The following is a 55719-nucleotide window of genomic DNA, read 5'->3' on the forward strand; positions in this document are numbered from 1 at the left end:
CGAGTTGCCGAAGGATAAAGAAATGGTGATGCCAGGTGATAACGTTTCTATCACTGTTAAGTTGATCAACCCGATCGCGATGGAAGAAGGCTTGCGCTTCGCTATTCGTGAAGGTGGTCGTACTGTTGGTGCTGGTGTTGTTGCTAAAATCATCGAGTAATATATTTTGAATTAAGCTCTGAAGTTTAATCTTGAGTAATCACGATAAAATTTAGAGAAATTTGAAATTTGGTGTACACTAGTCGGCTGTCGTGCTTTTTTAGTGCGACAGCCGTTTTGTTTTAGCGGTCGTAATAAGCGCTCTTTGTTAAAAATGCCACATTTACTACATCGTGGCTCGTTCTTTACAGGAAATATCATGTCTACAGCAAATCAAAAAATCCGTATTCGCTTGAAAGCGTTCGATTACAAATTGATCGACCAATCAGCTTTGGAAATCGTAGAAACAGCTAAGCGTACCGGTGCTGTTGTTAAGGGGCCAGTTCCTTTGCCAACACGTATTCAACGTTTCGACGTATTGCGTTCCCCGCACGTCAATAAAACCTCCCGTGATCAATTTGAAATCCGCACGCATCAGCGTTTGATGGATATCGTTGATCCTACAGATAAAACTGTTGACGCATTGATGAAGCTCGACTTGCCAGCAGGTGTCGACGTAGAAATCAAATTGCAATAATTAATAAAGCGATAAATCTCATTGTAGGGCGCAGGCCGTTGTTGCTTGTCCTCGCAATACTTAAGTATTGCTGCGGGAGGCGCCTAGTTCCGCATCCCTGAAATGAAATTTTTCGCATTATTAAGTGTCGTCAGATACATTGGGGTGATTGATTTCAAGTTGTTGAAATTAAATGGCGCCAGTAAAAAAACTGACATACCATAATTTTTTCTATTTTCAAATAAATTTTTCTTGTAAGTGGAAAATATTCGGGTTAAAATCGAAAGCTTAAATTTTGATAGGCTTTGGCTTGTCTATTTTTAAGTTTTAAAAGTAAGTTTCTAAACATCAGCCTCACCCAATCGTAGGTGAGAATGGAGAAAACAATGAGCTTGGGCCTAGTTGGTCGCAAGGTTGGTATGATGCGTATCTTTACTGAAGACGGTGATTCAATTCCAGTCACAGTATTAGATGTATCAAACAACCGCGTGACACAAATCAAAACTCCTGAAACAGACGGTTACTCCGCTGTTCAGGTGACATTCGGTCAGCGCCGTGCATCCCGTGTAACTAAAGCGGCTGCAGGTCACCTCGCAAAAGCGGGCGTGGAAGCTGGTACTGTCTTAAAAGAATTCCGTGTTGACGCTGCTAAAGCTGCTGAACTCAAAGCAGGCGATGTTGTGCCTGTTGGTTTGTTCGAAGCTGGTCAAAAAGTCGACGTGCAAGGTGTGACAATTGGTAAGGGCTATGCCGGTACTATTAAGCGTCACCACTTCGCATCTGGTCGTCAAACGCACGGTAACTCACGTTCACATAACGTACCTGGTTCTATCGGTATGGCGCAAGATCCTGGTCGCGTTTTTCCAGGCAAGCGCATGACTGGTCACTTGGGTGATGTTACTCGTACTGTGCAAAATCTTGTTATCGCTCGTGTAGATGCTGATCGCCAATTGTTGTTGGTGAAAGGTGCTATCCCAGGCGCGAAAAACGGTCAGGTGATTGTATCGCCAGCTGTTAAAGTCAAAGCAAAGAAGGGGGCTTAATCTATGGAACTGAAGCTCCTAAATGCAGACGGTCAATCTGCTTCTAACGTCGCTGCACCAGATACTATTTTTGGTCGCGATTACAATGAAGCCTTGATCCATCAAGTTGTTGTTGCTTACCAAGCGAATGCTCGCAGTGGTAACCGCAAACAATTGGGTCGTGACGAAGTTCACCACACAACTAAGAAGCCATGGCGTCAAAAAGGTACGGGTCGTGCTCGTGCTGGTATGTCATCTTCACCATTGTGGCGTGGAGGCGGTCGTGCTTTCCCTAACTCTCCTGATGAGAACTTCTCTCACAAAGTTAACAAGAAGATGTATCGCGCAGGTATCTGCTCGATCTTATCTCAGTTGGCTCGTGAAGGTCGTTTGAATGTTGTTGACAGTTTGACTGTTGATGCGCCAAAAACTAAGTTGTTGTCTGAAAAATTGAAGACAATGGGTTGCTTGGATTCAGTATTGATTATTACTGAAGACTTCAACGAAAACTTGATGTTGGCTGCTCGCAATCTGGTTAACGTTTTGGTTGTTGAGCCACGTTATGCTGATCCAGTTTCTTTGGTGTTCTACAAGAAAGTGTTGATCACTAAAGCGGCCTTGACAAAGATTGAGGAGATGCTGGCATGAGCGTAATCAAGCATAGTGAAGAACGCCTGATGAAGGTGTTGCTGGCTCCGGTGATCTCTGAAAAAGCAACAATGGTTGCAGAGAAAAACGAGCAAGTTGTTTTCCTGGTGATGCCAGATGCAACTAAGCCAGAAATCAAGGCTGCTGTTGAGTTGCTGTTTAAGGTTCAAGTTGAATCTGTGCAAGTAGCTAACCGCTTGGGCAAACAAAAACGTACTGGTAAATTTAATGGCCGTCGCAATCATACAAAGCGCGCTTTTGTATGTTTGAAGCCAGGTCAAGAAATTAACTTTACCGAGGGGGCATAAGCATGGCACTCGTTAAGATGAAGCCAACCTCACCAGGCCGTCGTGGTATGGTTAAAGTGGTAACAGAAGGCTTGCATAAAGGCCGTCCGTTTGCTGCTTTGTTGGAAAAGAAAAATAAAACTGCTGGTCGTAACAACAACGGTCATATTACTACACGTCATATTGGCGGTGGTCATAAGCAGCATTATCGCGTAGTCGATTTTAAGCGTTCTAAAGATGGTATTCCTGCGAAAGTTGAACGCATTGAATACGATCCTAACCGTACAGCGCACATCGCATTGTTGTGCTATGCGGACGGTGAACGTGCATACATCATTGCATCCAAAGGTATGGCTGCTGGTGATCAGATCATGAATGGCTCTCAAGCGCCAATCAAATCTGGTAACTGCTTGCCAATCCGCAATATCCCAGTTGGTACAACTATGCATTGCGTAGAAATGTTGCCAGGTAAGGGTGCGCAGATTGCTCGTACTGCTGGTGCTGGCGTGGTGTTGATGGCTCGCGAAGGTACATACGCTCAAGTGCGTTTGCGCTCTGGTGAAGTACGTCGTATCCATATCGAATGCCGTGCAACTATCGGTGAAGTCGGTAACGGTGAGCATAACCTCCGTAAGATTGGTAAAGCTGGTGCGATGCGTTGGCGCGGTGTTCGCCCAACAGTTCGCGGTGTTGTCATGAATCCTATCGATCACCCACACGGTGGTGGTGAAGGTAAGACAGCAGCAGGACGTCATCCAGTTTCTCCATGGGGTCAGCAAACTAAGGGTAAGAAGACACGTCGCAATAAGCGTACGACTTCCATGATCGTCTCACGCCGTGGCAAGAAATAAGGGGTAACACATGACACGTTCAGCTAAAAAAGGGCCGTTTTGTGACGCCCATTTGGTAAAGAAAGTCGAAGCTGCGCAAGCAACTAAAGACAAAAAGCCAATCAAAACTTGGTCACGTCGTTCGACTATCATGCCTGATTTCATCGGTCTGACAATCGCTGTGCACAATGGTAAGCAGCACGTACCTGTGTACGTTTCTGAAAACATGGTAGGCCATAAATTGGGCGAATTCGCATTGACTCGCACATTTAAAGGTCATATCGCGGATAAGAAAGCGAAGAGATAATATGGAAACCAAAGCAATATTGAAGGGTGTACGTCTGTCCGAGCAAAAAGGTCGCTTGGTTGCAGACTTGATCCGTGGTAAGAAAGTCGATCAAGCATTAAACATCTTAGCTTTCAGCCCGAAAAAAGGCGCAACTATCATCAAGAAAGTGTTGGAATCCGCAATTGCGAATGCTGAACACAATGATGGCGCTGATATCGATGAATTGAAAGTGACGACGATTTATGTCGAAAAAGGACCAATTTTGAAGCGCTTCACAGCGCGTGCAAAAGGTCGCGGTGATCGTATCTCTAAACAATCCTGTCACATTTATGTGACTGTTGGTAACTAAGGAGTCACGATGGGACAGAAGATACATCCAACCGGTTTCCGTTTGGCGGTAACACGTAATTGGTCTTCTCGCTGGTATGCAGGCAATGGTAACTTTGCCTCCATGTTGAGCGAAGATATCAAAGTACGTGACTACTTGAAAAAGAAACTGAAAAATGCATCAGTAGGTCGTATCACTATTGAGCGTCCAGCTAAAAACGCACGTATTACTATTTACAGCTCCCGTCCAGGCGTTGTGATTGGTAAAAAAGGCGAAGATATCGAATCCTTGAAAGCGGATTTGGGCAAGATCATGGGCGTGCCTGTGCACGTAAATATCGAAGAAATTCGTAAGCCAGAAATCGATGCGCAATTGATCGCTGATTCTATCTCTCAGCAACTTGAAAAACGTATTATGTTCCGTCGCGCGATGAAACGTGCGATGCAAAATGCAATGCGTCTCGGTGCTAAGGGTATCAAGATCATGTCTAGTGGTCGTTTGAATGGTATCGAAATCGCACGTAAAGAATGGTATCGTGAAGGCCGCGTGCCTCTGCATACATTGCGCGCTGATATCGACTACGGTACAAGTGAAGCGTCTACGACATACGGTATTATTGGCGTTAAGGTATGGGTTTACAAAGGCGATCGCTTAGCAAATGGCGATGCACCAGTAATCGAATCCGCACCAGAAGACGACAAAAAACGTCGTGGCCCACGTCGTGAAGATGGCAAGCCAAACAGCCGTCCACGTGCGAAGCGCCCTGAAGGTCAAACTCCAACTGGTGCAGCACCAGCAGCTAAACGTGTTCGCACAAAAGCAGCTGACGGCGCAGTATCAGCTGAGAAAGCGGGAGAATAATCATGCTGCAACCAGCACGCAGAAAATATCGTAAGGAACAAAAAGGCCGCAACAAGGGTATTTCCCATGATCGTGGCACAGCAGTTTCCTTCGGTGAATTTGGTTTGAAGTCAATTGCACGTGGTCGTATTACTGCACGTCAAATTGAAGCTGCACGTCGCGCTATGACTCGTCATATCAAACGTGGTGGCCGTATCTGGATTCGTATTTTCCCAGATAAACCAATTTCTCAGAAGCCAGCTGAAGTTCGTATGGGTAATGGTAAAGGTAATCCAGAGTACTACGTCGCCGAGATTCAACCAGGTAAGATGTTGTACGAAATGGACGGCGTTGATGAAGCGTTGGCGCGCGAAGCTTTCCGCTTAGCAGCTGCTAAATTACCATTGTTGACAACGTTTGTCGTACGTCAAGTCGGCACTTAATAGGGAGTTGTAAATGAAAGTATCTGAACTCCAAGGCAAAGACTCCGCAGCTTTGACGAAAGAATTGAATGATTTGTTGAAGGCACAATTCAGCTTGCGCATGCAAATTGCTACGCAACAATTGAATAACACTTCGCAACTCAAAAAAGTTCGTCGTGACATCGCCCGAGTTAAAACAGTCATGAATCAGAAGGATGCCAAATAATGAACGATCAAGTTAAAGTTGCACTGAAGCGCACATTGATTGGCAAAGTTGTTTCCGACAAAATGGATAAAACAGTGACAGTCTTAGTTGAGCGTCACGTTAAGCATCCTTTGTACGGTAAGATCATTGTACGTACTGCGAAATATCATGCGCACGATGAAGCAAACCAAGCAAAAGCCGGTGACACAGTCGAGATTCAAGAAGGTCGTCCAATCTCCAAAACAAAGGCATGGACATTGACTCGCGTTGTACAAGTTGCGCCAGTTTTATAAAAGTTGTTGCAGTAATCGTTTTTTGATGTAATAATGATGGGCTGTCATTTGCAAAGTATGCGAATGACAGCCTAAATGTCTCTCAGGTCAGCATTTTGAGAGTGGTTAAAAAATCGTCCACCTAATCGGTTGACTCGTATGTTGTTATTTGTGCTTCTAAGGGCGTCTGACAATAAATGGGTTGGCTGGCGGGACCAAGACTGACTACAGATTTGCAATGTGCGGATTGTGTGGATTAAGTTGGGAAAGAGAACAATATGATTCAAACAGAAAGCCGGCTAGAAGTGGCTGACAATACTGGTGCGCGCGAAGTTTTGTGCATTAAAGTGTTGGGCGGTTCTAAGCGTCGTTATGCAGGGATCGGTGACGTTATTAAAGTCACAGTGAAATCCGCTGCTCCACGCGGTCGCGTGAAAAAAGGTGAAATTTACAATGCAGTTGTAGTTCGCACTGCTAAAGGTGTTCGTCGTCAGGATGGCTCTTTGGTGAAGTTCGACGGCAATGCTGCAGTGTTGTTAAATGCAAAGCTCGAGCCAATCGGAACACGTATTTTCGGCCCAGTAACACGCGAACTGCGTACTGAGCGTTTCATGAAGATCGTTTCGCTTGCTCCTGAAGTGCTGTAAGGAGTCGTGATGAATAAGATTCGTAAAAACGACGAAGTCATCGTCTTGACGGGTAAAGACAAAGGTAAGCGCGGTCAAGTGCAGCAATGCTTTGATGCAAATTACGTTGTTGTTGCAGGTGTTAATGTTGCTAAAAAAGCGACTAAGCCTAACCCAATGACTGGAGCAGTTGGTGGCATCGTTGATAAATTGATGCCGATTCATGTTTCCAATGTTGCGTTGTTTAACGCTGCATCTGGTAAGGCAGACCGTGTAGGCTTTAAGGTTGTGGATGGTAAGAAAGTCCGCGTCTATAAGTCCACTGGCGAAGTTGTGAAGGCATAAAGTCATGGCCCGTCTACAAGCATTATATAAAGATAAAATCGTTGCAGATTTGACTGAGAAATTCTCTTACAAGTCTCCAATGGAAGTTCCTCGCATCTTGAAGATCACCCTGAACATGGGTTTGTCCGAAGCGATTGCTGATAAGAAAGTTATCGAGCATGCTGTTGGCGATCTGACGAAGATTGCAGGTCAAAAACCTGTCGTAACTAAAGCACGTAAAGCGATCGCTGGTTTCAAAATCCGCGAAGGCTATCCAATCGGATGTATGGTCACATTGCGTGGCGCACACATGTACGAATTCTTGGATCGTTTCGTGACTGTAGCTTTGCCACGCGTTCGTGACTTCCGCGGCGTTTCTGGTCGCGCATTTGACGGTCGTGGTAACTACAATATCGGTGTTAAGGAACAGATCATTTTTCCTGAGATCGAGTACGACAAGATTGACGCGTTGCGTGGTATGAACATTAGTATTACTACGACAGCTAAGACCGACGAAGAAGCAAAAGCGCTTCTCGCCGCATTTAAATTTCCGTTCAGAAACTGAGGTCGCCATGGCAAAATTGGCACTGATTAATCGTGAGCAAAAGCGTGCAGATTTGGTGAAGAAATTCGCCGGCAAACGCGCCGAATTGAAGGCCATCATTGATGACCAATCAAAAACTGAAGAAGAGCGTTATTTAGCTCGTTTGAAGTTGCAGGCATTGCCGCGTAATTCTAATCCGACTCGTCAGCGCAATCGCTGCACTTTGACAGGTCGTCCACGTGGCACATTCCGTAAGTTTGGTTTGGGCCGTATTAAAGTCCGTGAATTCGCCATGCGTGGTGAAATCCCGGGTATGACTAAAGCTAGCTGGTAATAGGAGAATAAGCAATGAGTATGAGCGATCCTATCGCCGATATGCTGACCCGCATCCGTAACGCGCAAGTTGTTCAAAAGACTGCCGTCGCGATGCCGTCCTCAAAGGTAAAAGTTGCAATTGCAAACGTACTGAAGGACGAAGGCTACATTGAGGATTTCGCAGTAGTAGAAGCTGCTGGTAAATCTGAATTGAAAATCGGTTTGAAATATTATGCAGGACGTCCTGTTATTGAGCGCTTGGAACGTGTTTCACGTCCAGGTCTGCGTATTTACAAAGGTAAAGACGAGATCCCAAGTGTAATGAACGGTTTGGGCGTGGCCATCGTGTCCACACCTAAGGGCGTTATGACTGACCGCAAAGCGCGCGCAACCGGTGTCGGTGGCGAAGTTATTTGCTACGTCGCCTAAGGAGTGCAAGATGTCTCGAGTAGGTAAAATGCCAATCGCGTTGCCAGCAGGTGCAGAAGTTGCCATCTCCGCAGCGGCGATTACAGTAAAAGGCCCTATGGGCGTATTGACACAAGGCTTAAACGGCTTAGTGTCTGTGGCTAACGAAGGTGGTTCGTTGAATTTTAGTCCAGCGAACGACAGCCGTGAAGCGAATGCAATGACAGGTACTTTGCGTGCACTGGTCAACAATATGGTGACTGGCGTAACAAAAGGCTTCGAGCGTAAGCTGACATTGGTAGGCGTTGGTTACAAAGCGCAAGCGCAAGGCGATAAGTTAAATCTCTCCTTGGGTTTTTCTCATCCTGTCGTACACGACATGCCTGCTGGCGTGACATGTGCAACGCCAACTCCAACTGAAATCCTCATTAAAGGTGTGGATAAGCAGAAGGTTGGTCAGGTCGCAGCAGAAGTTCGTGCATACCGCAGCCCAGAGCCTTATAAAGGCAAGGGTGTCCGCTACGCGGATGAAGTGGTTGTGATTAAAGAAACCAAGAAGAAGTAATAGGGGTTAGACGATGGATAAGAAACAATCACGTCTGCGCCGCGCGACTCAAACCCGTGCCAAGATCGCAGAGCTCAAGGTCACACGTTTATCTGTGCACCGTACGAACTCTCACATCTACGCTAGCATCATTGATGCAGATTCCAAAGTATTGGCATCTGCTTCTACAGTGGAAGCTGAAGTGCGTGCAGAATTGGCAGCGGCATCTAAGCACGGTGGTAATGCTGCGGCAGCCACTTTGATTGGTAAGCGCGTTGCGGAAAAAGCATTGAAAGCAGGAGTTACCGAAGTCGCGTTTGATCGCTCCGGTTTTCGTTACCACGGTCGTGTGAAGGCGTTGGCGGAAGCTGCGCGTGAAGCCGGCTTGAAGTTCTAAGGAATATTGTCATGGCAAAAATGCAAGCAAAAACAGCAGCCGACAAGCCGGATGATGGCATGCGCGAAAAAATGATCGCGATCAACCGCGTAACCAAAGTGGTTAAGGGTGGTCGTATCATGGGCTTCGCAGCGCTGACAGTTGTTGGTGATGGCGATGGCCGCATCGGTATGGGTAAGGGAAAATCGAAAGAAGTTCCTGTAGCTGTACAAAAAGCGATGGAAGAAGCGCGTCGTAAAATGATCAAAGTGACTTTGAAAAACGGTACTTTGCAACACACCGTTATTGGTAAGCATGGTGCATCTTCGGTCATGATCTCTCCAGCTAAAGAAGGTACTGGTGTGATCGCTGGTGGTCCAATGCGCGCTATTTTCGAAGTGTTGGGTGTTACTAACGTTGTTGCAAAATCTAACGGTTCCACAAATCCATACAACATGGTTCGTGCAACTTTGAACGGTTTGGCAAAAATGAGCACTCCAGCTGAGATCGCAGCGAAACGCGGCAAGTCCGTTGAAGAAATTTTGGGCTAAGGTGATCGCAATGACTAAAACAGTAAAAGTACAATTGGTCAAGGGTTTGATCGGTACGCGCGAGTCACATCGTGCGACAGTGCGTGGCTTAGGTTTGCGTCGTGTTAACTCAGTTTCTGAGTTAGAGGACACACCAGCAGTGCGCGGTATGATCAATAAAGTCTCGTATCTTGTGAAGGTTGTATCGTAAGCCTTCGGGTTTGCGATCGGAGCAAATTATGGAATTAAATACAATCCAACCAGCTGATGGTGCTAAACACGCAAAACGTCGTGTTGGTCGCGGTATCGGTTCTGGTTTAGGTAAAACGTCTGGCCGTGGTCACAAAGGTCAGAAATCTCGTACTGGCGGCTTTCATAAAGTCGGTTTCGAAGGCGGTCAAATGCCTTTGCAACGCCGTTTGCCTAAGCGTGGTTTCAAATCTTTGGCAACACCATACAAAGCAGAAGTTCGTTTGTCTGACTTGGAAAGTTTACCAGTCACAGAAATCGATATCTTGGCTTTGAAGCAAGCTGGTGTCGTTTCTGAATTGGCACGTGTAGTTCGCGTGATTTTGTCAGGTGAGATCACAAAGAAAGTAACTTTGAATGGCTTAATCGCTACCAAAGGTGCGAAGGCTGCGATCGAAGCTGCTGGCGGCTCTGTCGCTTAAGTCAACATTCATTGCGAACTTCTGGAGCAATAATTGGCAACATCTCCTCAACAAACTAAAAGTGCTGCAAGTGGTTTTCCTTGGGGAAGACTGTGGTTTTTGCTAGCAGCACTGGTTGTATATAGGATAGGCGCACATATACCTGTTCCTGGAATTGATCCAAAGGTATTGGAAGATTTATTTAAGCAAAACCAAAATGGTATTTTGGGAATGTTTAATATGTTTTCTGGTGGTGCTTTGTCTCGCTTCACAATTTTGGCGCTGGGAATTACGCCGTACATTTCTGCATCGATCATTATGCAGTTGATGTCAGTAGTTTCCCCGCAGCTAGAAGCCTTGAAGAAAGAAGGCGAGTCTGGTCGTCGTAAGATCACTCAGTACACGCGTTACGGCACTTTAGTATTAGGTATTGTGCAGGCTTTCTTTATTGCTTTTGGCTTAGAGACGCAAGCAGGTTTGGTATTAGATCCTGGTGTGGCGTTTAGATTTACGACTGTCGTTACTCTGGTAACTGGCACGATGTTTCTGATGTGGTTGGGTGAACAAATCACCGAACGAGGTCTTGGGAACGGTATTTCTATTATCATTTTCGCTGGTATCGTGGCAGGTTTGCCCGGAGCGTTAGCTGGTTTATTCGAGTTAGTACGCACTGGTTCTATGCAAGCATTTTCTGCTCTGGTAATTTGCGTGATGGTTGCTGCAGTGACTTATTTGGTCGTGTTCGTAGAGCGCGGTCAACGTAAGATTCTGGTGAATTATGCGAAGCGTCAAGTTGGCAATAAAGTGTATGGTGGTCAAAGCAGTCATTTACCACTCAAGTTAAACATGGCAGGTGTGATTCCTCCGATTTTTGCTTCCTCTATTATTATGCTGCCTGCCACGATTACTGGCATGTTTGCAAAGGGAGCAGAAGATCAGAATTCTGGTTTTGTTCGGTTCTTGCAAGATTTAGCAAGTTCCTTAACAACAGGGGAGCCGGTTCATGCATTGCTATACGCTGTAACGATTATCTTCTTCTGCTTCTTCTACACTGCGTTGGTATTTAACAGCAAAGAAACAGCAGATAATTTGAAGAAGAGTGGTGCGTTTGTTCCAGGGATTCGTCCTGGTGACCAGACTGCGCGTTACATAGACAAGATCTTGATGCGTTTGACTTTGATTGGTGCGGTATATATTGCATTAGTTTGCTTGTTACCGGAGTTGCTGATCGCCCATTGGAAAGTACCATTTTATTTTGGCGGCACTTCGCTGTTGATTATTGTGGTGGTTACGATGGACTTTATGGCTCAAGTGCAGAATTATGTAATGTCACAGCAATACGAATCGCTTCTTCGTAAAGCAAATTTCAAGGGCGGCATGCCTTCACGGTAAGCACCCAGAGGAACAGCAGATCGAATGGCAAAAGACGACGTTATACAGATGCAGGGAGAGATTCTAGAGAATCTTCCGAATGCAACATTTCGAGTTAAGTTGGAAAATGGGCATGTTGTGCTTGGCCATATTTCAGGAAAAATGCGAATGAACTATATTCGCATCCTACCTGGTGATAAGGTAACAGTAGAATTGACGCCTTATGATTTGAGCCGAGCACGTATTGTGTTCAGGACCAAGTAAATTAAATTGAACTAGAAGGGAAGAGGGCAAAAATGAAAGTTCTCGCATCAGTTAAGCGGATTTGCCGCAACTGCAAGATCATCAAGCGCAAAGGTGTTGTTCGTGTTATTTGCACAGAACCACGCCATAAACAGCGCCAAGGTTAATTAACGTTATTGAACGAGGAATAACGAATGGCACGTATAGCAGGGGTTAATATCCCAAATCATCAGCATACCGTAATCGGCTTACAAGCTATCTATGGTATTGGCGGCCCACGCGCAGCAGATATCTGTGCAGCAACGGGTGTTCCGACCACTAAAAAGGTCAAAGATCTGGACGACAACGAGTTAGAAAAGCTTCGTGACAGTATTGCAAAATACGTCGTTGAAGGTGATCTTCGTCGTGAAATCTCGATGAACATCAAGCGTTTGATGGACTTAGGCTGCTACCGCGGTCTGCGTCATCGCAAAGGTTTGCCTGTTCGTGGTCAACGTACACGTACTAACGCACGTACACGTAAAGGCCCACGTAAAGCAGCGCAATCATTGAAGAAATAATCCAGTAAGCTGGATTCAAGGAACCAATTATGGCAAAAGCACAAAATAACGCAGCGGCAGCTCGCGCTCGTAAAAAAGTTAAGAAAAATGTTGCTGAAGGTATCGCACACGTTCACGCATCTTTCAACAACACCATCATCACGATCACTGATCGTCAAGGCAATGCATTGTCTTGGGCAACAGCTGGTGGTCAAGGTTTTAAAGGCTCTCGTAAATCTACACCTTTCGCAGCGCAGGTTGCGGCAGAAGCAGCTGGTAAAGTTGCGGTAGAATGCGGTATCAAAAATCTTGAAGTACGTATCAAAGGCCCAGGCCCAGGTCGTGAGTCCTCTGTGCGTGCTTTGAATAATTTGGGTATCAAGATCTCTTTGATTCAAGACGTTACGCCAGTACCACATAACGGTTGCCGTCCTCCAAAGCGTCGTCGTATCTAATTCATCGCTTAGCTTAGGCTAAGCTTTGGATAATTCTAGCAATCATGTTAGAATGCAGCCCGCCAATTCAATTGGTGGGTTTTGTCTTTCGTATTTTTATACGTTTATCATTCTTATTTACATCTTGTTTAATAAGACCACTGTCTGATAGCAGGTAGATCAGACTAGCGCAGTTTGTTTAACGGCATCTGCGTCATTTTTAAAGGAAATTACTGTGGCACGTTATATCGGACCTAAAGCAAAATTATCCCGTCGCGAAGGCACGGACCTGTTTCTGAAAAGCGCACGTCGCTCTTTGGACTCCAAATGCAAATTAGATGTAAAACCAGGTCAACACGGCGCGAAATCTGGCGCACGTACTTCTGACTTCGGTAATCAATTGCGCGAAAAGCAAAAAGTTAAACGTATGTATGGCGTTTTAGAGCGTCAATTCCGTCGTTATTTCGCTGAAGCGGATCGTCAAAAAGGTAACACTGGCGAAACTTTGTTGAAGTTGTTGGAATCTCGTTTGGACAACGTTGCATACCGTATGGGTTTTGGCTCCACACGCGCAGAAGCACGTCAATTGGTTAGCCATAAAGCATTCACAGTAAACGGTACCGTTGTAAACATCGCTTCTTTCCAAGTGAGAGCTGGTGACGTAGTTGCAGTTCGTGAAAAAGCGAAAAAGCAAACACGTATCGTTGAAGCTTTGTCTTTAGCAGAACAAGTTGGTATGCCATCTTGGGTTTCTGTTGATGCGAAGAAAATGGAAGGTACGTTCAAGTCTATGCCAGATCGTAGCGATATCGCTCACGATGTCAATGAATCTTTGATCGTTGAATTGTACTCACGTTAATATTTAGTTTCACCGCCTGCCCATTTTACGATGGGCAGGCTTTTTTCTTTTTGCCATCAGCCTTATCGGTGTAACGAGCCGAGGGTATTGAAAAGGACAAATCATGCAAAACAATCTGTTTAAGCCTCGTATTATCGACGTTGAAATGTTGGGCCCTGGCTCAGCAAAAGTAGTGATGGAGCCATTTGAACGTGGTTTCGGTCATACGCTCGGTAACTCTTTACGTCGCGTCTTGTTGTCTTCTATGGTTGGTTATGCACCAACTGAAGTGACTATCGCTGGCGTCGTTCATGAATACTCAACTCTCGATGGAGTACAAGAAGACGTCGTTGATATTTTGTTGAACTTGAAAGGCGTGGTCTTCAAGTTGCACGAACGTGATGAAGTTACTTTGACTTTGAAAAAAGAAGGCGAAGGCGCAGTATTGGCTTCCGACATCGATTTGCCACATAACGTAGAACTGATTAATCCAGATCACGTGATCGCGAATTTGACCGCTGGCGGCAAATTGGATATGCAAATCAAAGTAGAAAAAGGTCGTGGCTACGTTCCTGGTAACGTACGTCGTTTGTCCGAAGATGCGAACAAAACTATTGGTCGTATTATTTTGGATGCGTCTTTCTCGCCAGTACGTCGTGTTTCTTACTCTGTTGAATCTGCTCGTGTTGAACAACGTACAGATTTAGACAAGTTGATCATCAACATCGAAACAAACGGTGTGATCACACCAGAAGAAGCGATTCGCCAATCTGCTCGCGTTTTGGTAGATCAGTTGCACGTATTTGCGGCTTTGGAAGGTACAGAAGCGGCTGCAGAAGCACCATCACGTGCACCTGCGGTTGATCCAGTCCTGTTGCGTCCAGTCGATGATTTGGAATTGACAGTGCGTTCAGCAAACTGCTTGAAAGCAGAAAATATTTACTACATTGGTGATTTGATCCAGCGTAGCGAAAACGAATTGTTGAAGACACCAAACTTGGGTCGCAAATCTTTGAACGAAATCAAAGAAGTATTGGCTTCTCGCGGTTTGTCTTTGGGCATGAAGTTAGAAAACTGGCCGCCTGCTGGTTTAGAGAAGTAATCTTGATGTCGGGTCAACTCGTTTGACCCGACGTTTTGTTTGTAGTGCGTAGTAAGAACATTACCGGTCCGCGTCAAATGGTTTGACGATAGAAGAACTGGAATTTTTAAACATATCGAAAGGAAGTACCATGCGTCATCGTCACGGCTTACGTAAGCTAAATCGTACATCATCACACCGTTTAGCAATGTTGCGCAATATGACAGTTTCTCTGTTGCGTCACGAAGCGATCAAAACAACTTTGCCAAAAGCAAAAGAATTGCGCCGCGTTGTCGAGCCAATCTTGACTTTGGGTAAAACAGACACATTGGCAAACAAGCGTTTGGCATTCAACCGTTTGCGCGATCGTGAAATCGTACAAAAATTGTTCGCTGAATTGGGACCACGTTTTGCAAATCGTAACGGTGGTTACCTGCGTATTTTGAAAATGGGTTTCCGTGTTGGCGACAATGCGCCTATGGCCTACGTAGAATTGTTGGATCGTCCAGAAGTCACGGACGCTGCAGATGCACCAACAGTAGAAGAATAAGCTGAACTTTCATCAGTCTGCATACCAAAAAAAAGCCGTTCAGTAAAATGAACGGCTTTTTTTATGTCTACTACGTTTTGTTGTTGAAATTATTCTTTTGCTTGATTTCAGAAAATACGTGCGCAGCATCGAATTGTATATTCCGTTAAGATACTGAAACTTTGCATCTTGTAGCGTGTATCTACCTTGCACCGCAAAACGAGATTGTTGGAATGAAAACGCAATAACTAATAACGAAGATTTTTATGACATTTATTGGAAGCTTTGATTTTCTTCTGCGCATTCGTTTTTTGTTTGAGCGAAGCTATCTGTTAGGCATAAGCTTAGTGCTTTGCCTTATCACTAGTGGAAGTTTGCACGCGGAAGATTTTTTAGCACCTGAGTTAGCGTTTAAAGTGAAAGCGCAGATGGTTTCAGCCAACCAAATGGCGGTGCGCTTTGATATTGCGGATGGCTACTATTTGTATCGGGATCAATTTAAGTTCGAGGCCAAAGGCGCTGAATTGGGCGCCTTTGAGATCCCTCCTGGAAAGGTAAAGTTCGATGAAACATTTCAAAAGGATGTAGAAAGTTACTACCGCGAGTTAACTGTACTGATTCCCGTCGATGCCAAATCAGATTTTCAAGCACTGATTCGACTTCAAGGGTGTGCAGATGCGGGCCTGTGTTATCCGCCTATGGATTTGGTGCTCCCCGTCAGCTTAGCTGAAATTGCGCCGTTGCCCGCTTCAAAAGTTTTACCAATGGATAGCGTGTCAAGTGGCGAGCAATCAAGCATCGCAGAAGCGCTCAAAAGTGGTCGATTGGCATTAATAATTCCTTTGTTCATTTTGTTGGGTCTTGGTTTGTCTTTGACACCATGCGTGTTGCCGATGGTGCCAATTCTGTCCTATATCATTGTTGGAGAAGGTGCGGGAATTAAGCGTAGTCGCGCTTTCTTTTTATCTTTGAGTTATGTATTGGGTATGGCGCTCGTCTACACTGCTTTGGGGGTGGCCGCAGGCTTGCTTGGGGAAGGTCTGTCCGCAAGCTTACAAAACCCTTGGGTGCTCAGTGCCTTTGCATTATTCATGGCGATCCTTTCACTATCGATGTTTGGCATTTATCAATTGCAAATGCCGGTCGCTATACAGACCAAGTTAACTTATTTTTCCGAAGGGCAGCGAAACGGCAAGATGCTTGGCGTGTTCTTGATGGGAGCTGTGTCAGCGTTGATTGTGGGCCCTTGTGTTGCCGCACCGCTTGCTGGCGCCTTAGTCTACATTAGCCAAACTAAAGATGTGGTGGTCGGTGGAGCTGCCCTGTTTGCGATGGCAATTGGCATGGGCGTGCCACTACTCTTGGTGGGTATTTCAGCGGGAAGTTTGTTGCCTCGCGCGGGCGTATGGATGGAGCAGATCAAACGATTTTTTGGTGTGCTTATGTTGGCGATGGCTATTTGGATGGTGTCGCCTGTTATCCCGGCCTTATATCAGATGCTGGCATGGAGTCTTCTTTTGTTGACATATGGCGCCTACCAGTTGTTTGTGTATAAGGGGCGTGTATTCTCAAAATTTTTAGCGATGTTATTTATTTTGGGCGGCGCTGCGCAATTGATTGGCTTGATTACTGGTGGGCGCGATCCACTTTCCCCAGTTGCCCATTTGACTGGGAATGTGGTGCATGTGCAGTTCCAGCGCGTAAAAACGACGGCTGAGTTGGACACGATTCTCGCGCAGTCGAGAGAAAAGCTCGTGATGTTAGATTTCTACGCGGACTGGTGTATTTCGTGTAAAGAAATGGAGAAGTTAACCTTTGTCGAGCCGCGTGTAAAAGCCAAATTAGATCAGATGCTGTTATTGCAGGTGGATGTGACGAAAAATGATTCAGATGATAAAGCGATGCTGAAGCGCTTCGGCTTGTTTGGGCCGCCAGGGATCATCTTCTTTGATCGCGCTGGTCAAGAAATTCTAGGTAAGCGCGTAATCGGCTATCAAAACGCTGAGAAATTTTTGCACTCATTGCAGCAATTAGAAAGCAAAAATTAGAAACCAAAAATGAGAAAACCTTAAGCCTTAATTTAACTGGTCTTACTTGATAGGGCGAATAAACAAAAAGCTGGAATAAATCCAGCTTTTTTGTTTCTATCGAACAGGCACAACGAGCTCAGCGTAGTCGTACAGAGCTCCCAAAATATGCTGCTCTTCCTCATCGGCATTTTCGGATAGTTGATCAATTTCATTGAAATAGGCATCGACCGTGCGAGCATTTGCCTCACCATCTAATATGCGTGCCCGTCGATGTTCTTCCCATACTGCTTGCTCTTCTACATTGAGACTCGTTGGGAAATTACGCGCGCGATAACGAAATACCAGTTCTTCTAAACGATTATCGTTGAAATGTGGATGCATGGATGCCAATTGTTGTGGCGTAAGTTGACGCAAATCGTTCAAGATCTTACGGTCTGCACTGCTGATAAATCCACCATACAAATCTTCATCGACATCAACAGCTTCATAAGTAGGGCGTGAATACACTTGCTGCCAAAGTTGCGGATTCAGTGTCGATTGTAATTGGCGCGCTAATTCAATATTGGTCATTACTTGCTGCATGTCGATATTCCAACGAGCAGCCATGTCATTGCTGAGTGTTTTGAGATTACCAATCACGATAGGTGATTTGTTTAGGTGGATACTTTTTACCGGTAAACGTAAAACGCCTTCAGGCAGCGCATCGGTCTTGCTAAACATGCGTTGTTGAATGGTAGCGACGTCTAAATTTCGCAGCTCGCTAGGATCGAATTGTAGATCCCAAGCGATTACCTCGTTTTTATTGCTTGGGTGAATTGCTAGCGGCCACATCACGGCAAGACAACCGCGCTCGGTACTGAACATGCCAGAAACGTGCAAGAAAGGTTTTGCAAGTATGGGAAGACCGATTTCACTGGCGACCTTTTCTTTCTTGTGTAGTGCAAAACAAAAATCAAATAATTTAGGTTGTTTTTCTTTGATTAATTTTGCTAATGCAATTGTGGCGCGCACATCTGATAGTGCATCATGAGCTGCGTCGTGGGTGATGCCGTTTGCAGCCGTGAGGTGTTCCAGCCTAAAGCTCGGTTTTCCCTCATCATTTAAAGGCCAATTGATTCCTTCTGGTCGTAACGCGTAAGTGGTGCGAACCATGTCCATGATATCCCAGCGCCCACATTGATTTTGCCACTCGCGCGCATAAGGATCGATTAAATTACGCCAAAACATAAAGCGTGTAATTTCATCGTCAAAGCGTATTGTGTTGTAACCGACACCAATCGTGCCCGTCGTCGCTAACTGCTTCTCAATTTGGGCGGCAAACGCGTGTTCAGGCAAGCCTTGTTCAAGGCATTGCTGCGGCGTGATATGCGTGATTAGGCAGGATTGTGGATCGGGTAAAAAGTCGTTGGCTGGTTTGCAAAACAAATTAATCGGCTCACCGATTTCATTTAAGTCAGCATCGGTACGAATTGCCGCAAATTGTGCCGGGCGATCGCGTCGTGCTTGTGCACCGAAGGTTTCGTAGTCGTGCCAGAGAAAGCTATGTGTGGTCATTGTGAATGCGCGTGCTTTGGGAGTCGTGAATTATTCATTGCGCTGTCCGCGACCCTCTAAATAACCTTGCAGCCGCATCGCAATTAAAAAAAGGATGACGGTGAATGCCATCAGTCCAAGTACGAGTTTGAAACCAGTATCTTCATTAATCCACGGCATCTTTGCGAAATTCATGCCGAAAATCCCTGTGATTAAAGTCAGCGGCATAAACAAAGCGGTGATCACCGTCAAGATACGCATAATCTCGCTGGTTTTGTGTGACACGGCCGCGAAGTGAATTTGCACCGACGATTCAAGCGATGCTTCTAGTCGTCGAGTGTGATTGAGCACGCGATTAATATGTTCCATCACATCATTAGTGCGAACCAATAACAAATCTTTAGCGCGACTTTGTTTGTTGCCAGACCCGTCAAACGTGTCAATAAAGTGATCGCGCAGCTCTTGTAAAGCATCATATTGTTCTTCACATAAATGCTCTAGCTTGCGTAGTTCCACCCTTGAGTCGAGTAAAGCAACCCAGTTATTAAATGGTTTGCGCGGATCAAGTAATGCATGCTGCCAGCGATCTAATTGATTGGTTAATGGCTGGCGTAAATCGAGATATTGATCAACCATGGCATTTAACAAACGCAGCATTAAATCCTCTGGTGATGCCGGCAATTTACTGCTCAAGTTATTATTGTCTTTGGGCTTGAAGTTGAGTAAGCGTGCGCGCATGGTTTCCACCGTGCGACTATAGTTTGCGCGTACAGTGATCAGTGCGTTACCAATCAAGAGAAAAGAAACAGGCTGCGTTTGCAGTCGATGTAAAACTGCCGGCATTTTTTTCTTGGCATTATGACCCTCTTGCGGACTTGAATTGGATTCGCCACTCTCCCCATTTAATGCCAGCTTTTGAAAGATCACTAATTCGTAATCTTGTGTCGCATCAAAATTGGAAGGGTGGCTGCGATTGCAGATGTCCTTGAGATGTAAATCAAAGATGCGTATGCCAGTGAGTTTTTCAACTTGATCGCGCCAAGCTTCTGCATCGCGCTCCACTTCATCATGCGTGATGTCTATCCACATAAAGCGATAAGCGTCATCTCCAGTGTCGTTTTCACCATCGCCAATTAAATCGATCGCTCTATTTAATGTGGTCGGGTTCAGAGTGACTTGCGTATCGCTAATGTAGAAAATATCCATGAAATGCAAACTCAATGATCAAAGTGAATTTATTTGCTTTGCTGTAGCAAGCGCGCGATGTCGCGAGCAAAGTAAGTTAGCACACCGTCAGCACCAGCACGTTTAAATGCCATGATTGCTTCCATCATGGTCTTGTCATGATCTAACCAGCCGTTCTGCGCTGCCGCTTTAATCATCGCATATTCACCGCTAACCTGGTAGGCAAACGTCGGCACTTTAAACTCATCTTTTACGCGACGTACGATGTCGAGATAAGGCATACCAGGCTTCACCATGACCATGTCCGCACCTTCCGCCAAATCAAGCGCGACTTCACGCAATGCTTCATTGCTGTTGGCTGGGTCCATTTGATAATTGGCTTTGTTACTTTTTCCTAAGTTGCCAGCAGAGCCAACAGCGTCGCGGAACGGGCCATAAAATGCGGATGCATATTTCGCAGAGTAAGCCATAATCCGAGTGTAGATGAAACCTTGTTCCTCAAGCGCGCTACGAATTGCACCAATTCTGCCATCCATCATATCGCTAGGAGCGACGATATCGGCACCAGCCGCGGCATGGGTGAGCGCTTGCTTGACCAGCATCGCAGTCGTTTCATCATTTAACACATAGCCATCGGCATTAATCAAACCATCTTGTCCGTGACTGGTATAAGGATCTAACGCGATATCGGTCAAAATGCCTAATTCTGGGCAACGCGCTTTCAGTGCACGAATAGCGCGCGGAATTAAACCATCTGGGTTAGTCGCTTCGACACCATCTTCTGTTTTTAAATGATTCTCGATCGATGGAAATAAGGCCAATACGGGGATTCCTAAGGCAACGCAATCATCGGCAACTCCCAATAATTTATCCAAGCTCATGCGTTCGACACCAGGCATGGACGCGACAGGTTCGACTTTGTTTTCACCGTCAACTAAAAACACGGGATAAATTAAATCGGCAGCAGTGACGTGATTTTCACGCATTAAATTACGAGAGAACGTATCTTTGCGCATACGGCGCATACGCAGGTGAGGAAATTGGGCTGAAAAAGTAGTGGACATAAGGATTAAAAAAATTATCGAGGTTAATGAAACTTTTCTTACGAATTTGGCTCTTAGTATTAGGCATTATGCTTACCGCTGGTCCTCCCTAAGCGGGCGCCACTTGTTCCCATTCGATTGGCGTTTTTTTTCCTCGGCACTACAAAGTGCCGGGGTTTTTTTATGCCAAATCAGAATTACTGTCTGCTTGCTTCATGTCTTCAAAGATTGGTGTTGCATCCAAGCCAGTCAATTCACGAATTTTTGCATCCGCTTCTTCGATACCAGTTCGGTTTAATGCTGAAAATAATTGTGCAGTAAATGGATAGGGCGTGCCATTTGCATCCACATAACTGGCCAAAATATTTTGTGCTAAGCGCAGCGCATTGGTTGCGTCATTGCGATTGAGTTTATCGGCTTTTGTTAATAAGCAATGAATTGGGCGACCTGTCGGCGCGAACCACTCTAACATTTGTTTATCTAAATCGGTGAATGGGCGGCGTGAATCCATGATCAAAATCAAAGCCGCTAATTGCTCACGTCTTTGTACGTAGCTGCCGAGTAAGACGTTCCAATGATTCTTAGCTGCACCCGGAACTTCAGCATAGCCGTAACCCGGTAAGTCGACTAGCAAAGCGCGAATTTCATCTTGTCGTGTTTCATCCTTGCGGTGTTGGCCGACATGCGCGCCGCCAATTGAAAAAAAGTTAATGTGCTGCGTGCGCCCGGGCGTCTTAGATGCAAAACAAAGTTTTTTCTGATTACATAGAATATTGATCGCGGTTGACTTGCCAGCATTTGAACGACCAGCAAATGCGACTTCCGGCACTTGTAAGCTCGGCAGATCGCGTAAGTGGTTGACTGTGGTAAAGAACCGGGCTTGCCAGAGGATAGACATAAATCAGGGCCAATCAAAAAGGAGGGGCAAAAATGCAAAAAAAGGGATAAAACGATGCGTTTCATCTTGAAATGTGAGGTTTCTTAACGTCAATTGACTTGGAATAGCTCAACATTTCCACGAAAGCTATTGTACAATAAGGGGTTAGCTACGTGGGCTCCATGGCATCATTGCTTGTCACGTAAGTTTTGCTTCTCAGATGCATCAATAGAACCGATTTCCAATTTTTAGTCTCAAGGTGTTTGAATGAACCGTGCATTTTTATCATTTTCCAAGTCCCTCAGCATCGTTGCTTTAGCGGCATCTTCACTCGTTTCTATTGCCTCTGCAACTGAGCCTGTAGCTAAACCAGTCAAAGCTGATCTGGCAAAAGGTGAAGCTTTGTACAGCAACGGCGATGCAGCTCGCGGTATTGTTGCTTGTGTTTCATGTCATGGTGCTGCAGGAAATTCAACAATCAGTATTAATCCTAAATTGTCAGGTCAGCATGACGCTTACCTCGTAAAGCAATTAATGGATTTCACGACACCAGCGCGTAATAATGCAGTCATGACGACATTCTCTAAGTTAATGACTCCAGAAGACATGAAAAATGTGTCTGCCTATTTGGCAGTGCAAAAGCCGAAGGCTGGCGCTGCAAAAAATAAAGACATCGTGAACTTAGGTCAAACTATTTACCGTGCAGGTATTGCGGAGAAGAATGTTGCTGCTTGTGCTGGTTGTCATAGTCCAAATGGCGCAGGTATCCCCGCGCAATTCCCACGTATCGCTGGTCAACACCAAGATTACACCGTGGCGCAGTTGACAGCGTTCCGCACAGGCGCTCGTAAAAATAGCGCGCAGATGACAACTATTGCAAAACGTATGTCAGATGAAGAAATGAAAGCAGTTGCTGATTATGTTGCTGGTTTGAAGTAAACGCTTCACAACTACAATAACAAGTAAAACGATTAACGGAGGGGGTGGCAAATGCCATCCCCTTTTTGTTTTTGGACATGTATGGAACTTGAAACTAACACCTCAGGCCTAGAAATTAAAACGCAACGTGCTTGGCTCGCCAATAGTGTGGAGCTTTTGTCGTCAATGCGTTTTGCAATCAGCTTACTGACGATTATCGCGATCTCGTCGATTACTGGCACCGTACTGAAACAAAATGAACCTTTGCCGAATTACGTGAATCAGTTTGGCCCATTTTGGTTTGAGGTTTTTCAACATTTGAGTTTGTATTCTGTGTATTCTGCATGGTGGTTTTTGGCCATCATGGGCTTTTTGGTTTTGTCGACGAGTTTATGCTTGATTCGCAATACGCCGAAAATGCTGAAAGATATGCGTAGTTGGCGTGAAAATGTACGCGAGCAATCATTGCGTAATTTTCGTCATAAAGCTGAGTGGCGTGGCACGGTCTCAAGAGAGGCAATGACTCAGCAGATGACACAGCAAATAAAGAATTTAGGGTATCAATTTAAGCTGGTTGAAAAAGAAAATGCGAGTTTGATCGCAGCAAAAAAAGGCGCAGCCAACAAGTGGGGTTACATTTTTGCACATGCTGCCATCGTTGTTATTTGTATTGGTGGCCTATTGGATTCGGATCTAGCGATTCGATTTCAGCAATGGTTTGGTGGCAAAGTCCCCTTTGAGGGCAGTGGGGTATTGATTTCGCAAATTCCAGCGCAGCACAAATTGTCGTTAGCGAATCCAACTTTCCGCGGCAATATTGCTATTCCAGAGGGCAAAAGTGGCGATACGGCGGTCATTCCGCAGGCAAAAGGAGTGTTGTTGCAAGAGTTACCGTTCACCATTCGGTTGAAGAAATTTCATATTGATTTTTATTCGACAGGGATGCCAAAACTATTCGCAAGTGATGTCACCATCGTTGATCATGAAACTGGCAAAACCTTTGATTCGACTATTAAAGTCAATCATCCTTTAATCTATAAAGGAATCGCCATTTTCCAATCCAGTTTTGATGATGGAGGAAGTCTGTTGCAAGTGCAGGCGCACAGTATGACTGGGGCTAATTTAGGAAAATTTCCAATTAGCGCCAAAATGGGTGGCGAGAATAAGCTGACTGCTGAACAGGCAAATGGTCGCGATGAATATACGATCGAATGGAGTGCTTTTAGACCGTTTAATGTCGAAAATTTAGCGCGTGAAGGACAGGACTTACGCGCAGTCCATCCGAATCAAAACTTTGCGCAGAAATTAACTGCTGACTTGGATAAGCATTCCGGTTCTGCCGCCAAAAACGCGAACAATAAAGACTTGAAAAATGTCGGTCCAAGTATGCAATACAAATTGCGCGATAAGACTGGGCAGGCGAGGGAGTTTCACAACTACATGCAGCCCGTTTTGTTGGATGGTAGTTGGGTCTTCTTAGCTGGTGCGCGCGACTCACCAAATGATCAATTCCGTTATTTAAGAATTCCTGCGGATGAAGATGATAAGTTGGATGAATGGATGCGTTTGCGTGCTGCGTTGGCTAATCCAGAATTAAGATCGCGGGCTGCAGAGGTGTATGCCAAACGTGCGTTGCCGAACGCAGGGGCCGAAGCAATGCAAGTGCAGTTGGCCAATTCCGCCAAGAAAGGCTTGAGTATTTTTGCTGGTGAAGGCGATGCGCCAAAACTGGCGGGATTTACGGCGATTGCCGGTTTCTTAGAAAATATTCCTGCAGAAGAACAAACCAAAGCAGCAGATGTGTTTATGAAAATCCTCAACGGAAGTATGTGGGATTTATGGCAGTTGGCTCGTCAGAAAGAAGGGTTGCCAGCATTGGAGTTGACCGAAAAACGCGCTCAGTTTTTGCAATTAGCAACCTCGGCTTTGTCTGACGCTTTCTTCTACGGTGCACCTGTCTATTTACAAATGACTGGTTTTGAAGAAATCAAGGCTTCGGTATTTCAGGTGACGCGAGCACCAGGACAAAATGTGGTGTATCTTGGCGGCTTATTTTTGGTGATCGGTGTGTTCTCAATGTTCTATATTCGCGAACGTCGTTTGTGGATTTGGATTAAACATGATGCGGGTGAAACACACGCATTGATGGCATTGAGTTCTCAGCGCAAGACTTTGGATTTTGAAAAAGAATTTGAGCAATTGAAAAAGCAGCTCGGCGTACCTGAGCAGCCAACTGAATCTGTGACTACTTCAAGTTAACATTTACACTGAAGTGCTTGACTCAATCAACCAAGAATTTAAAAATTATTCTCACGGGATTTGTATGGAAACGAGTTTGACATATCAAAATTATTTTCAGCGCCGCAGCGCTTTCGATTGGATCTATGCGGCATTGCTGTGCGCAGGTGCTTTTTTTGCATTTAATCGCTACGGCGCACATATGGATATATACGAAGAGGCCATTCTGCTCCTGACTGCACCTACCTTCGCTTGGTTGGGATGGCATTGGAAATCGATGCGTCCACTGATGATCGTTTTGGCGGTGTTGTCCTTGTTCGCCATTTCTCAATATGCTGGTTCTTTGGATCTCGCGAATAAGAAATTTTTCTTGAAGTATTTGCTATCAAGTCAGTCCGCTATTTTGTGGATGAGTACTTTCTTTATTCTTTCCACATTATTTTATTGGGGAGGCGTGATTGCCCGCTCTGATTTTGGCGCATCGGTTGGTTCAGCTTTGTGTTGGGCGGCTGTCATCATGGGTTTTACGGGCATGTTGGTACGTTGGTATGAGTCTTATTTGATCGGCCCTGATATTGGGCATATTCCAGTTTCGAATCTGTATGAAGTATTCGTTTTGTTTTGCTTGATTACCGCGCTGTTCTATTTGTATTACGAGGAAAGTTACGGGACTCGTCAATTGGGCGCGTTCGTGTTGTTGGTGATCACCGCCGCGGTTGCATTCTTGTTGTGGTACACAGTAAGTCGTGATGCTGCTGAAATTCAACCCTTGGTGCCTGCATTGCAAAGTTGGTGGATGAAAATCCATGTGCCCGCGAATTTCATAGGCTATGGCACCTTTGCGTTGGCGGCTATGGTAGCTTGGATTTATTTACTTCGCCATGAAAAGCAAATGGTTTTGTGGATGGGGTTTGTTATTGTGCCTTCGTCTATCCTAGCTGCAACTTGGTTAATTGCCTATATTTCAGGAAGTCAGAGCGACTTTTTTGCCGCTCTTTTGAAGGCAACAAAAATGGTCGCGGTATTAGTGGTCATCTTCTCATTTACCATTCTTAAGCGAGAGCTGATTCTGGAGCGCATGCCACCATCGGAAGTGCTAGATGACGTTATGTATAAAGCGATTTCTGTTGGTTTTATTTTCTTTACCATTGCGACAATTTTGGGTGCACTTTGGGCTGCCGAAGCGTGGGGTGGATATTGGTCTTGGGATCCTAAAGAAACTTGGGCACTGATTGTTTGGTTGAATTACGCTGCATGGCTGCACATGCGTTTGATGAAAGGCTTGCGCGGCCAATTGGCATCGTGGTGGGCATTGGTCGGTTTGTTGGTGACGACCTTTGCTTTCTTGGGTGTGAATATGTTTTTGTCAGGTTTGCATTCCTACGGTGAATTGTAATTGATGATGATTTAAGTAAAAGCGGCGTCGACAACAAGTCTGCGCCGCTTTTTTTATCTGTACAGTATTGGCTGTAAGTATCTTTGAACCGACATGCGAGAAACTTTCATGTCTCTGTAAGGTTCTGAGGTGGGTTTCGACTCATTCAGTAGTATGACGATTTATGGATGTTTTTTTTTTAGATAAAGGGATTAACAATGCGTATGCCATTTCAGAAATATGGTGATGAAATTTTGAGCGCCTCAGATATCACTCCACGCAATGTATTTGAATCCCGTCGTGATTTTATACGTCAACTTGCTGTCGGTTCAATCGCCAGTGCGGGCGTGATTGAAATGGCGCAACGTGAAGCGTTCGCACAAAATCCTAGCGCGCAGAAATTAGCCGCCGCCGCGAATCCGAATTATCTGATTCTCGATAAAAGAACGTCGTATAAAGATGCGACGACTTACAATAATTTCTACGAATTCGGAACCGACAAGGCAGACCCAGCGGAGAATGCGGATAGCTTAAAAACGCGACCATGGATGGTGACGATCGAAGGCGAAGTGAAAAAGCCAATAACACTGGACTTGGATAGCTTGTTGAAACTTGCACCACTTGAAGAGCGAGTGTACCGCTTGCGATGTGTAGAAGGTTGGTCAATGGTGATACCGTGGATAGGCTACTCCTTGTCGCAGTTATTGAAGAAAGTAGAGCCAACTGCGAATGCGCGTTATGTTGAATTTATTTCCTTGGCGGATAAGCGCCAAATGCCCGGCGTGAACAGTCGCGTCTTACAGTGGCCTTACACCGAAGGTTTAAGAATGGATGAAGCGATGCATCCATTAAGTCTGCTTGCACTAGGTATGTATGGTGAGGTTTTGCCCAAGCAAAATGGCGCGCCAGTGCGTTTAGTATTGCCGTGGAAGTATGGTTTTAAATCGGCTAAATCCATTGTGAAAATTCGATTGACCAAAGATCAACCGCGTACCTCGTGGAATTTATCGGCTCCAGAAGAATATGGTTTTTATTCAAATGTGAATCCAGAGGTAGATCACCCTCGCTGGTCGCAAGCAAGCGAGCGACGCATCGGTGAAGATGGATTCTTATCGCGCAAACGCAAGACGCTGATGTTCAATGGATATAGTGAAGTCGCCAGTTTGTATACCGGAATGGATCTAAGAAAGTTCTATTAATGCTGACAATTAAATCCTTAAGTCCGCGCCAATTATTCTGGTGCAGAGTGATTGTGTTTGTATTAGCTTTGCTACCGTTTCTGCGCTTGGTTTATGCAGTTTACCAAGATGCACTTGGCGCGAATCCTTTGGAGTTTATTACGCGTAATACGGGTGATTGGGCGCTATATTTTCTTTGTATTAGCTTGGCGATTACGCCACTGCGTAAAATTTTAGAGTGGCATTGGTTGATTCGCTTGCGTCGCATGCTTGGTCTGTATGCCTTCTTTTATGCGTCGCTGCATTTCTTAACCTTTTTGTGGTTTGACCATTTCTTCGACCTGAGTGATATGTGGCGTGATGTGGTAAAGCGTCCTTTTATCACCGTGGGCTTTGTTGCATTCGTGTTGTTGCTGCCTTTGGCTTTGACGAGCAACCAATGGATGATCAGACAGTTGGGTGGCAAACAATGGCAACTACTACACCGATTGGTTTATTTGATTGCCCCCTTAGGCGTACTGCATTATTTCTGGATGAAGGCGGGGAAAAATTTATTACTGCAACCCTTGTTGTTTGCGGCGCTAGTCAGTGGTTTGTTGGGCGTGCGTCTGTATTGGCGTTTGCAGTCACGCATGAAACGCTAGCGGCTTATTTTGATGGCGTTGTCTCAGTTTGTGTCGGCATTGATTGCGTCACATTTGGTGTCGCTGAGCTCGCTTTTTTTTCTGGCATGTAAAGTGGTCCCTTTTGACCGCAAGCACTCAGTAAGAAAGTGCTGAGAAGAATTGTCCCTGCGATACGTGGGGAAATGCGTGTGTGCTTATTCAAAATCTTGTAACCCGTATAGAATGCCGCATGGATATGCAGAATTTCATTGAAAGTGGGAGTGTAACATGACGGAATCGGAATTTTTAGTGCTGGCGGATAGCTGCTTGCAACAAGTGCAGGAAATGTTTGAGACAGCGTTTGAAACGGATGTATGGGATGTGGATACCAAACGCAGCGGCAATGTTTTAGAAATTGAATTTGTTGGTAATGGCTCTAAGATTATTGTGAATAGCCAAGCACCGATGCAAGAAATGTGGGTGGCTGCGCGATCGGGCGGTTTTCACTACAAATATGATGGCGCGTTTTGGCGTAATACACGCGATCAATCAGAGTTATTTGCTGTTCTGCGCGATATTGCAGAATCGCAGAATTGAATCGTTTAGAAAAATAAATTGTAGTCTCAATAAAAAACAAAAAAATAGCGAGAAAATTTCTCGCTATTTTTTATTGATCTACTTATTCAATAATTACTTCGTCTGCATTCAAGGCGCGAGGCACTGAACCCGGTGGGTTTTCTACATAGAAGTAGTCACCCTCAGCTTGAATAATGCCGTTTGGAATAGGTCGTTCCATAATCGGGATATCACGTAAAGCGCGTTGCATGTAACTAATCCAAATAGGTAGGGCGAGGCCGCCACCGGTTTCGCGATTACCTAGATTACGCGGTTGGTCATACCCCATCCAAGCAACGCCAACGATTTTTGCTTGATAACCTGCGAACCAAGCGTCGATCGAGTCATTCGTCGTACCCGTTTTGCCGGCGATATCTGGTCGTTTTAGCGAGAGTGCTTTGGTCGCGGTTCCAAAGCGAACCACATCTCTGAGCATACTATCCATTAAGAAGGCATTGCGTTCATCGATGACGCGATTGGCTTCGTCCGCTGCTGTGTCGGGCTTGGCTTGCGCGATGACTTTTCCTTCGGAATCCGTAATTTTGGAAATCAGGTAAGGATTTACTTTGTAGCCCCCATTTGCAAACACTGCATACGCTCCAGCCATTTGTAATGGCGTAACGGCACCAGCACCCAACGCCAAGGTTAAGTAAGGCGGATTTTTTTCAGGAAGGAAGCCGAAGCGACTGGTGTATTCCTGCCCGTACTTGGCACCAACTTTTTGCAGTATGCGAATCGACACCATGTTTTTGGACTTGGTCAGACCTTTGCGCATCGACATAGGGCCTTCGTACTTTCCATCGTAATTCTTTGGTTCCCAAGCTTGTCCTCCAGTTTGACCAGCATCGAAGCTAATTGGCGAGTCATTAATAATTGTTTGTGGGGACAGCCCTCTTTCTAATGACGAGGAATAAATAAAAGGTTTGAAACTCGATCCAGGTTGGCGCCAGGCTTGTGTCACATGGTTGAATTTGTTTAGGTTGTAATCAAAACCGCCCACCAGTGCGCGAATCGCGCCATCGTGCGTGTCTGCGGCAACAAATGCGGATTGCACTTCAGGCATTTGAATGATGGACCAGTTCTTTCCTTCTAAAATTACTCGAATTACTGCACCACGTTGTATGCGCTTATTGGGTGGGGCATTGGCTTTTAAACCTGAGGCTGCAAAGCTTAAGCCTGCTCCTGTAATTTGAATTTCCTCTCCGTTTGATAAAGTTGCTTTTACCGACGTTGGACTTGCCTCGGTCACCATGGCAGCCAAAATGTCATCACTGTCTGGGTGGTCGGCTAGTTCTTTCTCGATAATTTCATCCGCGACTTCTTTATTTCTAGGTAGTTCAACAATCGCTTCCGGACCGCGGTAGCCATGACGGCGTTCGTAATCAAGTATGCCTTTCCGCAAAGCGGCATAAGCAGTTTCTTGTTCTTCTTTGGTGATTGTTGTATAGACGTTAAATCCGTGCGTGTAGGTATCTTCCTTAAATTGTTCATACACCAACTGGCGAGCCATCTCCGCCACGTATTCCGCGTGAATCGCAAATTCGGCACTATTGGTTTTGATGTGTAATTTCTCTACTTTTGCAACTTCATACTGCGCTTCCGTGATGTAGCCCAGTTGCTTCATGCGTTGCAGAATGTACTGTTGGCGTACCGTCGCGCGTTTTGGGTTAGCAACTGGATTGTAGGCTGACGGTGCTTTTGGTAGGCCTGCGAGCATTGCAGCCTCTGCTACTGTGATGTCTTTTAGGCTTTTTCCGAAATAAATTTGAGCTGCAGAGGAAAAACCATAGGCGCGCTGTCCCAAATAAATTTGGTTCATGTACACCTCGAGAATCTGATCTTTGGTCAGATTTTGTTCTATCTTCCATGCAAGCAAAATTTCATAAATCTTGCGTTTAATGGTTTGCTCGGTTGATAAGAAAAAATTTCTTGCAACTTGCTGGGTGATGGTTGAAGCACCTTGTTTGTTACTAGTTGTTACATTATTGATAGCAGCGCGGGCAATACCGATATAATCGACGCCACCATGTTCATAGAATCGATCATCCTCAATGGCAAGTACCGCTTTTTTCATCACATCGGGAATTTCTGAGAAGTGAACAACATTGCGTCTTTCCTCTCCAAATTCTGCGATCAAAACATTGTCGGCAGAAAACACCCGCATGGGCATTTTGGGGCGGTAACTGGTAATTGCATCAATCTCAGGGAGGTTGGGATAAGCCATTGAGATCGCAAAAACAAGTACCAGGACGCCTGTCAACATCAGACCAAAGACAACTAGCAAGAATTGCAAAAGTATGCGTGCCACCAAATTTGGCTTAGATGCACTAGGGGCTTGAGCTTCGTTGCTTGGTTCGATCGGGGATGTTGATGACATGATGGCATAGTAAAAAACAGGTAGGTCAGCATTATAGCTGGGCTGAATCAACTATAAAAATTGCATTTCGGGCTTTTTATGCTTCAAGTGGAGAATTGACAACGTAAAACCGCCACTTCTACCGGAAAATGCTTTACATTACACTCCCCTTATTGCTAGGATTTAACGTAAGCTAGTATGAGTGTCTGCTAAATCGCGGTTTTTAAAAGAAAAAATGAAATTTGGAGCGGTTTAAATTGTTTTTGCTAGGCAATATCAGCAGCAGATTTTTGGTGTATTTTGCATGAAAAAAATATTTATTTGAGGGGATTTCCTTGGCTTTCGATCTTGCGTCATTGCTTGGACAAAAGAATCCGCCCTTAGTGGGACTGGATATCAGCACGTCCGACGTTAAGCTGGTAGAACTCTCACGTGCCGGCGAAAAGGACTTTAAATTAGAACGTTGTGCTTTCGAGCCTTTGCCGAAGGGGGCGGTGGTCGACGGCAACATTGAAAACTTAGAGCAAGTTTCGGAAGCGGTGTTGCGCGTTTTAAAGCGTAGCGGTACCGGTACTAGAAATGTTGCTTTAGCGATGCCTGCTGCTTCAGTCATTACAAAAAAAATGATTCTGCCTGGAAGCTTGACTGAACAGGCGCTTGAATTTCAAGTTGAGTCGGAGGCAAGTCAATATATTCCATTCTCTATGGATGAAGTTAGTATTGATTTTTGCGTGATGGGGCCGACTGCTAACTCAGAAGAAGATGTGGATGTTTTACTTGCTGCTTCCCGCAAAGAGAAGATTGAAGACCGTGTAGCTGCAGCGCAAGCTGCGGGCCTCCAGGCAAAGGTAATGGATATTGAATCCTTTGCAGCTAGAGCTGCGGTTGAACGCTTGATTGAGCAGCAGCCGAATGGTGGGCAAGATCAAATTTATGCCTTGTTTCAAATTGGTTCAAAAGTGACATATATATCGATCATGCTCAACGGCGAGGTTATCTATGAGCGAGATCAGCAATTTGGTGGTAATCAGTTGACGCAAGATATTGTTCGCAATTACGGATTGTCATTCGATGAAGCGGAGATGAAAAAGCGCCAAGGGGATTTGCCGGATAGTTATGAAATGGAGTTATTGGAACCATTTTTAGAAAATGCCGCTCTAGAAGTTACTCGCGCCATTCAATTCTTCTTCACTTCGACCCCCTATACGCGCATCGATCAAATTTTCCTTGCTGGTGGGTGCTCGATGTTGCCCGGTTTAGTTGAGATTGTTGCTGAGCGAACCAAGTTGTCGACCTCGGTCATTAGCCCATTCAAAGGTATGGAGTTAGGTTCGAATGTGAACGAGAAAACATTGAGAAGTGATGCGCCTGCCTATTTAGTTGCTTGTGGTTTAGCAATGCGGAGGTATGGATAATGATTAGAATTAACCTACTTCCACATCGCGAAGCACGTCGAAAAGAGCTAAAGAGTCAGTTCTATTCTTTAATGATGCTTGCCGGATTGGTTGGCGCAGCAGTTGTTATTTTAGTCGGCTTTGTTTTCTCTACACAGTTATCCGCACAGACGGAACGAAATGCTTTCATCACTCAAGAAAATCTTGAGTTAGATAAAAAGATCAAAGAAGTTGCCAACTTGAAGCAAGAAATCGACGCATTAAAGGCAAGGCAGCAAGCGGTCGAAGATTTGCAAGGCGATCGTAATCAACCTGTCTATATGATGAATGAGCTCGTCAGGCTGGCGCCTGAAGGTTTGTATTTGACGGTCATCGAACAAAAGGGCCAAAGAATTGCAATCAAGGGATATGCGCAGTCACATTCAGTGGTTGGTCTATTCGTTACAGAGTTGAGTGGCTCTCCGTGGATGAGCAAGCCAGAAATTATTCAGAATAAGGCGGTGGGACTTGGTCAGGGACGCGATGCAAAACGTGTCATCGAGTTTGATCTGAGTGTCGATATTCGTCGTCCACGTGAATTAGAAGCTGCAGCCAGTGCCGCTGAAGCTGGTGCAGTTAAGAAAAATCCAGCAGACGCAAAATCGCCTTAACGAAGAGAATACTATGTCAGATTTTAAGGAAAAGTTTGAGTCACTTGCTAGTCAGTTTCGAGACCTCAACGGCTTGCATCCTGGTTTATGGCCACTTGCGCCTCGCATATTGTCAGCAATTGGTTTGTGTGTTTTTGTTCTATTTGTTGGTTGGTGGTTTTATTGGAGTACCCAATTAGAAGAAATTGATCTTGGACAACAAGAAGAACAAAAATTAAAAGATACGTTTAAGGCAAAGGTTCAGCAGTCGATTAGTTTGGATGCCTTGAAAGAACAACGTAAGTTGGTATTGCAATACGTGTCGCGCATGGAGAAACAATTGCCGAGTACAGCAGAATATGCTGCCGTCTTAGCCGATATTAACTCTGCGGCAAATGGGCGTGGTTTGAGTATGGATATTTTCAAACCTGCTGGTGCAACGATCAAGGATTATTACGCGGAGTTGCCGATTGAGATTCAAATGGTTGCGAATTACCACGATATGGCGCAATTTGTCGCAGACGTAGCTAAGTTGCCGCGTATTGTTACCTTAAATAATCTTAGTTTTAAAGTGAGTAAAGACGCGAAAAAGCCGGGTATTGTGATGGACGGCATTGCCAAGACTTATCGTTATCTGGATCCTGAAGAGATTGCTGAGCAAGCTGCTGAACGCAAGAAAAATAAAGAGGCGAAGAAATGAAAATAATGCCTAAGTTTATTATCTTTTTCTTGCCCTTCCTGTTAAGCGCCTGTGGTGATAACGGCCTTGATGAATTAAAGGGATGGATGGACCAAGTTAAAAAAGAGACCCAAGTCAAAGTTGCTCCGATAGCTGAGCCTAAGGTTTTTACCCCTGCATCTTATGATGGCAATGATTTAATTGATCCATTTGATTCTGGTAAATTGTTAGTCGTATTTGCGCGCATGAAAGCAGCGAATGATAATGGTTTAAAACCCGATTTTGATCGACCAAAGGAAGCGCTTGAAGGCTATGCTTTGGAGTCAATGAAAATGGTTGGTACATTTGATAATCATAAGACTTTGCAAGGTCTTATTCAGATTGGAAAAGCGGTATTTCCTGTCGTTGTCGGTGGCTATATCGGGCAAAATTTTGGCAAAGTCATTAGTATCAATGAAACTAGGATTGATCTTGTGGAAGTGGTGCAAGACGCGACCGGTGAATGGACAGAAAGAAAAGCAAGCTTAGAATTGCAAGAGGCGAAAAAATGATGAGATTGATAAAAGCAATTAATAGGAGCATCAAGAGCATGAAGTATTTCTTTCTGGGACTAATGTTTTTGAGTCAGCTCGCTCAAGCGCAAACCGCTAATACGATTGAATCTATTACCGCCAATCAGCAAGGTGCAAATATTATCGTTAAGATAAATTTTAAGTCGCCTTTGGTTAAGCCGCCGGTAGCGTTTTCAATTACTAATCCGGCTAGAATTTCCTTTGATTTCGCAAACACTAGTAATGGTACCGGTAAAAGCACCGTGGATATAGGATTGGGCGAAGTTCGTAGCATCAATTTGATTGAAGTACCAGAGCGTTCTCGAATGGTTTTTAATTTGAACCGCTCGCTGAACTATGCGACTTTCATTGAAGGTAGTTCACTAATTGTAACGATTGATGGTTCAGGTGGATTAGCGACACCAGTTAATGCGATTGGTTTGCCGGTGAACAATAAAGAAATAGCGCAACCAACGAAACAATTATTGCGTGATATCGATTTCCGTCGTGGCGTCGCCGGTGATGGCCGCGTCGTCGTTGAGCTTCCAAGCAATCAAGTAGCGATTGATGCAAAACTTCAAGGTCAAACCATTGTTGTCGACTTTATGAAGGTCGGAATCCCTGATATTTTACGTAAGACTTTGGACGTGTCTGACTACGGTTCTCCTGTGCAGAAAGTGACAACCACTCGGCAAGGCGAAAACGTCAGGATGTTGATCGAGCCAAAAGGTTTGTGGGAGCACAGCATTTATCAAAGCGATAGTCAATTGGTAATTGAGGTTAAGCCGATTAAAGAAGATCCGAATAAGCTGACCCAAGGCACCCAAGGTTACAAAGGTGATCGGTTTGGTATGAATTTCCAAGATGTTGATGTCCGTGCTGTGCTGCAAATTTTGGCAGAGCAAGGTGGTGTCAATATTATTGCAAGTGACTCGGTGACGGGTAATATAACGATCCGTTTAATTGACACGCCTTGGGATCAAGCGCTTGATATTGTGATGCAAATCAAGGGCTTAGATATGCGAAAGAACGGGAATGTTATTTTGATTGGACCTAAAGATGAGTTACTAACGAAGGAAAAACTCGAACTTGAACAGAAGGCCGCTATTGCAGAGCTTGAGCCTCTGAAAACCGAGTCATTCCAGTTGAAGTATCAGAAGGCAGATACTTTCAAGAAGCTTTTTGGTGCAGAAGATACCACAACTAATCGCATTCTTTCCAAGCGCGGTAGTGTGCTAACTGAACCAAGAACGAATCAATTATTTATTACCGATATTGCTTCCAAAATTGAAGAAGTCCGCAAGTTAATTCAAAAGACCGATATTGCAACGAAGCAAGTGGTAATCGAGGCGAGGATCGTTGAAGCGGATAATAAATTTAGTCGCAATTTGGGTGCTAAATTAGGTTTTGCTGATCTACGTGGGCTCAAAGGTGGAGATACAGGCTTCCAGATTTCAGGAAATCAACGTGCTGCTATCACCGGTAATTATTTAGGGGTTGGCGAGCAAACCGGACAAGCTAAGATTACCGAGAAGAGTTATATGCCTAACACACAGTTTGTTAATTTGCCAGCTGCTGGCATCGGTGGTTTGGATGCTGGTAGTCTTGCGGTGAGTTTGTTTTCAGCTGCTGCAAATCGATTCTTAAACTTAGAGTTGTCTGCCTTAGAGGCAGATGGCGATGGTAAAATTATTTCAAGTCCACGTGTAGTGACAGCCGATCAAACACCGGCACACATCGAGCAAGGGCAAGAAATTCCTTATCAGATTGCAACTCTGAGCGGAGCGACAGCAATTTACTTTAGAAAAGCGACTTTGAGCTTAGATGTGACTCCACAAATTACGCCAGATGGTACGATTATTCTTGCCGTTGATGTTCATAAAGATAGTCGCGGTGAAGAAACTCGTGGTGGTCCTGTAATTAATACAAAACAAGTCAAAACCAATGTGTTGGTTGAGAATGGCGGTACTGTCGTATTGGGTGGTATTTACACACAGGAAGAGCGTGCTGACGTGACGAAAGTACCTTTCCTTGGTGATCTGCCACTTTTTGGTAATTTATTTAAGTCAACAGGTAAGACAAATAATAAAACTGAGTTATTGATTTTTATCACACCAAAAGTTCAACTCACTGGAACATTTGCAAATCAGTAAAGCGATTATTAGTAAGATTTTTGATTCAAATGTAGGCTGTCTCTACATTCATTTATATTTAATAGGTGTTACATGACGAAGTTAATTCGCGCATTTTTTGCTATGGCTGTGATTTCGCTGCTTTCTGCTTGTGGCGGTGGTGGTGGGTCTGCCGGGAATACCAGTGGGGTCGCGCTTTTTACTAGCGCTGCTGAGAAAATTACAATCTCACCTGGTGAGGTACAAACTTACAATATCGGCGGCGGTATTCCAGCTTATATCGCGACTAGTAGTTCGAGTGCAGTTAGTGTCCAGGTGAGTGGTAAAACGCTACGAATCACTGGAGGCAATGGAGGATCTGCGGTGGTCGCGATTACCGATGCCGCTGGTGCGAAAGTACTTATTGAAGCAACTGTAGGTTCAGGAATTGATCTGTATACAAGTGCTCCGAGCACGGTTTCGGTTGGAGTGGGCGGCACCTCTGCTATATATCGTATTGGTGGTGGCAGCCAAGTTTATGTCGTTACTACAAGTGATACTCGAATTGCAAGTGTTGGTCAGACTACATCTCGTGAGTTTGTTATAACTGGTCAATCTGGTGGTAAAGCTGTTGTAACAGTCAAAGATACTTTGGGTAAGGAAGTAAAGATTGATGTAGTCGTTGGTACAGTTGATCAGCTTTTTTCTACTGCTGCGAAAGATGTGACAATTGAAGTCGGTGGAGCGAACACCTATAAAGTCGGTGGTGGATCGACCATTTACGCTGCAGATAGCAGCAACATTGCAGTTGCAACAGCAAAGATCACGGGAAACGATCTTGTAATTACAGGTGTTTCGACGGGGAAAGCGACTGTCGTAGTCCGTGATTCTACAAATGGAAGCTTGGAAATTAGTGTTACGGTTGGGAATGGAACACCAACGCCATTGTTTACGACCGCATCACCTAGCATCGTAGTTGCTCCAGCAACATCTCCAAGCTTTACAATCGGTGGTGGACGAGCTCCTTACCGAGTCAGCAGTAGCAATTCAAGTATTGTGACGGCAACCGTATCAGGTACAAATTTGACTTTGAATGGTGTTGCAAAAGGTAGTGGTCAAGTGATTGTTACTGATTCTGCTGGAGCAACAGTCACGATTAATGTCACTGTTGGTACAGGCACGGTTGTTCCTCTGTTTACAACTGCTCCAGGGTCCGTAACAATCGTATCACCAGCATCATCTACATATAGTATCGGTGGAGGAGCATCACCGTACACTGTTACAAGTAGCAATGTTGCTGTGGCCTCAGTTACAAGTAGCGAGTCTGGGTTTAGTGTTAAAGGGGAGAGTTCGGGTAATGCGCAAGTGGTTATTCGCGATTCTCTCGGTGCTTCAGTTACGGTTAATGTGACAGTCACAGCTGCTGCTTCTTTACCAGTTGCAATTGTCCCTGGTGATTCTACTGGTGCTGTCGGTGATACATTGAACTTTAATATTTCAGGTGGTGTTTCACCTTACACGGTTTCAAATAATAATCCAAGTATCGCAACTGTAACGCAAACAGGCAATGCATTTACTGCAAAATTACTAAATGTGGGAGAAACTAAAGTTACCGCTTTTGATTCGTCGGGTAAATCTGTGGAAGTAACTGTGACAGCTACTGCTGCAAGTTCTCAACTTCGTATTTCTCCGGCAACGATCGATGTAGGTGAGGATTTTTCAAACGACATCAGTTTAACTATTTACGGTGGCACTGGACCATATCGTGCTTTTACAAGTAACTTAGTTTTATCTTCTGTGCCCGCTGGATCAATCGCACAAACAGCAGATGGGACAGCATTTGTGATTGGTTTAGGCTCTCAAGGTAACCGTTGCGTACCGTCAAATCGCGCAGTTACGTTCACTATCGTTGATAGTAAGGGGGCCTCAGCTACTTCAATAATGAATATTGTTGCTAATAATGGGGGAGGTTCGGTTTGTCCTTAACCCCAATTACTATTTGACGTAAAGAAATATAGTGACAAGTAATATATTTTTAGTAGGCCTGATGGGCTCTGGCAAAACTACGGTTGGCAGAGCCCTCGCCAAGAAACTGAGCAAACGGTTTATTGATTCTGATCATGAGATAGAGGCGCGCACTGGTGTCGCTATTTCAGTGATTTTTGAAATTGAAGGTGAAGCGAGTTTTCGTCAGCGTGAAGCCGATGTGATTCGCGACCTTTGTCAACAGGAAGACATCGTCCTTGCCACAGGTGGAGGAGCGGTGTTGAATCCCCAAAGTCGAGAATTGCTTCACTCCCGTGGCACGGTCGTTTATTTGAAAGCGAGTATCAGCAATATTTTGCATCGTACTCGACACGATAAGAAGCGCCCATTGTTACGCACACCCGATCCGCGCAAAAAGCTTGAAGAGCTTGAGCAGCAACGAGATCCACTCTATCGTGAAGTCGCGCATATCGTGATCGAAACAGGTCAGCCGCAGTTACAGACCTTGGTTCAAACAATCGTGGACAAACTTCCCGCAGACGCGGGTATCTTGAACCAAACCGTACAGAAAATCACCCAGCAGTTACCAACTGTGGCCCAAAACAAAGTCATTATGGAACAGGAAATACATCAAGCACGAACGCTACAAGTGGATCTTGGTGAGCGAACATATCCGATCACGATTGGTGAGGGTTTGTTGTCTAATCCAGCATTGTTGCAAAGCAGGATTAAAGGTCAGCGTGTTGTAATCGTAACCAACACGATCGTTGCCCCTTTGTACCTAGAGAATCTCGCTACGCAATTGCATGCGATCGGTAAGCAGGTCGAATCCATCATTTTGCCTGATGGCGAGGAATACAAAAATTGGGAAAACTTGATGTTGGTATTCGACGGCTTGCTGGCTAAGAAGTGTGATCGTAAGACTACATTGATCGCTTTGGGCGGCGGCGTTATCGGTGATATGACTGGGTTTGCCGCTTCAGCTTATATGCGTGGCATCCCATTTATACAAATTCCAACCACACTGTTAGCTCAAGTTGACTCCTCAGTGGGTGGCAAGACCGGGATTAATCACCCCTTAGGCAAAAATATGATAGGCGCGTTTTATCAGCCGCAAGCGGTGATTGCCGATATGAGTAGCTTGAAAACTTTACCTGATCGCGAACTGTCTGCCGGTTTGGCCGAGGTGATTAAACATGGTGCAATTATCGATTCCGGTTTTTTCACTTGGATAGAAAACAATGTCGAAAAATTACGCGCGAAAGATATAGAAGCCTTGTCCTATGCGGTATTGCGTTCATGCGAGATCAAAGCCAATGTGGTGCGACAAGACGAACGAGAAGGTGGCTTGCGCGCGATTTTAAATTTTGGCCATACTTTTGGCCATGCGATCGAGTCAGGTTTAGGTTACGGTAACTGGCTACATGGTGAAGCGGTAGGCTGTGGTATGGTGATGGCGGCAGACTTATCTTATCGACTTGGGTATATTGATTTTGTCAGTAAAACACGCATTACTCAATTAGTTGAGGCTGCCGGACTGCCTATCGTCGCCCCAGATTTAGGTGAACAAGTGTGGCTTGATTTGATGGAAGTCGATAAGAAAAATGAGGGCGGCCAAATTAAATTTATTTTGCTCAAGCCATTAGGCAATTGCCTTATTACCGAGGTGCCGAAAGATCTGCTGTTAGCAACTTTAAGAGCTAGCATCCAGTAAATCCCTTGCTGTTTGAAAGTAACTTTATGTTCTCCGATAATCAACTCGCTCCTTATGCTGCACAATCTGCGCAAACCAAGGGGCGGCGATTTTCGGAGCCAACCCCAAGCTCTCGTTCAGAATTTCAAAGAGACCGAGATCGCATCATTCACAGCACGGCTTTTCGTCGCCTCGAATATAAAACACAAGTCTTCGTTAATCATGAAGGTGATTTGTTCCGTACCCGCTTGACGCACAGTATTGAAGTCGCACAAATCGCGCGCTCTATTGCGCGTAATTTGCGCTTGAACGAAGATTTGGTGGAGGCAATTTCGCTTGCGCATGATCTCGGCCACACTCCGTTTGGTCACGCCGGCCAAGATGCTCTCAACGCGTGTATGAAAGACTATGGCGGCTTCGAACATAATATGCAAAGTTTGCGCGTGGTTGATGTATTAGAAGAGCGTTATGCAAGTTTTGAAGGATTGAACTTAAGCTTCGAAGCCCGCGAAGGAATTCTCAAACACTGCTCTTTGAATAACGCGCGCACGCTTGGTGAATTAGGCCTACGCTTTATTGAGAAAAAGCAGCCAAGTTTGGAAGCACAGCTAACCAATTTGGCCGATGAAATTGCTTACAACAATCACGACATCGATGATGGTTTGCGCTCGGGTTTGCTGAGTGAATCACAGTTGATGGAAGTCGACTGTTATGCCCGATTTCGGCGCGAGGTAGATCATACATATCCTGGCATTGCTGGACGGAGAGCGATCTCAGAAACCATTCGTCGTATGATCAATTTGTTGATCACCGATCTGATCCAAACATCGGAGCAGCGCATTGCCGACTATGCGCCTAAGAGTATCGATGATGTACGCGCGCTGCCTGCGATGATCGCTTTTTCCGATCATATGCATCAGGAGGCGAAAGTGCTCAAACAGTTTTTATATGAAAACTTGTATCGGCATTACTTAGTCAATCGTATGAGCAATAAAGCGAAAAATACAGTGCGCGAATTGTTCACACTCATGTTGGCTGAGCCAGGATTAGTACCTCCAGATTATCGCGTCAGCGCGCACGATGATCCGCAACAAACACAAATCGCACGTGCCCGACGAATTGCTGATTACATTGCGGGTATGACTGATCGCTTTGCGATTCGCGAGCATCGTCGCTTGTATCAGATCGAAGAAGTATAAGTTCGAAGTTAATTTACTAGCTCACAAGGAATATTATGCGAACAATGAAATCAATGCACTCTGTAGTCTTAGTCTCAGCACTAATGCTTCCTGCATTCAGCTACGCTGTTGATTTGAGCCAGCTGAGTACGAAGGATGCCAATAGTGGATTGAAAGCGGCTTTGGAACAAGGTGCGAATGCAGCGATTTCCAAGCTTGGTGTTGCCGACGGATTCTTAAACAATGAAAAAGTAAAGATTCCATTGCCATCGATTTTAGAAAAAGCAAAACCTATCCTTAAGTTGAGCGGGCAAAGTAAGCATCTCGATGAATTGGTCGTGGCGATGAATCGTGCGGCAGAAACCGCCGTGCCGATGGCTAAGCCATTGCTATTAGATGCGGTGAAAACAATGTCGGTCACCGATGCGAAAAATATTTTAAGTGGTGGTGAAACTTCCGTCACCGATTTTTTCAGACAAAAAACATCTGCAGCATTGACGACCAAGTTTACGCCGACTGTGAAAGGGGTGACGGATAAAGTAGGACTCGCAAGCAAATACAATTCGGTGATGGCCAAGGCACAAAAGATGGGGGCAGTACCTGAAAAAGAAGCGACGGTCGAATCTTACGTGTCTGGTAAAGCGGTCGATGCCTTATATACGATGATCGCTGAAGAAGAGAAAAAGATACGTCAGGACCCAATCGGCACCGGCAGCAAAATTATTGGTAAAGTTTTTGGTTTGTTGAAATAAGATTTTATTTTGATCGTTTAGTGTTATCAAAATCGAGCACCTCGTCGGCAGCAAGGCCAGTACCAATTGATTGGTACTGGCGTGTGATCAACTCGTTAGATCATTGTTTATTGCAGGTTAGCCAAAGGATGCGCATAACCTGGCCACACCTCAGCAAAGAAGCTTGCGACTAGCGCTGCATCTACTTCCGCGATAGTTGCAGGTGACCATTTGGGCGTGTTGTCTTTGTCCACAACCAAAGCACGCACGCCCTCCAATACTTCGCCATGTTTAAAGCAATGTCGGACCATCGTTCGTTCAATGCGTAGGCAATCTGCAACCGATTTGTTTCGGCAGCGCTGAAGCTGTTCAGCAGTGACTGCCATCATCAGCGGTGAGCGTTTTTGCATGGTGGATAATGTGGCGATTGCAAAGTCACTTGTATCTTTTGCCAGCGATGCCATTACTTCATCAACGCTTGCTGTTTGAAAGTGGTGATCGATAGCACTTCTTTGCTGGGCCAACTTACAGTTGTGAACATCCAAAGCTTGATAAAATTGTGATGAGAAATCGCGAATAGCGATCCGAATATCTGGAACTTTTGATTGCGCAACCAGTAGCAATAAATCGGGAAGGGCAGAAGTTGGTATGAACACATCAGCGAGATTGGCATAGATGGCATCCATACCTAAAATCACTTCACCAGTAAGACCCAGATACCGTCCAATTTCACCTGGTGTTTGATTCAAGAAATAGCCACCACCAACATCGGGAAATAATCCGATATTCACTTCTGGCATTGCCATCTTAGTTCGTTCGGTGACTATACGTAAGCGACTCGCGACACCCGATTGGGCAATTCCCATGCCGCCACCCATTACAACGCCGTTCAGTAAAGCAATGTAAGGTTTGGGGTAAAAATGGATCAAATGATTTAGTGCATATTCTTCGGTGAAGAAGTCTTCTAATAGGGCGCTATCCTGCATCGGTGTTTTCGTACCGACATCGTAGAAGAAGCGAATGTCACCACCAGCACAGAAAGCTTTTTCGCTACTGCTTTGGATAAAAACTGCGGTGACTTCTGGATTGTCGCGCCACGCGAATAAAGTTGTGGTAATCGCGCGTACCATCTCAAGAGATAAAGAGTTAAGTGCTTTTGGGCGATCAAGTGTGATGATGCCAATCTTGTTATTGATTTCGGTTAAGACGTGAGAACTCATAAGCTTGTCGTAGGGTTGGGTAGGGCTCGATTTTAACTCAGAGCGATTGGCTTGAAAAATCAAAGTAGAACAAAATAAAAGGGCGCTGAAAAGCGCCCTAGGATCATCACAGAAAGTGAATCGAAAATGCTATTTAATCTAATTGTGTTGAGGTCGGATCAGGAATATGTTTGATCGCATCATGTTGATGATCTTGAATTTTATCCTTATGTTTAATCACTTGACGATCGAGCTTATCGACTAAAGCATCAATGGCTGCATATAAATCATGTGCCAAACTTTCAACGTGGATGTCTTTTCCACTCAGATGTAAATTAATATCGGCTTTGTGACGTTTGTCCTTTTCGCGGAGCTTATCGACCGTCAAAATGACGGCAATATCAATGACTTGATCGAAGTGTCGTCTTACCCGTTCGAGCTTGGTTTGTACATATTCACGAATTGCAGGAGTTACTTCGACATGGTGTCCACTGATGGTGAGATTCATACTGCGCTCCTTTGGTGATATTACTTTTATTTGCTTCTATACTGCCGTTACTACGATCGCTCATGGGCAGAAATGTGTATTGAGCTAAATCATATATAACGATAGAAAACAGTATTTCAAGAACTGGTTTATAAAGATTTTCGCAGACTGACTGGAGGAATTTTCAGAGCTTCGCGATATTTGGCAACAGTGCGCCGCGCGATGACCATGCCTTGTTCTCCCAATATGTCGGCAATCTTGCTATCCGAAAGGGGTTTCTTCTGGTCTTCTTCTCCTATTAATTGTTTGATCAGTGCCCGTATCGCAGTAGAAGATGCTTCGCCCCCAGTTTCTGTCGCGACGTGACTACCGAAAAAATACTTTAACTCAAACATGCCATGGGGCGTCAGCATAAATTTCTGAGTTGTTACACGTGAAATAGTGCTCTCGTGTAATCCTAGTGTATCAGCTATTTCGCGTAAAACAAGGGGTCTCATCGCAACAGCGCCATGCGTGAAAAAATTGTATTGTCTTTCCACTATAGCTTGTGCAACGCGCAAAATCGTATCGAAACGTTGCCGCATATTTTTGATCAACCAACGTGCCTCTTGCAGTTGCGGATTTAGATTGGTATCGCCGCGTTGCTGTTTCATTAAATTCGCATACATTTGATTGATGCGCAGGCGCGGCATCACATCACGATTAAGCATGACTTGCCATTCGTCACCAATTTTTTTGACTACCACATCAGGTACGACATAATCTGATTTTGCTGCGGCAAAGGCCAGTCCTGGTTTGGGATTGCATTGGCGAATCACGACTTGTGCTTCGCGTAAATCTTCGTCGTCGCATTGCAAAAATTTTCGTAATTTAGTGAAATCTCTTTGTGCAAACAAAGGTAAATAATCCTGCACAATTTGTAGCGCAAGACGTCGTGTGACAAAGGGAATTTTTGGAAAACGCTTGATTTGAATTGCTAGACATTCCGCGGTGGTTCGCGCCCCAACACCTTCTGGCTCGAAACTTTGCAACATATTCAATGCGAATTGGAGTTCTTCAATTTCAACGCATAAATCAATCGGCAAACTCGCATGAATCTCTTCTAAAGACTCACACAGATAACCATTTTCATCAATGGCGTCGATGACCAATTCAATCAGAGCACGATCACGTGGCTCGCGAATCGAGATGCGCATTTGCTCCAATAGATACTCGCGCAATGTAGTCTGTGCCGCTTCTAATTGAGGCCGACCGTCCTCATCATCTTGATTGCTTTTTGGGCCAGAGATAGGAGCTTCATCAAAACTCCAATCATCGCCAGCATTTTGTGCTTCGACTTCAACTTGGTTGTCAGGTGTGTCATTCGCTGGGTTGATCTCAACGCTATCTGTTGTCGTGGTCTCGGGTGATTTGAATTCGCTCTCGTTTTGTACGCTCGCGTTATTGATACAACCGTCAGCTAACAGACGCACTGCATTATCCAACGCATCGTCGACTCTTTCTAACATCGGATTTTCGATGAGCAAGGTCTCTAACTCTTGATGCAGTTCTAACGTCGACAATTGCAGCAAGCGAATAGATTGCTGCAACTGTGGCGTGAGCGCAAGATGTTGTGAGGTGCGTAGTTGTAGGCTTTGCTTCATGGCTTAGACATCATCGTATGGTCTGAGCTACATGCGGAAATGTTCACCCAAGTAGACACGTCTAACGGTCTCGTTGGTGATGATTTCGTCAGGGCGACCACTGGCTAATACTGAGCCTTGATTAATGATATAAGCATGGTCGCATATGCCTAGTGTTTCACGTACATTATGATCAGTAATTAACACGCCGATATCGCGTTCCTTGAGAAAGCGAACGATACGTTGAATTTCGATGACTGCAATTGGATCGACGCCTGCAAACGGTTCATCTAGCAATACAAATCTTGGATTGGTTGCGAGTGCACGCGCGATCTCTACACGGCGTCGTTCGCCACCAGACAAGGCGCGAGCTGGACTCTCGCGCAAGCCATCGATTTGGAGTTCTTCGAGTAGTGTATTTAAGCGTTGCTCGATTTCTGCTTTGCTGAGTGGTTTTCCGTTTGAATCTTTTTGCAATTCTAAGACGGCGCGAACATTATCTTCCACCGATAGTTTTCTAAATACCGAGGCTTCCTGGGGAAGGTAAGACAACCCTAATTGTGCGCGTTGATGAATCGGAAAATTAGAAATATTGACGCCATCGACATCAATTTTGCCAGCATCGGAAGGGACCAAGCCAACAATCATATAGAACGAAGTTGTTTTGCCTGCGCCATTTGGCCCAAGCAAACCAACAACTTCGCCGCTCTTCACTTGCAAAGAAACATCGTGAACAACTTGGCGCATGCCATAGCGTTTTTGTAAGCCTTCGATTACGAGTGTGCTAGTCATAAGATCACTTATTTTCTTTACTGTCCTGCTTGCTATCGGATTTTTTTTCTTTAGGTTCAGACGTGATTGTTACGCGACCGCCACCGGGAACGTGTTTGCCGCTCGCTGAGTTGGTTGCGGTGAAGACGTCGTTCACACTGTCGTAAGACAAAAATTCACCATTTTGTTCTTGCGTGACTTTTTGTTGACTTAAATAGCGAACTTTTGCTTTGCTAATAAAACGAACTACTTCTGATTTCTTATCGTACTCAACACGATCAGCGTAGCCTTCTATCCATAAATCGTCACCGCCATCACGTTTTTGACGAAAGAAAACTTGACTACCAGCGTGACCAGATAAAGTTACGCTACCGCCACCGTCAGCAGTTTCGGTTTCTACGCCATTTTCTGCACGGATCAATAAAGTGCCACGGGTTAATTCAACTTTGCCCTTCAACACTTTAGTATTTGTTTTACCGTCAAACTCGGTGTATTCAGCAGAGATGTTGGTACGTTTTTGGCTATCCGCTTTTTCTGCTCGTACGCTGAGTGGTAGAAGAACCGCCGCACACAAGCTAAGCGCACTAAGGACGCGTATCGTTGGCATCGATTTGAGTGAAATATTTCTTGGCATGCTCATGTATGTTCCTTAATTTTTAATCGTCACCGTGTCCTCAGCGCTCTGTTGAATGGCGCACATTTCTCTCAATGTACACATTTCAACATGACCAGACTGCAATTTACTTTGACGAAGGTGGTGCAATACTAATTTGTACTTTATTGAGTAAGCGGATTTTTTGCGTGCTATTGTCCGCTTCCATTCCGTTCGCTGTGATATTCGCGCGCGCTGTCGTCATTGTGATCTGCTCAGATGTACGCATTCTTTCGCTGTCTGGAAACAGAATCAGGCTATTCGTCGCCATGGTTAAATGATCACCTTGATCGCTTTTGCTGCGCTCGACTAATACATTGCCTTGCATGTGAATTTGGTCTTCCGGTTTACTTTGTGATTTCTCTTGTACTTTTTGTTTCACGATGGCGCGTTCCGCACGGATCGTCATCGGTGTTTTTTCTTGATCGATACCAACGATTCTAGGCTGTACGATTTCGAATTCATCTTCGCGCGGATAATGAATCAGTTTTTCACCTGTAACGCGATAATTAGTTTGTTTTGATTGCGACAATCGCACAAAATTAAAATTCTCAACATAGTAATCGGGTTCGCTGCGATTCTTTGCATTGGCTGCCTCATCTTCACTTTGACGTCGCATCACTTCATAGATCCAAAAGCTACCGAGCATGACTAAGCCAAGCAGGGCGACACCAAGCCAAACTCGGATACGATCAGCAGTCATCGTTACTCACATCTAAAAATGGCGCAATCGCTGCTTGGTATTTATTTTGCGCTTGTAAAATAAAATCGCAGATCTCGCGCGCTGCACCTTTACCGCCATGTGCTTTCGTGATGTACGCTACACGTTGACGTACTTCCTCATGCCCATTCGGAACACTCGCTGCAAAACCAACACGCAATAAGATTGGCAAATCGATGACGTCATCACCAATGAAACCGCATTCCTGATGTGGTATCTGAAGTTCTTTGGTCAGTGTTAAGAATGCGGATTTTTTATTATGAATCCCTTGCATCACATGCGTGATGCCGAGATCGCTTGCACGTTTGCTGACAATGGCTGATTGTCGTGCACTGATAATTGCGGTGGCGATGCCTGCATTTTGCAATAGTTTGATGCCCTGACCATCAAGAACATTAAAGGTTTTCATCATTTCGCCATCAGCGCCAAAATGTAAGCTGCCATCAGTCAAAATGCCGTCAACGTCAAAGATCATCAGGCGTACTTGTGCCGCCTGTTGTATCGCGCTCGATGCTGAAATGGTCGAAGCATTTGTGATCTGTGAATTCATTAAATTACCTTAGCTCGTGTCAAATCATGGATGTGTAATGCACCAACGAGTTTGCCGTCGGCGTCTGCCACCAATAATTGATTGATTCGATGTTGCTCCATAATTTCCACTGCTTCCACTGCCAATTGTTCAGGACCGATGCGATGCGGATTTTTGCGCATAATATCGGCAATCATCAGTTCAGAAAAATTGAGCGGTTTATCCATTAAGCGACGTAAATCACCGTCGGTAAAAACGCCGACAATCCGTTGGTCTTGATCGACGATCGCCGTCATCGCCATACCTTTCTGGGTAATTTCCATCAATGCACTACTGAGTTTGGTATCTGGTTTGACTTGTGGAATCGCATTACCGGTTCGCATTACGTCTTTTACATGCGTGAGCAAGCGTCGACCAAGTGCTCCACCAGGATGTGAACGCGCAAAATCTTCTTCTTTGAATCCTCGTGCATCAAGCACCGCGACAGCAAGCGCATCACCGAGCGCTAAAGTGACCGTCGTGCTCGCGGTTGGTGCCAGATTAAGAGGGCAGGCTTCTTTATCGACATGCACACTTAAATGCAAGTCAGCTAGTTTGGCTAGGGTGGAATGCGGGTTACCAGTGAAGGCAATCAACTTGACGCCGAGACGTTTTAAGATCGGCAAAATAGCAATCAATTCGCCTGCTTCACCAGAGTAGGAAATAGCGATGAAAACATCTTGTGAGGTGACCATGCCGAGATCGCCATGCGCAGCTTCAGCTGGATGCAAGAAAAAAGATGGTGTACCGGTTGAGGCAAAAGTAGCGGCAATCTTGCGAGCGATGTGTCCAGATTTGCCAATGCCAGAGATGACTAGTCGCCCTTTGCAATGTAAAACCAAATGGATCGCATCGATAAATGCGGAAGAGTCATCGCCACTCAAGCGTTGCTTGAGACTGGAAATAGCATCCGCTTCGATTTGCAAAGTTTCGCAAGCCAGTTGTAAGGCGTGTTCAGCCTTCGCGTCCCTTGAAGGCGCTAGGCTTTTTTCTGAAGAGGTATTTAATGTGCTCATGCGTGGAGTATAAACTAAATATGATTAAGCAAGAACTCTGCCAGATGTGAATTTGTTATCAAGGACTTCGACAAGTGTCTTGCAATCTGTTGGTTAAACGTAGCAAAGATCGAGAAAATGAAGAGAAATGGAAGTTTGGCGATCTAGAAATGAGACGAAAGCTTGTCAATTAATTTTTATTCAAGGATACTTTTGCTGCTACGAAATTGCGCGAATGTACTATTGGTACGATTTTCTTCTAACACTTTTTAGAAAGCCTCAATATGAATGTGAACCCTGATCAGCCAGAAAGTAATTTCCCAAACATGAGTAACCTCGTGTCGGAAGTTCCGCCGCAAGCAAAATACAATCCTGAAGGTAATGTCATTGATGCGGGCAAGGCCACATCTTGGTATGGCTATGGCTTCGATCAGTTTAAGGCGAATGCCGGTGTGTGGATAGGCATGGTGGTCGTGTTGTTTGTAATCATGCTTGTGCTGAATGTGATTCCCGGTATTGGCACCTTTATTTTTAATTTGTTGATGCCTGCCTTTTTCGGCGGCTTGATGTTGGCTTGCCAAGCGTATCGTGAGTCGAAACCCGTTACCTTTGAGTTCTTGTTTGCTGGGTTTAAAGATAAATTTGGTTCATTAGCATTGCTTGGCTTGATTTGGATGATTGGCGTCTTTGTGGTGTCGATGATCGCCGGTGTTTTTGCGGTGGCTGTGTTTGGTGGCGCTATTGCGACAGGTGCAGCATTTGGTAGCGCGGGATTGATGGGCGTGGGTTTTAGTGCATTACTTGGCTTTGTTGTGTTAGCGATGTTAATTGCGATCCCATTGGCGATGGCGATTTGGTTCGCGCCAGCCTTAGTGGTGTTTCATAACGTCGCACCGATCGATGCCTTGTTAATGAGCTTGAAAGTCAGTTTGAAGAATTGGGCTGCATTCTTGTTATTCTTTGTGCTGTATATTGTTTTCGCTATTTTGGCGTCGATTCCATTAGGGCTAGGATGGTTGGTTTTGGGGCCAGTATTAATTGGCGCAATTTATGCAGCTTATCGTGATATCTTTCTTGCTTAATTTTGGTGAATCTTCGGTTTGTGCGGAAAGTGGCATGAACATCTAAAGTAATAGCATCAATAGCATCAATAGCATCAATAGCGACATGCTGAGGCTGTAGCAAGACAAATAAAAAACGCGGTAACGATTTTGGGGCAGCTCAATTCGTTCCGCGTTTTTTTATTTACTGCGTTTTTCTCTATCGATGATTCAAGTACTTTCGTCGTTTTCTCTCCATCTAGGCTGTGTCTGGTGTGAATAATCGGTAATAATAAGCAGCATGAATGCTCTTGATACAACTTTACTTTTGTTAAGCAGCGCCGTGTTAGGCGTGGTTGCTTTGCGCTTATTGAATTTGCCACCGATGCTCGGTTATTTGGCCGTTGGGATTGTGATTGGACCGCATGCATTTGGTTGGGCGCAAGAAAGTTCAACCACACATTTACTGGCTGAGTTCGGTGTCGTGTTTTTGATGTTTTCGATTGGGCTTGAATTCTCTTTACCGAAATTGATTTCTATGCGAAGAGCGGTGTTTGGTCTTGGCATGGCACAAGTGGTGAGTACGATAGGCTTGGCGATGCTGATGTGCTTTGGTGCTGCGATGGTATTGCCAGAATATTTCGCAATTAGCTGGGAGGCAGCATTTGCTATTGGTGGTGCTTTATCGATGTCCTCGACGGCGATTGTGTCAAAAATGTTGACTGAGAAGTTGGAATTAGAAAGTCCGCACGGTCGGCAAATCATCAGTGTGCTGTTATTTCAAGATCTCGCTGTCGTACCTTTATTAATTTTGGTACCAGCCTTGGCTGCTGATTCGGACAACCTCAGCATGAGTTTGTTGACTGCGGCTGGCAAGGCAACGGTGGTCTTGTTTCTACTGTTTTTTGTTGGTAAAAGAGTAGTGCGAGAATGGTTTGCGATTGTTGTGCGCCGTCGCTCGCAAGAATTATTCATGCTGAACTTGTTGCTGTTCACTTTGGGGGCTGCATGGCTAACCGAAAAAGCTGGCTTGTCATTGGCCCTTGGTGCATTTGTCGCGGGAATGTTGATTTCTGAAACCGAATACAAGCATCAAGTTGAAGAAGATATCAAATCGTTCCGTGATGTTTTATTAGGCTTGTTTTTCATTACGGTTGGCATGTTACTCAATTTGCAGCTATTGCTCGACTATGGATGGTTAATCTTGCTGTTATTGATTGGGCCGGTTGTATTTAAATTTGGATTAATCTTTTTACTGGCTCGCTTATTTTCATGCCCCACTAGCGTCGCTCTGCGTACCGGCCTTGGCCTAGCACAGGCAGGTGAGTTTGGTTTCGTTTTATTAAATCAAGCTGGCGGTTTGAATTTGATTGACCCCATGTTATTGCAGTTGATCTTGGCGTCGATGGTGTTGTCGATGTTGATCTCACCATTTATTTTGGCGAAATCAGATTGGATCGTTCTGAAGCTATCGTCAAACGAATGGATGATGCAATCCCTGGCATTGACACAAATCGCAGCGCGTACCATGAAAGTGAAGAAGCACGTGATTATTGCTGGCTTTGGTCGTAGTGGCCAAAATTTGGCGAAATTATTAACCGATGAACATATCGATTATCACGCTTTAGACTTAGATCCAGATCGCATTAATGAGGCGCAAAATGCGGGTGCGAACGTGTCCTATGGCGATGCGGGACGCAGAGAGAGCTTGACGGCGGCCGGGATTAATCGTGCCGCCGCATTGGTGATCACTTATACCAACACATCATCTGCGATGAAGATTCTACATTTGGTGCATGAGCTCAATCCAAGTTTACCGGTGGTGGTGCGTAGTCACGATGATACCGATTTAGAGAAATTGCGCGCAGCAGGTGCGACTGAAGTGGTTCCTGATCTGATGGAAGGCAGTTTGATGTTGGCGTCACACGCCTTGGTATTGTTGGGTGTACCTTTACGGCGTGTGGTACATACAGTTCAAATGGCACGCGATGCGCGTTATGAATCCTTACGTGGATTCTTTCATGGCGCCAGCGATGTGGTTGATGATGCCGAGAATTTACAGCTACGTTTGCATACCGTGGTCTTGAGTGAACGCAGTAAAATGATAGGTAAGCGAATTCAAGAATTATCATTGAATGAATTGGCAGTTGATGTAACAGGCGTGCGACGCGGTAAAAATCGCTTATCTGCTGAGAGCGATTTGGTGTTGCAAGCGAGCGATGTTATCGTCTTGCGTGGTACTGCTGAAGGCGTGGCCCGTGCAGAACAGAAATTATTAAAATAGGAAAAACAGATGATTAATCCCAGCGAATTTATTAAGCAACATATCCGTACCGTGCCAGATTGGCCGCAAGCGGGTGTGCAGTTTCGCGATATCACCACCTTATTGCAAGATCCAAAAATCTTTCGTGTTTTGATTGATATTTTTTTAGCGCGCTACGCGGATGCCAAGTTGGATTTAGTTGCAGGCATGGATGCGCGTGGTTTTATTCTCGGTTCGGTGGTTGCTTATGAATTAAACATTGGCTTTGTCCCGATTCGCAAAAAAGGTAAGTTGCCTTTTACTACGGTTTCTGAAAGCTACGAGTTGGAGTATGGTAGCGCAACCGTTGAGCTACATACCGATGCTTGCAAAGCGGGTGATCGTGTTTTGCTGATCGATGATTTGATCGCTACCGGCGGCACGATGATGGCAGGTAAAAAACTGTTAGAGCGTCTTGGTGCGACCGTGGTTGAGGGCGCAGTCATCGTTGATTTGCCTGAATTGGGCGGATCAAAATTGATTCAAGAGAACGGTTTGTCCTTATTTAAAGTATGTGATTTTGCTGGGCATTAATGGCCAAATTAAAAATTTTGCATGTGTTTTTGCTTAAGTGACTGCTTAAATTTTGAGCATAAATTTTTTTGCGTGATCACAAAAGCGCCTATTTTGCGTTATACTTCGTGTCCTCCAAGGAGCGCTGCGACAAGTTTCGATAAGTGATCTACGATCAAATCAAACTGCCAGGCTTGGATCAGACGAGTTCACTGCATTCAATATTGATACTCAGTAAGCTCACAGCAACCGCGCTCACGTATCTTTTTTCTTGATCATTTTTAGAAAGGAGGGCGTGAGAACGCCACCATCATGACATCCCAAACCGTAACTGCAACAACGCAAGATTTCTATGTCGCTGATTTAAGCTTGGCTGACTGGGGTCGTAAAGAAATTCAAATCGCAGAAACAGAAATGCCGGGCTTGATGGCGATTCGTGAAGAATTCGCTGCTAGCCAACCTCTGAAAGGCGCGCGCATTACTGGCTCATTGCACATGACGATTCAAACTGCGGTGCTGATCGAAACCTTGAACGCACTCGGCGCGCAAGTGCGCTGGGCATCGTGCAATATCTACTCAACGCAAGATCACGCTGCTGCGGCAATTGCTGCTGGCGGTACACCGGTGTTTGCATTCAAAGGCGAGAACTTGGATGAATACTGGGAATTCACACACCGTATTTTCGACTGGAAAGATGGCGGCTACTCCAACATGATTTTGGATGACGGTGGCGATGCAACTTTGTTGTTACACCTCGGTACCCGAGCAGAATCTGATATTTCTGTTTTGAACAATCCAGGTTCAGAAGAAGAAACATGCTTGTTTAATTCCATCAAAAAGCACTTAGCGATTGATGCGACGTGGTATTCCAAACGTCTAGCTGCAATCAAAGGCGTGACCGAAGAAACGACAACTGGCGTGCATCGTTTGTACCAAATGCACAAAGAAGGCAAGCTTGCTTTCCCAGCGATCAATGTCAATGATTCTGTCACTAAATCCAAATTCGATAACTTGTATGGCTGCCGCGAATCTTTAGTCGATGGCATCAAGCGCGCAACCGACGTCATGATCGCCGGTAAAGTTGCTGTGATCGCTGGTTATGGTGATGTAGGTAAAGGTTCAGCGCAAGCGATGCGTGCATTATCTGCACAAGTGTGGGTCACAGAAATCGATCCTATCTGCGCCTTGCAAGCAGCGATGGAAGGCTATCGCGTAGTGACTATGGATTACGCTTGTGAACATGGTGATATTTTCGTGACGACCACCGGTAACTACCATGTGATTTCACACGAACATATGTTGAAGATGAAGGATCAAGCGATTGTTTGCAACATCGGTCACTTCGATAATGAAATCGACGTTGCTGCGCTCAAGCAATACAAATGGGAAAACATCAAGCCACAGGTAGATCACGTGATTTTCCCAAGTGGTCGCCGCATTATTTTGTTGGCCGAAGGACGTCTGGTCAATCTAGGTTGTGGTACTGGTCATCCATCGTATGTGATGAGCTCTTCATTCGCGAATCAAACGATTGCGCAAATCGAATTGTTCTGCAATACCGATAAATACCCAGTTGGTGTTTATACTTTGCCGAAACATCTCGACGAAAAAGTCGCACGTTTGCAATTGAAAAAACTCAACGCGCAATTAAGCGTGTTGACGGATGAACAGGCGAATTATATCGGTGTGAAAAAAGAAGGCCCGTATAAGCCAGAGCACTATCGCTACTAAGACGCGCCATAAATCCAATTACTGGACGCATACCTTTGTCGTGAATACTCGCAATATCGACATATTGCTGTGTTTCACTTCGCGGTCTGCATCCCAGTAATTGAATTTCTGCCGATCTTAGCTTTTCAAATTTGTAAAACTTTGGAGATGCCATGCGCTTACTCGCTACCTGGCTAATCAACGCGTTGGCATTATTAGCCCTGCCGTATTTACTCAGTTCCATTACGATAGATAGTTTCACAACTGCACTATTAGTCGCGGTAGTTTTAGGCTTTGTGAACACCGTAATCCGCCCTATCTTATTAATTCTGACTTTGCCAGTGACTGTCTTAAGTTTGGGTTTGTTTATTCTAGTGATTAATGGACTGATGTTTTGGGCGGTTGCCAGCATGTTTGATGGTTTTCATGTGGCAGGTTTTTGGTCGGCAGTTTTTGGCGCTTTGTTGTACAGCGTGATCTCATGGACGCTCTCCACCTTACTTCTACAAAAAAATGAATCCACATAATTTTAGTATTGAATTCTTTCCGCCTAAGACGGAAGAAGGAACCGAGAAATTACGGGTGACACGTGCCAAACTGGCAGAGCTGAATCCTAAATATTTTTCCGTCACCTTTGGTGCAGGTGGCACCACGCAACAAGGCACTTTAGATACGGTTGTCGAAATCCGTAAAGAAGGCTTTGATGCTGCCCCACATCTCTCATGTGTTGGTGGTACGCGCGACTCGATTCGTCAAATTCTCAAGACTTATCAAGAGCAAGACATTCATCGTTTAGTCGCACTTCGTGGCGATTTACCGAGTGGTTACGGTATGGGCGGCGAGTTCCGTTATGCGAATGAATTGGTTGAATTTATTCGCGCCGAAACAGGCGATTGGTTCCACATCGAAGTGGCTGCGTATCCAGAAATGCATCCACAGGCAAAATCACCACAAGATGATTTGCAGAATTTTGTGCGCAAAGTGCAAGCAGGAGCGAATGCTGCGATCACACAGTATTTTTATAACGCAGATGCGTATTTTCAGTTCGTTGATAATGCGCAAAAAGCCGGTGTGAATGTGCCTA

66 protein-coding genes and 1 riboswitch (1 of these 67 only partly in view) are annotated in these 55719 nt (G+C 45.0%); of the genes, 52 read left to right on the top strand and 14 right to left on the bottom strand.

Annotated elements, in window-relative coordinates:
- The 31 genes from IE103_RS17775 to dsbD all read left to right on the top strand — a co-directional run.
- On the top strand, positions 1–160 hold a 160-nt coding region (locus IE103_RS17775), incomplete at its 5' end, for an EF-Tu C-terminal domain-related protein (protein WP_463315753.1).
- Between the two features lie 198 nt (positions 161–358).
- The gene (gene rpsJ / locus IE103_RS17780) at positions 359–676 is read left to right on the top strand and encodes a 30S ribosomal protein S10 (protein ID WP_186892579.1); all 318 of its coding nucleotides are present in this window, start codon (positions 359–361) and stop codon (positions 674–676) included.
- Between the two features lie 365 nt (positions 677–1041).
- A complete protein-coding gene (gene rplC / locus IE103_RS17785; protein WP_189347732.1) occupies positions 1042–1698 on the top strand; it encodes a 50S ribosomal protein L3 in 657 nt (218 codons plus the stop codon).
- Between the two features lie 3 nt (positions 1699–1701).
- Positions 1702–2325, top strand: coding sequence for a 50S ribosomal protein L4 (gene rplD, locus IE103_RS17790; protein ID WP_186892581.1), 624 nt, complete (start codon positions 1702–1704; stop codon positions 2323–2325).
- The gene (rplW, locus tag IE103_RS17795; protein ID WP_186892582.1) at positions 2322–2633 is read left to right on the top strand and encodes a 50S ribosomal protein L23; all 312 of its coding nucleotides are present in this window, start codon (positions 2322–2324) and stop codon (positions 2631–2633) included. Before rplD ends, rplW begins: the two co-directional genes overlap by 4 nt.
- Before the next feature lie 2 nt (positions 2634–2635).
- A complete protein-coding gene (rplB, locus tag IE103_RS17800) occupies positions 2636–3463 on the top strand; it encodes a 50S ribosomal protein L2 (RefSeq protein WP_189347734.1) in 828 nt (275 codons plus the stop codon).
- Positions 3464–3473: 10 nt separating this feature from the next.
- Positions 3474–3749, top strand: coding sequence for a 30S ribosomal protein S19 (gene rpsS / locus IE103_RS17805; RefSeq protein ID WP_186917405.1), 276 nt, complete (start codon positions 3474–3476; stop codon positions 3747–3749).
- A gap of 1 nt (position 3750) precedes the next feature.
- Positions 3751–4080, top strand: a complete 330-nt coding sequence (rplV, locus tag IE103_RS17810; RefSeq protein WP_186892585.1) for a 50S ribosomal protein L22 — start codon at positions 3751–3753, stop codon at positions 4078–4080.
- A gap of 9 nt (positions 4081–4089) precedes the next feature.
- Positions 4090–4920 (top strand): 30S ribosomal protein S3, encoded by an 831-nt coding sequence (gene rpsC / locus IE103_RS17815; RefSeq protein ID WP_189347736.1) that lies wholly within the window; start codon positions 4090–4092, stop codon positions 4918–4920.
- A 2-nt stretch (positions 4921–4922) separates the two neighbouring features.
- Complete coding sequence (rplP, locus tag IE103_RS17820) at positions 4923–5342, top strand: 50S ribosomal protein L16 (RefSeq protein ID WP_186892587.1); 420 nt, start codon at positions 4923–4925, stop codon at positions 5340–5342.
- A 13-nt stretch (positions 5343–5355) separates the two neighbouring features.
- Positions 5356–5547 carry a 50S ribosomal protein L29 gene (gene rpmC / locus IE103_RS17825; protein WP_186892588.1) on the top strand — a complete coding sequence of 64 codons (192 nt, stop codon included), beginning with the start codon at positions 5356–5358 and terminating at the stop codon, positions 5545–5547.
- Positions 5547–5819, top strand: a complete 273-nt coding sequence (gene rpsQ / locus IE103_RS17830; protein WP_186892589.1) for a 30S ribosomal protein S17 — start codon at positions 5547–5549, stop codon at positions 5817–5819. Before rpmC ends, rpsQ begins: the two co-directional genes overlap by 1 nt.
- 257 nt (positions 5820–6076) lie before the next feature.
- Positions 6077–6445, top strand: coding sequence for a 50S ribosomal protein L14 (rplN, locus tag IE103_RS17835; RefSeq protein WP_006464924.1), 369 nt, complete (start codon positions 6077–6079; stop codon positions 6443–6445).
- A 9-nt stretch (positions 6446–6454) separates the two neighbouring features.
- Complete coding sequence (gene rplX, locus IE103_RS17840; protein ID WP_189347738.1) at positions 6455–6769, top strand: 50S ribosomal protein L24; 315 nt, start codon at positions 6455–6457, stop codon at positions 6767–6769.
- A 4-nt stretch (positions 6770–6773) separates the two neighbouring features.
- The gene (rplE, locus tag IE103_RS17845; protein ID WP_189347740.1) at positions 6774–7313 is read left to right on the top strand and encodes a 50S ribosomal protein L5; all 540 of its coding nucleotides are present in this window, start codon (positions 6774–6776) and stop codon (positions 7311–7313) included.
- Positions 7314–7320: 7 nt separating this feature from the next.
- Entirely contained in the window at positions 7321–7626 is a 306-nt protein-coding gene (gene rpsN, locus IE103_RS17850; RefSeq protein WP_189347742.1) for a 30S ribosomal protein S14, read from the top strand.
- Positions 7627–7640: 14 nt separating this feature from the next.
- Complete coding sequence (rpsH, locus tag IE103_RS17855) at positions 7641–8036, top strand: 30S ribosomal protein S8 (protein WP_189347744.1); 396 nt, start codon at positions 7641–7643, stop codon at positions 8034–8036.
- Positions 8037–8046: 10 nt separating this feature from the next.
- Positions 8047–8580, top strand: coding sequence for a 50S ribosomal protein L6 (rplF, locus tag IE103_RS17860; protein WP_189347746.1), 534 nt, complete (start codon positions 8047–8049; stop codon positions 8578–8580).
- Positions 8581–8593: 13 nt separating this feature from the next.
- The gene (rplR, locus tag IE103_RS17865; protein WP_189347748.1) at positions 8594–8956 is read left to right on the top strand and encodes a 50S ribosomal protein L18; all 363 of its coding nucleotides are present in this window, start codon (positions 8594–8596) and stop codon (positions 8954–8956) included.
- A gap of 11 nt (positions 8957–8967) precedes the next feature.
- A complete protein-coding gene (gene rpsE / locus IE103_RS17870) occupies positions 8968–9486 on the top strand; it encodes a 30S ribosomal protein S5 (RefSeq protein ID WP_186917415.1) in 519 nt (172 codons plus the stop codon).
- Between the two features lie 10 nt (positions 9487–9496).
- Positions 9497–9676 carry a 50S ribosomal protein L30 gene (gene rpmD, locus IE103_RS17875; RefSeq protein ID WP_189347749.1) on the top strand — a complete coding sequence of 60 codons (180 nt, stop codon included), beginning with the start codon at positions 9497–9499 and terminating at the stop codon, positions 9674–9676.
- 28 nt (positions 9677–9704) lie between these two features.
- Positions 9705–10136 (top strand): 50S ribosomal protein L15, encoded by a 432-nt coding sequence (rplO, locus tag IE103_RS17880; RefSeq protein WP_189347751.1) that lies wholly within the window; start codon positions 9705–9707, stop codon positions 10134–10136.
- 33 nt (positions 10137–10169) lie between these two features.
- Positions 10170–11507, top strand: coding sequence for a preprotein translocase subunit SecY (gene secY, locus IE103_RS17885; RefSeq protein WP_189347753.1), 1338 nt, complete (start codon positions 10170–10172; stop codon positions 11505–11507).
- Between the two features lie 24 nt (positions 11508–11531).
- Positions 11532–11750 carry a translation initiation factor IF-1 gene (gene infA / locus IE103_RS17890; RefSeq protein ID WP_005663428.1) on the top strand — a complete coding sequence of 73 codons (219 nt, stop codon included), beginning with the start codon at positions 11532–11534 and terminating at the stop codon, positions 11748–11750.
- A 32-nt stretch (positions 11751–11782) separates the two neighbouring features.
- On the top strand, positions 11783–11896 hold the full coding sequence (gene rpmJ / locus IE103_RS17895; protein WP_014004415.1) for a 50S ribosomal protein L36: 114 nt from the start codon (positions 11783–11785) through the stop codon (positions 11894–11896).
- A 27-nt stretch (positions 11897–11923) separates the two neighbouring features.
- Complete coding sequence (gene rpsM, locus IE103_RS17900; protein ID WP_186917419.1) at positions 11924–12289, top strand: 30S ribosomal protein S13; 366 nt, start codon at positions 11924–11926, stop codon at positions 12287–12289.
- 29 nt (positions 12290–12318) lie between these two features.
- Positions 12319–12723 (top strand): 30S ribosomal protein S11, encoded by a 405-nt coding sequence (gene rpsK, locus IE103_RS17905; RefSeq protein WP_186892601.1) that lies wholly within the window; start codon positions 12319–12321, stop codon positions 12721–12723.
- A gap of 214 nt (positions 12724–12937) precedes the next feature.
- Positions 12938–13561: a 30S ribosomal protein S4 gene (gene rpsD / locus IE103_RS17910; protein ID WP_189347755.1), complete on the top strand. Its 624-nt coding sequence runs from the start codon at positions 12938–12940 to the stop codon at positions 13559–13561.
- Between the two features lie 103 nt (positions 13562–13664).
- Entirely contained in the window at positions 13665–14642 is a 978-nt protein-coding gene (locus IE103_RS17915; protein WP_186892603.1) for a DNA-directed RNA polymerase subunit alpha, read from the top strand.
- 130 nt (positions 14643–14772) lie between these two features.
- Complete coding sequence (gene rplQ, locus IE103_RS17920; RefSeq protein ID WP_189347757.1) at positions 14773–15171, top strand: 50S ribosomal protein L17; 399 nt, start codon at positions 14773–14775, stop codon at positions 15169–15171.
- Positions 15172–15416: 245 nt separating this feature from the next.
- Complete coding sequence (gene dsbD, locus IE103_RS17925; RefSeq protein ID WP_189347759.1) at positions 15417–17198, top strand: protein-disulfide reductase DsbD; 1782 nt, start codon at positions 15417–15419, stop codon at positions 17196–17198.
- 96 nt (positions 17199–17294) lie between these two features.
- Here dsbD and sbcB read toward each other — a convergent pair whose 3' ends face one another.
- The 4 genes from sbcB to yihA form a co-directional block, all read right to left on the bottom strand.
- Positions 17295–18734: an exodeoxyribonuclease I gene (gene sbcB / locus IE103_RS17930; protein ID WP_189347761.1), complete on the bottom strand. Its 1440-nt coding sequence runs from the start codon at positions 18732–18734 to the stop codon at positions 17295–17297.
- A 30-nt stretch (positions 18735–18764) separates the two neighbouring features.
- Positions 18765–19919, bottom strand: coding sequence for a magnesium transporter CorA family protein (locus tag IE103_RS17935; protein WP_189347763.1), 1155 nt, complete (start codon positions 19917–19919; stop codon positions 18765–18767).
- A gap of 29 nt (positions 19920–19948) precedes the next feature.
- On the bottom strand, positions 19949–20962 hold the full coding sequence (gene hemB / locus IE103_RS17940; protein WP_189347764.1) for a porphobilinogen synthase: 1014 nt from the start codon (positions 20960–20962) through the stop codon (positions 19949–19951).
- Between the two features lie 160 nt (positions 20963–21122).
- Complete coding sequence (yihA, locus tag IE103_RS17945) at positions 21123–21839, bottom strand: ribosome biogenesis GTP-binding protein YihA/YsxC (RefSeq protein ID WP_189347766.1); 717 nt, start codon at positions 21837–21839, stop codon at positions 21123–21125.
- Between the two features lie 246 nt (positions 21840–22085).
- Here yihA and IE103_RS17950 point away from each other — a divergent pair, with 246 nt between their 5' ends.
- From IE103_RS17950 to IE103_RS17970, 5 genes are all read left to right on the top strand, one after another.
- Entirely contained in the window at positions 22086–22757 is a 672-nt protein-coding gene (locus IE103_RS17950; protein ID WP_189347768.1) for a c-type cytochrome, read from the top strand.
- 81 nt (positions 22758–22838) lie between these two features.
- Positions 22839–24995: a cytochrome c biogenesis protein ResB gene (locus tag IE103_RS17955; protein WP_189347770.1), complete on the top strand. Its 2157-nt coding sequence runs from the start codon at positions 22839–22841 to the stop codon at positions 24993–24995.
- A 64-nt stretch (positions 24996–25059) separates the two neighbouring features.
- Complete coding sequence (ccsB, locus tag IE103_RS17960) at positions 25060–26370, top strand: c-type cytochrome biogenesis protein CcsB (RefSeq protein WP_189347772.1); 1311 nt, start codon at positions 25060–25062, stop codon at positions 26368–26370.
- A gap of 197 nt (positions 26371–26567) precedes the next feature.
- A complete protein-coding gene (gene msrP / locus IE103_RS17965; protein ID WP_189347774.1) occupies positions 26568–27548 on the top strand; it encodes a protein-methionine-sulfoxide reductase catalytic subunit MsrP in 981 nt (326 codons plus the stop codon).
- On the top strand, positions 27548–28171 hold the full coding sequence (locus tag IE103_RS17970; RefSeq protein WP_189347776.1) for a protein-methionine-sulfoxide reductase heme-binding subunit MsrQ: 624 nt from the start codon (positions 27548–27550) through the stop codon (positions 28169–28171). Before msrP ends, IE103_RS17970 begins: the two co-directional genes overlap by 1 nt.
- Positions 28172–28175: 4 nt before the next feature.
- Here the strand turns inward: IE103_RS17970 and lptM are convergent, their stop codons facing one another.
- Complete coding sequence (gene lptM / locus IE103_RS18680; protein WP_189347778.1) at positions 28176–28355, bottom strand: LPS translocon maturation chaperone LptM; 180 nt, start codon at positions 28353–28355, stop codon at positions 28176–28178.
- Between the two features lie 65 nt (positions 28356–28420).
- Between lptM and cyaY the strand changes: the two genes are divergently transcribed.
- Complete coding sequence (cyaY, locus tag IE103_RS17980) at positions 28421–28729, top strand: iron donor protein CyaY (RefSeq protein WP_189347780.1); 309 nt, start codon at positions 28421–28423, stop codon at positions 28727–28729.
- An 82-nt stretch (positions 28730–28811) separates the two neighbouring features.
- Here the strand turns inward: cyaY and IE103_RS17985 are convergent, their stop codons facing one another.
- On the bottom strand, positions 28812–31124 hold the full coding sequence (locus tag IE103_RS17985; RefSeq protein WP_189347782.1) for a penicillin-binding protein 1A: 2313 nt from the start codon (positions 31122–31124) through the stop codon (positions 28812–28814).
- A 314-nt stretch (positions 31125–31438) separates the two neighbouring features.
- Between IE103_RS17985 and IE103_RS17990 the strand changes: the two genes are divergently transcribed.
- From IE103_RS17990 to IE103_RS18030, 9 genes are all read left to right on the top strand, one after another.
- Positions 31439–32518 (top strand): pilus assembly protein PilM, encoded by a 1080-nt coding sequence (locus tag IE103_RS17990; RefSeq protein ID WP_189347783.1) that lies wholly within the window; start codon positions 31439–31441, stop codon positions 32516–32518.
- Positions 32518–33147 carry a PilN domain-containing protein gene (locus IE103_RS17995; RefSeq protein ID WP_189347785.1) on the top strand — a complete coding sequence of 210 codons (630 nt, stop codon included), beginning with the start codon at positions 32518–32520 and terminating at the stop codon, positions 33145–33147. The genes IE103_RS17990 and IE103_RS17995 overlap by 1 nt, the downstream gene beginning before the upstream one ends.
- Positions 33148–33160: 13 nt before the next feature.
- Entirely contained in the window at positions 33161–33826 is a 666-nt protein-coding gene (locus IE103_RS18000) for a type IV pilus inner membrane component PilO (protein ID WP_189347787.1), read from the top strand.
- A complete protein-coding gene (locus IE103_RS18005) occupies positions 33823–34356 on the top strand; it encodes a pilus assembly protein PilP (protein WP_189347789.1) in 534 nt (177 codons plus the stop codon). Before IE103_RS18000 ends, IE103_RS18005 begins: the two co-directional genes overlap by 4 nt.
- Before the next feature lie 38 nt (positions 34357–34394).
- Positions 34395–36509 carry a type IV pilus secretin PilQ gene (pilQ, locus tag IE103_RS18010; protein WP_229827344.1) on the top strand — a complete coding sequence of 705 codons (2115 nt, stop codon included), beginning with the start codon at positions 34395–34397 and terminating at the stop codon, positions 36507–36509.
- A 72-nt stretch (positions 36510–36581) separates the two neighbouring features.
- Complete coding sequence (locus tag IE103_RS18015; RefSeq protein WP_189347792.1) at positions 36582–38453, top strand: beta strand repeat-containing protein; 1872 nt, start codon at positions 36582–36584, stop codon at positions 38451–38453.
- 31 nt (positions 38454–38484) lie between these two features.
- Entirely contained in the window at positions 38485–40167 is a 1683-nt protein-coding gene (aroKB, locus tag IE103_RS18020; RefSeq protein WP_189347793.1) for a bifunctional shikimate kinase/3-dehydroquinate synthase AroKB, read from the top strand.
- A gap of 26 nt (positions 40168–40193) precedes the next feature.
- The gene (locus IE103_RS18025; RefSeq protein WP_189347795.1) at positions 40194–41345 is read left to right on the top strand and encodes a deoxyguanosinetriphosphate triphosphohydrolase; all 1152 of its coding nucleotides are present in this window, start codon (positions 40194–40196) and stop codon (positions 41343–41345) included.
- Between the two features lie 44 nt (positions 41346–41389).
- Positions 41390–42076, top strand: a complete 687-nt coding sequence (locus tag IE103_RS18030; protein ID WP_189347836.1) for a DUF4197 domain-containing protein — start codon at positions 41390–41392, stop codon at positions 42074–42076.
- A 107-nt stretch (positions 42077–42183) separates the two neighbouring features.
- On the opposite strand, the gene IE103_RS18035 is transcribed toward IE103_RS18030, so the two are convergent.
- The 8 genes from IE103_RS18035 to IE103_RS18070 all read right to left on the bottom strand — a co-directional run bounded on the left by IE103_RS18035 (position 42184) and on the right by IE103_RS18070 (position 49091).
- Positions 42184–43275, bottom strand: coding sequence for an enoyl-CoA hydratase/isomerase family protein (locus tag IE103_RS18035; RefSeq protein WP_189347797.1), 1092 nt, complete (start codon positions 43273–43275; stop codon positions 42184–42186).
- 133 nt (positions 43276–43408) lie between these two features.
- Positions 43409–43762, bottom strand: coding sequence for a ribosome hibernation-promoting factor, HPF/YfiA family (hpf, locus tag IE103_RS18040; protein ID WP_189347799.1), 354 nt, complete (start codon positions 43760–43762; stop codon positions 43409–43411).
- Positions 43763–43890: 128 nt separating this feature from the next.
- Positions 43891–45384: an RNA polymerase factor sigma-54 gene (locus IE103_RS18045; RefSeq protein ID WP_189347801.1), complete on the bottom strand. Its 1494-nt coding sequence runs from the start codon at positions 45382–45384 to the stop codon at positions 43891–43893.
- Between the two features lie 27 nt (positions 45385–45411).
- Positions 45412–46155 (bottom strand): LPS export ABC transporter ATP-binding protein, encoded by a 744-nt coding sequence (lptB, locus tag IE103_RS18050; RefSeq protein ID WP_189347803.1) that lies wholly within the window; start codon positions 46153–46155, stop codon positions 45412–45414.
- Positions 46156–46159: 4 nt separating this feature from the next.
- Positions 46160–46774 (bottom strand): lipopolysaccharide transport periplasmic protein LptA, encoded by a 615-nt coding sequence (lptA, locus tag IE103_RS18055; protein ID WP_189347804.1) that lies wholly within the window; start codon positions 46772–46774, stop codon positions 46160–46162.
- Between the two features lie 100 nt (positions 46775–46874).
- On the bottom strand, positions 46875–47489 hold the full coding sequence (gene lptC, locus IE103_RS18060) for an LPS export ABC transporter periplasmic protein LptC (RefSeq protein WP_189347806.1): 615 nt from the start codon (positions 47487–47489) through the stop codon (positions 46875–46877).
- Entirely contained in the window at positions 47479–48057 is a 579-nt protein-coding gene (locus tag IE103_RS18065; RefSeq protein WP_189347808.1) for a KdsC family phosphatase, read from the bottom strand. The genes lptC and IE103_RS18065 overlap by 11 nt, the downstream gene beginning before the upstream one ends.
- Positions 48057–49091 carry a KpsF/GutQ family sugar-phosphate isomerase gene (locus IE103_RS18070; protein ID WP_189347809.1) on the bottom strand — a complete coding sequence of 345 codons (1035 nt, stop codon included), beginning with the start codon at positions 49089–49091 and terminating at the stop codon, positions 48057–48059. Before IE103_RS18070 ends, IE103_RS18065 begins: the two co-directional genes overlap by 1 nt.
- A gap of 263 nt (positions 49092–49354) precedes the next feature.
- Between IE103_RS18070 and IE103_RS18075 the strand changes: the two genes are divergently transcribed.
- From IE103_RS18075 to metF, 6 genes are all read left to right on the top strand, one after another.
- The gene (locus IE103_RS18075; protein ID WP_189347810.1) at positions 49355–50152 is read left to right on the top strand and encodes a BPSS1780 family membrane protein; all 798 of its coding nucleotides are present in this window, start codon (positions 49355–49357) and stop codon (positions 50150–50152) included.
- Positions 50153–50411: 259 nt separating this feature from the next.
- Positions 50412–52394 carry a monovalent cation:proton antiporter family protein gene (locus tag IE103_RS18080; protein ID WP_189347811.1) on the top strand — a complete coding sequence of 661 codons (1983 nt, stop codon included), beginning with the start codon at positions 50412–50414 and terminating at the stop codon, positions 52392–52394.
- Positions 52395–52403: 9 nt separating this feature from the next.
- The gene (locus IE103_RS18085; RefSeq protein ID WP_189347812.1) at positions 52404–52946 is read left to right on the top strand and encodes an adenine phosphoribosyltransferase; all 543 of its coding nucleotides are present in this window, start codon (positions 52404–52406) and stop codon (positions 52944–52946) included.
- 110 nt (positions 52947–53056) lie between these two features.
- A riboswitch (S-adenosyl-L-homocysteine riboswitch) is annotated at positions 53057–53189 on the top strand.
- A 48-nt stretch (positions 53190–53237) separates the two neighbouring features.
- The gene (gene ahcY, locus IE103_RS18090; RefSeq protein WP_189347813.1) at positions 53238–54656 is read left to right on the top strand and encodes an adenosylhomocysteinase; all 1419 of its coding nucleotides are present in this window, start codon (positions 53238–53240) and stop codon (positions 54654–54656) included.
- Between the two features lie 152 nt (positions 54657–54808).
- On the top strand, positions 54809–55162 hold the full coding sequence (locus IE103_RS18095) for a phage holin family protein (protein WP_189347814.1): 354 nt from the start codon (positions 54809–54811) through the stop codon (positions 55160–55162).
- Positions 55149–55719, top strand: partial view of a methylenetetrahydrofolate reductase [NAD(P)H] gene (gene metF / locus IE103_RS18100; protein WP_189347815.1) — the 5' portion only. Its footprint extends 257 nt past the window's final position; the window shows 571 of its 828 coding nt (coding positions 1–571); its start codon is at positions 55149–55151; its stop codon lies off the right edge, out of view. The genes IE103_RS18095 and metF overlap by 14 nt, the downstream gene beginning before the upstream one ends.

The sequence above is a fragment of the Affinundibacterium macrobrachii genome (assembly GCF_014652415.1).
In the GTDB taxonomy this organism is placed as follows: domain Bacteria; phylum Pseudomonadota; class Gammaproteobacteria; order Burkholderiales; family Burkholderiaceae_D; genus Undibacterium; species Undibacterium macrobrachii.

What these genes read in the sequence shown, in the direction of transcription:
- rplX (WP_189347738.1), top strand. Translation starts at nt 6,455, where the DNA reads ATGAATAAGATTCGTAAAAACGACGAAGTCATCGTCTTGACGGGTAAA.
- msrP (WP_189347774.1), top strand. Translation starts at nt 26,568, where the DNA reads ATGCGTATGCCATTTCAGAAATATGGTGATGAAATTTTGAGCGCCTCA.
- hemB (WP_189347764.1), bottom strand. Translation starts at nt 20,962, where the DNA reads ATGTCCACTACTTTTTCAGCCCAATTTCCTCACCTGCGTATGCGCCGT.
- IE103_RS18005 (WP_189347789.1), top strand. Translation starts at nt 33,823, where the DNA reads ATGAAAATAATGCCTAAGTTTATTATCTTTTTCTTGCCCTTCCTGTTA.
- rpmJ (WP_014004415.1), top strand. Translation starts at nt 11,783, where the DNA reads ATGAAAGTTCTCGCATCAGTTAAGCGGATTTGCCGCAACTGCAAGATC.
- cyaY (WP_189347780.1), top strand. Translation starts at nt 28,421, where the DNA reads ATGACGGAATCGGAATTTTTAGTGCTGGCGGATAGCTGCTTGCAACAA.
- rplN (WP_006464924.1), top strand. Translation starts at nt 6,077, where the DNA reads ATGATTCAAACAGAAAGCCGGCTAGAAGTGGCTGACAATACTGGTGCG.
- IE103_RS18035 (WP_189347797.1), bottom strand. Translation starts at nt 43,275, where the DNA reads ATGAGTTCTCACGTCTTAACCGAAATCAATAACAAGATTGGCATCATC.
- rpsE (WP_186917415.1), top strand. Translation starts at nt 8,968, where the DNA reads ATGGCAAAAATGCAAGCAAAAACAGCAGCCGACAAGCCGGATGATGGC.
- infA (WP_005663428.1), top strand. Translation starts at nt 11,532, where the DNA reads ATGGCAAAAGACGACGTTATACAGATGCAGGGAGAGATTCTAGAGAAT.
- lptA (WP_189347804.1), bottom strand. Translation starts at nt 46,774, where the DNA reads ATGAGCATGCCAAGAAATATTTCACTCAAATCGATGCCAACGATACGC.
- ccsB (WP_189347772.1), top strand. Translation starts at nt 25,060, where the DNA reads ATGGAAACGAGTTTGACATATCAAAATTATTTTCAGCGCCGCAGCGCT.
- IE103_RS18000 (WP_189347787.1), top strand. Translation starts at nt 33,161, where the DNA reads ATGTCAGATTTTAAGGAAAAGTTTGAGTCACTTGCTAGTCAGTTTCGA.
- rpmD (WP_189347749.1), top strand. Translation starts at nt 9,497, where the DNA reads ATGACTAAAACAGTAAAAGTACAATTGGTCAAGGGTTTGATCGGTACG.
- IE103_RS18095 (WP_189347814.1), top strand. Translation starts at nt 54,809, where the DNA reads ATGCGCTTACTCGCTACCTGGCTAATCAACGCGTTGGCATTATTAGCC.
- IE103_RS18070 (WP_189347809.1), bottom strand. Translation starts at nt 49,091, where the DNA reads ATGAGCACATTAAATACCTCTTCAGAAAAAAGCCTAGCGCCTTCAAGG.
- rpsJ (WP_186892579.1), top strand. Translation starts at nt 359, where the DNA reads ATGTCTACAGCAAATCAAAAAATCCGTATTCGCTTGAAAGCGTTCGAT.
- IE103_RS18025 (WP_189347795.1), top strand. Translation starts at nt 40,194, where the DNA reads ATGTTCTCCGATAATCAACTCGCTCCTTATGCTGCACAATCTGCGCAA.
- rplC (WP_189347732.1), top strand. Translation starts at nt 1,042, where the DNA reads ATGAGCTTGGGCCTAGTTGGTCGCAAGGTTGGTATGATGCGTATCTTT.
- ahcY (WP_189347813.1), top strand. Translation starts at nt 53,238, where the DNA reads ATGACATCCCAAACCGTAACTGCAACAACGCAAGATTTCTATGTCGCT.
- rpmC (WP_186892588.1), top strand. Translation starts at nt 5,356, where the DNA reads ATGAAAGTATCTGAACTCCAAGGCAAAGACTCCGCAGCTTTGACGAAA.
- rplO (WP_189347751.1), top strand. Translation starts at nt 9,705, where the DNA reads ATGGAATTAAATACAATCCAACCAGCTGATGGTGCTAAACACGCAAAA.
- IE103_RS17915 (WP_186892603.1), top strand. Translation starts at nt 13,665, where the DNA reads ATGCAAAACAATCTGTTTAAGCCTCGTATTATCGACGTTGAAATGTTG.
- rplQ (WP_189347757.1), top strand. Translation starts at nt 14,773, where the DNA reads ATGCGTCATCGTCACGGCTTACGTAAGCTAAATCGTACATCATCACAC.
- IE103_RS17950 (WP_189347768.1), top strand. Translation starts at nt 22,086, where the DNA reads ATGAACCGTGCATTTTTATCATTTTCCAAGTCCCTCAGCATCGTTGCT.
- lptC (WP_189347806.1), bottom strand. Translation starts at nt 47,489, where the DNA reads ATGACTGCTGATCGTATCCGAGTTTGGCTTGGTGTCGCCCTGCTTGGC.
- rpsQ (WP_186892589.1), top strand. Translation starts at nt 5,547, where the DNA reads ATGAACGATCAAGTTAAAGTTGCACTGAAGCGCACATTGATTGGCAAA.
- IE103_RS18075 (WP_189347810.1), top strand. Translation starts at nt 49,355, where the DNA reads ATGAATGTGAACCCTGATCAGCCAGAAAGTAATTTCCCAAACATGAGT.
- IE103_RS18065 (WP_189347808.1), bottom strand. Translation starts at nt 48,057, where the DNA reads ATGAATTCACAGATCACAAATGCTTCGACCATTTCAGCATCGAGCGCG.
- yihA (WP_189347766.1), bottom strand. Translation starts at nt 21,839, where the DNA reads ATGTCTATCCTCTGGCAAGCCCGGTTCTTTACCACAGTCAACCACTTA.
- sbcB (WP_189347761.1), bottom strand. Translation starts at nt 18,734, where the DNA reads ATGACCACACATAGCTTTCTCTGGCACGACTACGAAACCTTCGGTGCA.
- rpsH (WP_189347744.1), top strand. Translation starts at nt 7,641, where the DNA reads ATGAGTATGAGCGATCCTATCGCCGATATGCTGACCCGCATCCGTAAC.
- rpsN (WP_189347742.1), top strand. Translation starts at nt 7,321, where the DNA reads ATGGCAAAATTGGCACTGATTAATCGTGAGCAAAAGCGTGCAGATTTG.
- hpf (WP_189347799.1), bottom strand. Translation starts at nt 43,762, where the DNA reads ATGAATCTCACCATCAGTGGACACCATGTCGAAGTAACTCCTGCAATT.
- dsbD (WP_189347759.1), top strand. Translation starts at nt 15,417, where the DNA reads ATGACATTTATTGGAAGCTTTGATTTTCTTCTGCGCATTCGTTTTTTG.
- rplW (WP_186892582.1), top strand. Translation starts at nt 2,322, where the DNA reads ATGAGCGTAATCAAGCATAGTGAAGAACGCCTGATGAAGGTGTTGCTG.
- IE103_RS17970 (WP_189347776.1), top strand. Translation starts at nt 27,548, where the DNA reads ATGCTGACAATTAAATCCTTAAGTCCGCGCCAATTATTCTGGTGCAGA.
- IE103_RS17935 (WP_189347763.1), bottom strand. Translation starts at nt 19,919, where the DNA reads ATGGATATTTTCTACATTAGCGATACGCAAGTCACTCTGAACCCGACC.
- IE103_RS17955 (WP_189347770.1), top strand. Translation starts at nt 22,839, where the DNA reads ATGGAACTTGAAACTAACACCTCAGGCCTAGAAATTAAAACGCAACGT.
- IE103_RS18085 (WP_189347812.1), top strand. Translation starts at nt 52,404, where the DNA reads ATGATTAATCCCAGCGAATTTATTAAGCAACATATCCGTACCGTGCCA.
- lptB (WP_189347803.1), bottom strand. Translation starts at nt 46,155, where the DNA reads ATGACTAGCACACTCGTAATCGAAGGCTTACAAAAACGCTATGGCATG.
- rpsM (WP_186917419.1), top strand. Translation starts at nt 11,924, where the DNA reads ATGGCACGTATAGCAGGGGTTAATATCCCAAATCATCAGCATACCGTA.
- pilQ (WP_229827344.1), top strand. Translation starts at nt 34,395, where the DNA reads ATGAAGTATTTCTTTCTGGGACTAATGTTTTTGAGTCAGCTCGCTCAA.
- IE103_RS18080 (WP_189347811.1), top strand. Translation starts at nt 50,412, where the DNA reads ATGAATGCTCTTGATACAACTTTACTTTTGTTAAGCAGCGCCGTGTTA.
- IE103_RS18045 (WP_189347801.1), bottom strand. Translation starts at nt 45,384, where the DNA reads ATGAAGCAAAGCCTACAACTACGCACCTCACAACATCTTGCGCTCACG.
- rplF (WP_189347746.1), top strand. Translation starts at nt 8,047, where the DNA reads ATGTCTCGAGTAGGTAAAATGCCAATCGCGTTGCCAGCAGGTGCAGAA.
- IE103_RS17985 (WP_189347782.1), bottom strand. Translation starts at nt 31,124, where the DNA reads ATGTCATCAACATCCCCGATCGAACCAAGCAACGAAGCTCAAGCCCCT.
- rplD (WP_186892581.1), top strand. Translation starts at nt 1,702, where the DNA reads ATGGAACTGAAGCTCCTAAATGCAGACGGTCAATCTGCTTCTAACGTC.
- rplE (WP_189347740.1), top strand. Translation starts at nt 6,774, where the DNA reads ATGGCCCGTCTACAAGCATTATATAAAGATAAAATCGTTGCAGATTTG.
- rplV (WP_186892585.1), top strand. Translation starts at nt 3,751, where the DNA reads ATGGAAACCAAAGCAATATTGAAGGGTGTACGTCTGTCCGAGCAAAAA.
- rplB (WP_189347734.1), top strand. Translation starts at nt 2,636, where the DNA reads ATGGCACTCGTTAAGATGAAGCCAACCTCACCAGGCCGTCGTGGTATG.
- IE103_RS18030 (WP_189347836.1), top strand. Translation starts at nt 41,390, where the DNA reads ATGAAATCAATGCACTCTGTAGTCTTAGTCTCAGCACTAATGCTTCCT.
- rplR (WP_189347748.1), top strand. Translation starts at nt 8,594, where the DNA reads ATGGATAAGAAACAATCACGTCTGCGCCGCGCGACTCAAACCCGTGCC.
- rpsC (WP_189347736.1), top strand. Translation starts at nt 4,090, where the DNA reads ATGGGACAGAAGATACATCCAACCGGTTTCCGTTTGGCGGTAACACGT.
- rpsS (WP_186917405.1), top strand. Translation starts at nt 3,474, where the DNA reads ATGACACGTTCAGCTAAAAAAGGGCCGTTTTGTGACGCCCATTTGGTA.
- rplP (WP_186892587.1), top strand. Translation starts at nt 4,923, where the DNA reads ATGCTGCAACCAGCACGCAGAAAATATCGTAAGGAACAAAAAGGCCGC.
- IE103_RS17995 (WP_189347785.1), top strand. Translation starts at nt 32,518, where the DNA reads ATGATTAGAATTAACCTACTTCCACATCGCGAAGCACGTCGAAAAGAG.
- rpsK (WP_186892601.1), top strand. Translation starts at nt 12,319, where the DNA reads ATGGCAAAAGCACAAAATAACGCAGCGGCAGCTCGCGCTCGTAAAAAA.
- IE103_RS18015 (WP_189347792.1), top strand. Translation starts at nt 36,582, where the DNA reads ATGACGAAGTTAATTCGCGCATTTTTTGCTATGGCTGTGATTTCGCTG.